Below are 56,189 nucleotides of genomic sequence, written 5' to 3'. Positions count from 1 at the left end.
TCACCCAATTGCAGGCCCTCCGCGACAACCTCACCGACTGCATCGGCTGCGGCTGCCTGTCGCTGAGCACCTGCCACCTCGCCAACCCGCTCGACGTCCTCGCGAGCGAGGGCCCCGGCGCCCGCCGCCTCATGCCCGCGACGCCCAACCCGTGAACGCCGCCCGTCCCGCGACGCTGAACCCGTGAACGCCGGCCGTCCGGCTACGCCCAACCTGTGGACGCCGGCCGTCTGGCGCGCCGAACCCGTGAACGCGCCCGGTGCCGTCCGGCGCGGGTCAGCGGACGAGATCGCGCAGCCAGCGCCGGACCACCGCCCAGGCGAGCGGGAGCGGCACCGTGCCCGCGCCGAGGCCGACGTCGACGAGCAGGTCGAACACCTCCTGCCGTCCCGCGGCGGTGCCGATCGCCGCGTCGATGAAGCGGGGGGACTGGGCGGCGCGGGCGAGCACGTCGGTGGTGCGCAGGTGCCGTCCGAGCGCCTTCCTCATGTCGCGCCGGTAGGCGGCGAGCGGGTCGGCGGCGGCCCGCACGGCGGCCTCCCCGGCCAGCCGCCCGGACAGCAGGGCGTAGTAGATGCCCTCGCCGGTGAGCGGGTTGATCAGGCTGGCCGCGTCGCCGGCCAGCATCACCCGGCCCACGCCGAACCTCGGCCGTCCGGGGGACAGCGGCAGGTGGTGGGCGCGCAGGTCGCGGGCGGGCAGGTGGGGCAGCAGTTCGGCGAGCCGCCCGTGCAGCACCTGGCGCCCGGGCAGCCCGGTGGCGTGCAGCCGGGGCAGCAGCATCCCGTAGCCGACGTTGGCGGTGCCGTCGCCGATCGGGAACGACCACGCGTACGCGGGCCATCCCTCCTTCTGCATGGCGATGAGCTGGACGTCGTCGCCGGCGGGCACGTCGGCGTACCCCCGGACGGCGATGGCGGTGTGCTTCTCGGCCGTGGCCGGGACGCCCGCCAGGCGCCGCACGGTGGAGCTCGCGCCGTCGGCGGCGACGACGGCGCGGGCGGTGAACGTGCCGTCGACGACGACGTGCCCGTCCCGCGCCTCGACGGCCCGGACGCGGTGCCGGCGGACCTCGACGCCACGGTCACGGGCCGCGTCGACCAGGCGGGCGTCGAAGACCTTGCGGGGGACGACGTGGTTGGGCCTGGCCACCGTGGCGGACACCTCTGCCCCGCCGGGGGAGAGCACCGAGAGGCGCCGGATGGGCAGGTAGTCGGCGACCAGGCCCGGCAGGCCGAGGAGGTCGAGCTCGTCGATGCCATGGGCGGCGATGCCGTCGCCGCAGGCCTTGTCCCGGGGGAAGTCGGCCTTGTCGAGCAGGAGCACGCGCGCGTCCGGCCGTAGCTGCCTCGCGCGCAGGGCCGCCGCCGATCCCGCCGGGCCCGCTCCGACCACCACCAGATCCCACATGTCGTTCACGCTGGTGAGCCTGCCACGCCACACCCCTGCGAAACCATCGGCGGCACCGATCCGCCGCGCGCCGCGTGCCCGGCCGGCCCGGACGGGTCAGGCAGAGGTCACCAGGCAGCCGGGTCAGCGGAAGTCGGCGGCATGGTCGCGGGCCCAGGACTCGAAGGGGGTCGCCGGAGCCCCGGTGAGCTTCTCGACCGTGGACGTGGTGGTCTCCGGCACCGCCACCATCCCCGCGTGCGCGCTGAGCACCCCCTCCGCGACGGCGGCCGGCCACCCCTGGCCGAGCAGTTCCCGCACCACCGTCGCGTGCGGCAGCTCCTCCCACCGCACCGGACGGCCGATGGCCTGGCCGATCGCGGTGACCTGCTCGATCTGCGTCAGCGTCCGTGGCCCGGTCAGCTCGTACGCCGCGCCGTCATGCCCGGCGCCGGTGAGGGCGATCACCCCCGAGGCGGCGATGTCCCGCTCGTGGATCAGCGCCCTGGACGCGCCGCCGTGCGCCCAGCGCACCACACCGGTGTCCCTGATCTGCGCGGCCCACATCAGCGTGTTGGCCGCGAACCCGCCGGGACGCAGGAACGTCCATTCCCCCGCGAACCGCCTGATCAGGCGCTCGACGGCAACGTGGGACCCGAGGATGGACCCCGGCTCGGGCGCCAGGTCGTCGTCCCGCACGCCGCGCCCGGACAGGTAGACGACGCGGCGGGCCCGCCCGGCCAGGGCCTCGATGGTCGCGGGGGCGGCGTGGTCGGCCGACAGGGTGGGCCAGACCAGGAACACCGACTCGGCCCCGTCCAGCGCGGCGCCGAGGGTCGAGGGGTCGGCCAGGTCGCCGCGCACGACCTCGGCGCCCTTCGGCAGGCGGGCCGACCCGGGGTCGCGGGTCAGCGCCCGCACCTCACGCCCCGCGTCCAGCAGCAGGGAGACGACGTGCCGGCCCACATTGCCCGTTGCCCCGGTGACCAGAATCATGAGTACGCCCCTTTTGCCGTCAGCGGATCACTGTCCCGGCGGACAGCCTGCTACGTCAACCTTTGTTGAGGTCAACCCGCGGTCACCGGGCGGAGGAGGACGGCCACCGTGGCTCGTGGACGGCTCCCGCGACGAGTCCGGCCTGGCGCCGGTCGAGGCCGTACATCGCCACTCATGGCGCGGATCGGGGATGGGCGCTGGGCGAGCACGACCACGACCGTGGCCGGTCTCCTGGGCCGCGAACCGCGTTCGCTGGCGGAGTTCCTGCGCGGGCCGTCGGTGCGAGCCACCTGATCGCGCTGCGCGAACACCGCGTCGCGGCGCCGGATCGCCGGGCAGAGTGAGGGGATGCGCATAGCCGTGCTTTCCGACATCCACGGGGTGCTACCGGCCCTGGAGGCCGTGCTGGCCGAACCCGACGTGGCCGCGGCCGACCAGATCGTCCTCACCGGTGACATCGCCGCGGGTCCGCTGCCCGTCGAGACGCTCGACCTGCTGGTCTCCCTGGGGGAGCGGGCGCTGTGGGTCAACGGCAACGCCGACCGGGAGCTCGTAGAGGTGGCGGCGGGCAAGCGGTGCGAGCACGCCGTGTCCCAGTGGGCGGGCGAGCGGATCCGCGAGGACCAGGTCGAGCTGCTCGCCGGCCTGCCCGCCCGGCAGGTGCTCGACCTCGGCAGGCTCGGCACCACCCTGTTCGTGCACGCCACGCCGCGCAGGGACGACGAGATGATCCTCGTCGACAGCACCCTCGCCCGATGGGCCGAGGTGCTCGACGGCGTCACCGCCGACACCGTGGTGCTGGGCAACACCCACATGCCGTTCGTCCGGCTCGTGGACCGCAGGCTCGTGGTCAACCCCGGGGCGGTCGGCATGCCCTACGGCACCACGGGCGCCCACTGGGCGCTGCTGGACTCCGCCGACGGTGCGGTGACCCTGAGACGCACGCCGTACGACGCCGAGGCCGCGGCCGCCCGGCTGGTCGCCGAGAGCGGGTTCGAGGAGATCGAGGAGTGGGTGGCCGAGTTCGTGACCGGCACCTACTCCGACACCGAGGCGCTCACGGTGTTCGCCGAGGCCGAGGGTCGCTGACGGGCCGTGGTCACCCTGAGGCCCGGCGGTCAGCCGCGCCGTGGGGTGACGAGGCCCGATTCGTAGGCGAACACCACGAGCTGGGCGCGGTCCCTGGCACGCAGCTTGGTCATGGCCCTGCTGACGTGCGTCTTCGCGGTGGTCGGGCTGATCACCATGTGGGCGGCGATCTCGTCGTTGGACAGGCCGCGTGCCACCAGCGCGGTGACCTCGCGTTCGCGGTTGGTCAGCACGCCGAGCCCCTGGGGCGCGGGCTCGGGGCGGCGGGCGACGTACTCGCCGATCAGGCGGCGGGTGATCGCGGGGGACAGCAGTGCGTCGCCTCGGGCCGCGACCCTGACGCCCTGCAGCAGGTCGGCGGGCTCGGTGTCCTTGACCATGAAACCGCAGGCGCCGGCGCGGAGCGCGTTGAAGACGTACTCGTCGAGGCCGTAGTTGGTGAGGATCACCACATGGACGCCGCTCAGCCGCTCGTCGGCGGCGATCAGCCGGGTCGCCTCGATGCCGTCCATCACCGGCATCTGGATGTCGACGAGCGCGACGTCGGGCCGGTGCTCCAGGGCGAGCGCGACCGCCCGCTCGCCGTTCGCGGCCTCGGCCACCACCTCGATGTCGTCCTCGATCTCCAGCAGCGCCCGGAAGCCGCCGCGAATGAGCGCCTGGTCGTCCACGAGCAGCACGCGGATCACGAAGCTTCCCCAAGAGGAAGCCCGGCGCGCGCGGTGACGCCGCTCTCGAGGGAAGGCTCGGGGGGCGTGGCGGCGCCGTCCGCACGGCGAGGTCCGGGGGGCGTGGCGGCGCCGTCCGCACGGCGAGGTCCGGGGGGCGTGGCGGCGCCGTCCGCACGGCGGGGCCCGGCCCGTTCGGGAGAAGGCTCGGCGCTGCCGAGAGGGAGTTCGGCGCGTACGGTGAAGCCGCCCCCGGGGCGGGGCTCGGCCCGCAGCCGGCCGCCGAGTGCCGCGACGCGCTCGCGCATGCCGAGCAGTCCCGTGCCGGGCACGGGCGGCGCGTCCGGGTCGGCCGTGCCGTCGTCGTCGACCTGCACGATGAGCTCGTCCGCGTAGTCGATGCGCACCGCCGCGGCCGCCCCGCCGGAGTGCCTTGCGACGTTGGTGAGCGCCTCCTGGACGATCCGGTACGCGGCCCGGTCCACCTCGGCCGGCAGCTCCCGCCGCGTGCCGGAGATCGTCACCGTGGCGGGCAGCCCGGTCGAGCGGGCCCGTTCCACCAGGTCGCCGAGCCGGTCCAGGCCGCTGGCAGTGGCCTCGCCGCCGGAGCCGCCGGAGCCGCCGGAGCCGCCGGAGCCGTCGGGGCCGACTGGGCCGTCGGGGTCGCGCAGCACCTCCAGGGTGGCGCGCAGTTCGCGCATGGCGTCACCGCTGGCCTCCTGGATGGCCAGCAGCGCGGGCGGCACGTCCTCGCCACGCTTGCGTGCCAGGTGGACGGCCACCCCGGCCTGGACCTTGATGATCGAGATGCTGTGCGTGAGCGAGTCGTGCAGCTCCCTGGCGATGCGCAGCCGCTCCTCGCCCGCGCGGCGCATGGCCGCCTCCTCGCGGGTGCGCTCGGCCTCGGCGGCCCGCTGCTCGGCCTCCTCCAGGTACGCCTGCCGGTGCCGGGTCACCGTCGCGGTCACGCCGGCCGCCACGAACCAGCCGACCAGCAGCGCGCTGCTCTGGAGGTTCCGCACGGGCCCGTCGGCGCCGGGCAGCTTCGCCGCCAGGTCGGTGCCCAGGAAGGCGACGCCCGCCAGCGCCGCGGGCACCGGATGACCGGCCCTGACCGCGGCGAACACCGAGATCATCACGGGGAAGGCGGCCGCCAGGCCCGGCTGGACGTGCGCCGTGACCACGAGCATGCCGGCCGTGCTGACGATCAGCGACACCAGGGGCGCCCGCCGCCAGGCGACGAGCCCGAGCGAGCCGGCGAGGACGGCCGCGAGGTCCAAGGCGCCCGTGCCCGGTGTCTCGACCACGACGATCGTCAGCAGGAGGGCCATCATCGCGGCGAGCAGGCCGTCCTGGGCGAGCGGTCGCCACCGGTCCATGAACCTCATTTGTGTAGATTAGGGTTTTTTCCGCCGAGGGTCGTCCGCCGCATGTCGTAATAAATCTGTACTCCCCGCGATGTATGCGGGCCGACGCTACCTCCCAAGTGCCGGACGAATGAGTCTCCCTGAGCAGGACGACCGCTGACCAGCCCGGACACCACTATTTCCGGCATGCGGATGATTCGAGGCAAGGGCGGGTTCCCGCCCCACGAGCCGGGAGGCCGCCGGCCGGCACCTCTCGCACCCGGACCCGGCACGAGCGGGACACCGGCGACGGGCACGGCACAAAGGACTGAGTCGCGGTGACGCGCACGGAACCGGCAAACGTGGAACCGGCAAACGCGGAACCGGCAAACGTGGAATCGGCGAGCACGGAACCGGCGAGCAGGGGATCGGCCGCCGACCCGGGTGCCCGGCCGGGGCTGACGCTGGCCGCGGTCGCGGTGGTGCAGTTCATGGTGTCGCTGGACCTGTCGGTCGTGAACGTCGGGCTCCCGCGCATCGCCGCCGGCCTCGGTTTCAGCGCGGTGGGCCTGACCTGGGTGATCCACGCCTACGCGCTCACCTTCGGCGGGTTGCTGCTGCTGGGCGGCAAGGCCGCCGACCGGTACGGGCGCAAACGGGTCCTGCTGCTCGGGCTGGCGGTGTTCGGCCTGGCCTCCCTGCTGGGCGGCTTCGCGCAGAACCCCGGCCAGCTCGTGGCCGCCCGCCTGGCCCAGGGCGTCGGGGCCGCCGCGCTGGCTCCGGCCGCGCTGGCGTCGCTGACCTCGGCGTTCCCCACCGGCAGGGCGCGGGTGCGGGCCTTCGGGGTGTGGGCGGCGATGAACGCCGCCGGCGGCGCCATCGGCGTCCTGATCGGCGGCCTGCTCACCCAGTACGCCGGCTGGCGGTGGGTGATGTTCGTCAGCGTGCCGATGGCCGCGGTCGCGCTGGCCCTGGCCTGGCGGGGCGTCGGCGCCGGTCCGCCCCCGGTCCGCGCGGGCCGCCCCGACGTCCTCGGCGCCGTCCTGGTCACCGCGGGCATGACCCTGCTGGTGTTCGGCGTCGTCCGCACCGACCAGTACCCCTGGACCTCACCGGTCACCCTCACCACCCTGGCCGTCGCCGCCGCACTGCTGGCCGCCTTCGTCCAGCTCGAACGGACCACCACCCGCGAGCCGCTGCTGCGGCTGGGCCTGTTCGCCAACCGCGCGGTCGCCGGCGCCAACGCCTACAACCTGGTGGTCGGCGCCGCCATGGCCTCCGCCTTCTACTTCATGTCGCTGTACCTGCAACGCGTCCTGGCGACCGGCCCGGCCCTGACCGGCCTTGAGTTCCTGCCCTTCGCCCTCGGCGTGATCATCGGCGCCGCCCTGGCGGTCAAGCTGGGCTACCGCCTCCCGCCACGGACCCTGCTGATCATCGGCGGCACCCTGAGCGCCGCCGCGTTCGCCCTGTTCGGCCTGATCAGCCCGGACGGCACCTACCTCAGCGGCGTCCTCGCCCCCTCGCTCATCGCCAGCGTCGGCTTCGGCCTCTGCCTCGGACCGATCGTCTCCATCGCCACCAGCGGCGTCCCGTCCCACGAGACCGGCACCGCCTCGGCCCTGCTCAACAGCTCACGCCAGATCGGCGCCTCGCTCGGGCTCGCCGCCCTCGGCACCGCCGCCCACACCCGCACCGGTCCCATCACCACCCCGGCGACCCTCACCGACGGCTACGCCCTGGGCCTCACCCTCTGCGCCGTCCTGCTGGCCGCCGCCGTCCTCATCGCCCTCACCGTCCTGCCCCGCGCCACCCCGTCTTCCCGGGAAGGCCGGCGGTGAGGGCCGCCGGCCTTCGGGGTCGAGAAGGGTCAGGCGCGCGTCCACTTCTGGTTGGACGCGCCGTTGCAGTCCCACAGGTGGAGAACGGCGCCGTTCGCGGGGTTGACGTTGGCGATGTCCACACATCGGTTGGCGGCCACGTTGACCAGGTCGCCGGCCGAGGACAGCGTGAAGCGCTGGGCGGCGGTGCCGTTGCACGTGTAGAGCTGGATCGCCGTGCCGTTGGCGGTGCCGGCCGCCGCGGCGTCCATGCACTTGCCCATCGCGCGGACCGTGCCGTCACTGTTGACCGACCACTGCTGGGCGGCGCTGCCGTTGCAGTCCCACATCTGCAGCCGGGCGCCGTCGGCGGGGTTGGCGCTGGGGATGTCGATGCAGCGTCCGTTCAGGCTGGACCGGAGCGCGTTCCCGGTCCCGGGCCCGTCGCTGGTCCATCCGGACACCCGGACGTAGTCGACCAGCATCGTCTGCGGGAAGACGGTGCCGGCGTCCGGGTTGCCCGGCCAGTAGCCGCCGACCGCCACGTTGAGGATCATGAAGAACGGGTGGTCGAAGACCCACTGGTTGCCGCGGATGCCGGCCGGCGTGACGCGGAAGTACTCCGAGCCGTCCAGATACCAGATGATGAGGTTGGGCGACCAGTCGATCCGGTAGTTGTGGAAGCCGTCGCCGAGCGGCGCGCCGATCGTGCGGTTGCCGCCGACGCCGCTGCCGCCGGAGTAGCCGGGGCCGTGCACGGTGCCGTAGACGGTGTTCGGCGTGCTGCCGACGTTCTCCATGATGTCGATCTCGCCGGTGGTGGGCCAGTTCCCGCCGCCGAGCGTCCAGAACGCCGGCCAGATGCCCTGGCCCTTGGGGATCTTGATGCTGGCCTCGAAGCGGCCGTAGGTCTGGCTGAACTTGTCCGCGGTCAGGATGCGGCCGGAGGTGTACTGACAGGTGCCGTAGTGGCACTGGAGGTTGGACGGGTTCTCCCTGCGGGCGGTGATGGCCAGGTGGCCCTGCCCGTCCTGGTACACGTTGCGGGTCGAGTTGGTGTAGTACTCCAGTTCGTTGTTGCCCCAGCCGCTGCCCCCGGTGTCGAATTTCCACTTGGAACCGTCGATGGACGTTCCCGCGGCACCGTTGAACTCGTCCGACCAGGTGACCGGGCCGATGGCGGCCTCGGCGCGGTCGTTGCCGGTGACGGAGACCAGGCTGGTGGCCAGGGTGACGAGCACGGCCGCGGCCATGAGAAGGAGCCGGGGTTTGCGCATGGAGACCTCCGGTCTGCGGTCCTTACCGGGCACGGGCCACGGCCGGCCCCGTCACGCTGTGCGGAGGCGCGCGCGAACGTCTCCCATGCTGCGGGAAGTACCTTCACTGCTTAAATTAAGAGGATGTAACACCCGGGTGAGATTCCTTGTCAATAGGAAGGTTTCCTTTTTATTAAGGAGATTCGCCGTCGTCCGCCTGGATCACCGCCCCCGGGTGCCCGATCCCAGCGGCACGGGGATCGGGCCGGGGCAGGGGCTCCGCGAGCCTGACGGGGTCAGGCTCGCGGAGCCGGCGCGGATCAGCCGGTGTAGACGTCGATCCGGTCCACGAGCATGTAGGTGCCGGAGCGCTTGACGGCCCGCAGGGTGTGCGAGCCGGACGAGAGCCCGCGCCGGGAGTAGACGACCTGCTGGGTCTGCCGGGTCGAGTTGGAGGTGTTCACGGAGGACTGCAGGACCCCGTCGATGTAGAAGTCGACGACGCCCTGGTCGCTGTTCCGCTCGGTGAGGAAGTCGACGCCGGTGCCGGTGAAGGTGTGGGAGACCGCGTCGCCGTTGGTGGTCGTGTAGTGGACGTCGTCGTTGTGGTCGCCGAAGCCGCGCCCGGTGCTGGTGCTCCAGGCGCCGGTGTAGGTGATCCCGGCGGCGTTGTCGTTGAGGATGGTGGCGGCCGGCGTGCTCGACGGGTAGAGCTGGGTGGCGGGGACGATCTGCTGGGGTGTGTCGGGGCTCGACCAGAACAGCTTCGCGTTCGACGCCCCGCCGCTCTGGGTGTGCTCCATGGTGATCGAGTACCGCTGCCCGGCGGTCAGCGTGATCGTGCCCTTGTCGATCTTCGCGCCGTGCGGGGAGGTGTCGTTGATCAGGAGCTGGCCGTTGACCCACAGCCGCACGGTGTCGTCGCTCAGCGTGGCGAAGGTGTAGGTCTGGCTGTAGCGGGGCTCGACCTGCCCGGTCCAGCGGGCGGAGAAGTTGGTGGAGGGGATGCTGGAGGCGGGGGAGCCCTCGTACTGCCAGTTGGCGTTGACGGTGGGGTCGACGCGGGTGACCGCGGGAGAGCCGCTGAAGGTGGTGTTGGCCCAGAACTGCGCGGTCAGCCCGGAACCCGTGCCGACCGACCGGGCGGTCGTCGGCGTGATGTCCAGCGCGATCACCGAGGCGGTCGAGTCGGGGGCCGAGCCGGAGGGCCGCAGGTCGTAGCCGTCCCCGGACGCGGTCACCGACACGGCGGCACCGTTGGCCAGCACGCGGGCGCCGGTGATGGTGAACGGGGCCCTCGCCGTCAGGTGCAGCGGCGTGCCTGAGGACGGCCAGTTGTAGACGGAGGCGTAGAGGCGGTTGCCGTTACGGCTGACCACGCCCCAGGAGGGTTTGCTGACCAGGCCGGTGTAGCCGGCGCCGTAGACGGCCGCTCCGTTGGTGTTCAGCCAGGTCCCGACTCCGGCCAGCCGGCTGACCGCGGTCGAGGGGATGACGCCGCGCTCGTCGGGGCCGACGTTGAGCAGGTAGTTCCCGCTGCTCGCGGCGATGCCGACCAGGTTACGGGTGAGGGTGGCGCTGGACTTGTAGTTCGTGTCGTAGGCGGCGAAGCCCCAGTGGTCGTTGACCGTCATGCACGACTCCCACAGCTGGCCGTCGGCCGGCGTCGCGGGGATCTCCTGTTCGGGGGTGCCGAAGTCGCCGTCGGCGATGCCGCGGGTGCCGACCCGGTTGTTGACGATGGTGCCGGGCGACAGGGTCCGGACGTAGTCCTCCAGTTGCGCGCCCTGCTGCGCGGTCCACGGCGCCTCCCACTCGCCGTCGAACCACATCACGGCGATGTCGCCGTAATTGGTCAGCAGCTCTCTCACCTGGGCCTTCATCCGGGTCACGTAGGCGGCGTAGTTGGAGCCGCCGGGCTGGGCGTCGGGGTCGTGCCAGTCCCAGATGGAGTAGTAGAAGCCGAGCTTGACGCCCTGGGCCCGGGCGGCGACGGCGAGTTCGGCGAGGATGTCCCGCTTGAACGGGGTCCGGTCGCGGATGTTCCAGTTGTTCACGGCCGTCGGCCACATCGCGAAGCCGTCGTGGTGCTTGGCGGTGATGACGAGGTACTTCTGCCCCGCCGCCTTAGCCGCGCCGATCACGGCACTGGCGTCGAAGGAGGACGGATTGAACGACGCGGCCTTGGCCTCGTACGTCGCCGCCGGGATCGCGCACTGGCGCTCGATCCATTCGGCGTCCCGGCAGACCGTCCCGTCGGGACGGGTGTACTCGCCGCGGTAGGCGCTGTAGAGGCCGAAGTGCATGAACATCCCGAAGTGCGCGTCCCGCCACCACTGGGTGCGTGAGGAGGTGAACGCGTCGTCGGGGACGTAGTTGCGCCCGGGTGCCGCCTGGGCGGATCCACCTGCCAGGGCGAGGGTGAACAGGAGCGTGAGCGCGCCCACTGTCGCCAGGACTGATCTGAGTCGCATGGAAGAACTCCCATGAAAGGTCCAATGACTCCGCCATCGTCATCCGGGCCCTTGCCGCTGTCAACGGGCATAAATCTAGATATTGGCTCAAAGCGGCAAGCGGTTTCTTCATATTCGTCGGATGACATGGGCAAGTGTGTGCGTTCGGGCCGCATGGCCTGCCGCTCCGCCCCCTGGCCGGGGAGCGCCCCCGAAAGCCGGAACGCCCCCGCCGGAGAATCTCTGGCGGGGGCGCGTGCCGTCGACGCGGGGGTCGTGTGCCCGACGTGGTGCTCACCCGGCCGTGCGGGCCGCTCGCCCGCCGGATCGCCCGGGTCCTGGCAGGGTCAGACCGTGACGCTCCAGGTGTCGAGGAAACCGGTGTCGAGCCGGAACTCGTCGGTCACCTGCAGGGTCCAGGTTCCGGCGGCCTGCTGGCTGACCGGTACCGAGTAGGTGCGGGTGCCGTAGGAGGTGCAGGACGAGCCGCCGCTGCTGTCGATGGTGTAGTACGTCCCGTTCGGGCCGCGCAGGCGGATCCGCAGGTCCTCGGCGCAGGTGTGCGAGATCGTCACGCTCACCTGGACCGGCGAGACGGCGCTGCCGGTGGCGGTCGAGGTGACCGGGCTGTTGATCGTCGACAGGTCGTTGATCGTGAAGTTGGTGCCGTTGGTGAACGTCCGGCCCCCGCCGGTGCCGCCGACCGTCACCGTGTAGGTCGTGGTGTGGGTCGCGGTCTGACCGGTGCCGGTGACGGTGACGGCGTACGTGCCGGCCGGCGTGGACGCCGAGGTGGCGAGGGAGAGCGTCGAGGAGCCGCCCGAGGTCACCGACGCCGGGCTGAAGCTCGCGGTGGCGCCACTGGGCAGCCCGGACGCCGTGAGGCTCACCGTCTGCGCGGTGCCCGAGGTCGTCGTGGTGCCGATCGTGGTCGTGGCCGTCTGGCCCGCCTGCACCGAGCCCGTCGCGGGGCTGGCGCCGATCGAGAAGTCCCTGCCGGTGGAGGTGCCCACGGCCTGGGTCCAGATCGCGTACGCCAGCGCGTCGCCCGCCCGGTCGAGGACGGTGTCGTTGATGTTGGCCGTCGTGTCGCACGACTGGTGATAGCAGGAGTCGTACGCCCGTCCCGCCGTGCCGCCCCACTTGGCGGCCTGCGCCGAGGTCTTGGTGGCGCTGGCGCCGGCCGCGACACCGGAGGTGGGGATGCCCGCGTTGCGGAAGGAGGCGTCGTCGGAGCGGTTGGCGCCCTCGGTGTTCTCCTCCGGCTGCAGGCCGAGGTTGGTGTAGAACGCGCGCAGGTCGACGGCGGCCGCGGTGGTGATGTTGTTGACGAAGTAGCCGCCGTTGGTGGAGCCGATCATGTCGAAGTTGAGGTACTGCTTGATCCTGGAGCGGTCGGTCGAGCTGAGCGAGCTGACGTAGGCGCGCGAGCCGAGGAGGCCCTGCTCCTCGTCGCTCCACCAGCCGAACCGCACGTGCTTGCTCATCGCCGGGTTCTGCGCGGCCAGGGTCAGCGCGACCTCCAGCGTCATCGAGGAGCCCGAGCCGTTGTCGTTGATGCCCGGGCCCGCCGACACGCTGTCCAGGTGGGCGCCGGCCATGATGACCTGGCTCTCGTCCCCGCCCGGCCAGTCGGCGATCAGGTCAGGACCGGCGCCGCTGGTGCAGCCCGGCGAGCAGGTCACGCGCCGGGTGGTGTAGCCGGCGGCCTGCAGTCTCTGCTCGACGTAGGAGACCGACGCGGTGTACCCGGACGTGGTCGACCTGCGGGTGCCGCCGTTGGAGCTGGCGATGCTCTGCAGCTGGCTCAGGTGGGCCTTGACGTTCGTCAGGCTGATGTCGGGGGGCGCCAGGGCGGCGAGGGGGACCTCGTTCCGGGTGCTTCCCGGTGGCGCCTGCGCGGTGGCGGGCATCGCGGACCCGACCAGGCCCATCAGGGCCATGGCCACGGTCGCTGTGAGGACGGCTGTGCGCCTCATGCGCGTTTCCTTTCTCGGCATCCCACTACCGCGCCCTCGCCTTGTAGGCGGGCAGCGCTCATCGCGCCGTCACCGGTCGCCGGACGGCGCGATGTGTGGGACTCGGGGGGCGGGGAGAAATGGATGCTCACACACGGGGGTGTGCTTGTGCGTGACGGTAGGGCCACGGGACGGCGCCGTACATACGTAGCTGCATCCGTACATGTACCGAAAAATCACAAGGAAGGGCCACTACCCGCGGCGAGGGCGTCCGGGAGGGCATCCAGGGTGTTCACGCGGTGAACACTCAGGGTGGTCGGGCGGGAGAACACTCAGGGTGGTCGGGGGGAGAGCACCCGATGTTAGCGGGGGCCCGGCGGCGGATGATGCGTGCAGCGATGCCCCCCGTTTCGCCCCCTCCGAACAGGAAGGCATTCCCATGCCCCCACCGCGACGATTACGGCGGAAATTCGTGGCACTGCGGCTGGGCCTGATCGGGCTCGTGCTCGCACTCGCCGCGACCGTCTTCAGCGGCCTCCCCGCCAGCGCGGGCCCGCCGCCCATCCGGCCGACCACGCCGCCGACCATCCCGACGTTCAAACCGGGCTGGCCGCCCACCGGGCCGACCCTGCCGCCCACCAACGGGCCGACCGTGCCGTCCACGCCGGTGCCGCTCATCTGGGCCGGGTTCGGCGACAGCTACACCGTCGGTGAGGGCGCGAGCCGGAACCACGTCTACAAGGCCAAGCCGGGCGGCGAGGAGGACTACCGGCATCAGTCCGGGCTCGCGCCGTTCCTGCTGGCGTTCGACTACCTGGAGGTGAACCGCTACCAGCTCGGCGAGTACACGGCCTTCCCCACCGAGATCCCCAGCACCTGGGGCGCCGACCGTATGATCTTCAACGCGTCGTCGGGAGCCGAGACCAAGCACCTCACCAAGGCGCAGACCGAGTGCAAGAAGTGCACCGAGATCAGGAACCCGCCCCAGCTCCAAGGCGTCCCCTCCGACACCAACCTCGTCTACTTCGGCCTCGGCGGCAACGACGCCGGCTTCGGGTCGCTGATGTCCACCGCGTTCGACGTGTACTTCTGGCGGTGGACCCGGGCGAACTGGGTGTCGCGGCAGATCCGCGCCGTCCAGATGGAGGTGCAGCGGCTGTTCAAGCGGATGCCGCAGGTCTCGGCGAACGTCGAGCAGGGACTGGTCGACGTGAACACCGCCGCGAACCAGGCGGAGATCATCGTCGCGCTCTACCCGCTGGCCATCAAACCGTCGGGGAACTCCGACACCACGCAGATCTCCGGCGCGGCCCTGGACATGATGTATCCGTTCGCCGTCGCGGTGAACCAGGCGATCAAGGACGCGGTCGACCGGTTCCGCGCCAGGTTCCCCAACGTCAAGGTGCACGTGTTCGACCCCAACACCGCCGGGCCGAACGGCACCAGCGTGGTGGCCGGCCACGAGCTCGGCCAGCCGGACTCCTACTTCAACGGCGTGGTGTACCGGGGCAGGGTCTTCGGGCAGTTCAAGTTCTTCAAGGCCTACCAGGAGAGCTTCCACCCCAACGAGCCGGGCGCCGTGGTGCTCGGCCAGGCGCTGGCGAACTGGATGACCGTCGTGTTCCCCGCCTGGTTCCCGAAGGGCCCCGACTTCAACCGCGTGCACGTGGACGCGCAGGTCTCCGCCGGGGGACCGGACACCGACGACGAGTTCGAGGAATGGGCGAGAAACAACCCTGAGGAGGTGTGCGAAGAGGCCGACATCGACAGCATCTGCCACTTCATCAACACCGACGGCGAGATAACGATCCCGATCGAGGTGGTCAACAACCCGGTCCCGCTCCCGCCGATCTTCGGAGCGCCCACGGTCGGCGGCCCGGGGGGCGGTTCACCCGGTGGCGGCCCGGCACCGTCGACCTGGATCCCGGCCACCTACAGCAGCGCGCCGACCGGGGTACCGGCGGAGGGGATGCCCACCAACGGCTCCACGGGGGATCCCTGCGATCTCGTGGCCGTGAATCCGGGGTACCAGGTGAACGTGACGGTCTCGACGTCCACGCTGAGCGGCGGTGGCCTGAGCGCTCCCATGGACCTCACCTGGGTCCAGTTCAGCCGGACCGTGAAGTCCGACCCCTGTGAGAAGAAGGAGAAGGTCGACCCGACCGAGATCCAGCAGATGATCGACGACTGGCTGGGCACGGGCGACGGCGGCTGACCCTCACCCACCGGCACCGCCGGGGCGTCACCCGTCGATCGGGATGTCGCCCCGGCTCGCCAGCCGCCGGGCGAGCGCCACCCGGGAGCGCACGTCGAGCTTGCTGAAGATGCTCGCGACGTGGGTCTCCACCGTCTTCTGGCTGACCTGGAGCCGCTCGGCCACCTCACGGTTGGTCAGCCCCTGGCCGACGAGCTCCGCCACCTGGCGCTCCCGCGCGGTCAGCACCCCCGGCCCGGCGCGCGCCGCGTGCCGGGGGGCCCGCGCGGCGAGCCGCCGTTCCACCCGGGTCAGCTGACCGGCGAGCCAGTCCGCGCCCGACTCCCGGTAGGCGCTCTTGGCCAGGCCGATGACGGCGCGGCACGACGCCACGTCCCCCATGCGGCCGTGGATGTCGGCGAGGAGCTGGTGCGCCAGCCCCCGTTCGACGACGGCGCCGCTCTCGCCGAACCGCTCGGCGGCGGTCCTGGCCGCCACCGCGGCCCCGGCCAGGTCGTCGCGGCGGCACAGCGCGCGGGCACGGGCGTCGTAGGCGACGCCGAGCTGGTACGCCGGGCCGCCGGTCGCGGCGGCCACCGCGGTCGCCGACCAGGCGAGCGCGGTGCCGGCGTCGCCGTCGGACCCGGCGCGGATCGACCGCACCGCCAGCCGTTCCACCTCGGTGTCCCGGGAGAGCATGGGCGGCAGCGGCGGCAGGTGATCCGCGTCGGGGCGCCCGTCCGCCGCCAGCCGGACCCGGGCCACCGACACGTGCACCACCGCCTGCCACCAGGCCGAACCGGGACCGGCCGCGGCGAGCCGGTCGGCGAGCGCCACGGCGGGCCGGACGCCGTGCCGCCACAGCACCGGCAGCAGCATGACGCACCGGGCCATCGCCAGCGTCTCGCTGCTGCCGATGTAGTCGGAGGCGACGGCGGCGTGCTCGGCGACGTCGATGGCCTCCGCCAGGCGGCCGGCCCTGGCCAGGTGGCGGGCCCGCGCGATCAGCAGGTACGGCATCGCGTAGCTGCGGCCGGACATCGTCGCCAGGTCGATGCCCCTGGCCAGGTGGCGCTCGGCGTCCGCAGGCCGCTGGAGGCAGGTCTCGCTCCACGACAGCGGCGCGACGAGCTCCATGTGCCGGGCCAGGGCGGCGTCCGGGGCGCCGTCCATCAGCCAGCCGGCCCGCCTGCTGTGCGACCGCGCGGCGGCGATGTCGCCGTCCTGCAGGCAGGCCAGGGCCAGGATGGCGTGCGCCGCCGAGCCGAGCGCGGGGTCGTTCTCGCCGGACAGGTGCCCGATGGCCTCGAGCGCGTGCCGGCGGGCGTCGGCCGGGTCCGACCGCAGCACCGCCACGGCGGCCAGCTCCACCAGGAGCTGCGTCCGCACCCGCCCCACCTGCCCGGTCCGCCGGATCTGGGCGCTCAGCAGGGCCCGCGCCTCGTCCAGCCGGCCGAGCAGGCGCGACACCACCGAGGAGAAGGCCACCGCCGCCGCGGCCACCTCGGGCGGCAAGTCGATGACCTCGTGCAGAATGCGCCGGCTCTCCGTCAGCGAGCCCATCACGCCGGTGCCGCGCGCCAGGCCGGTGAGCAGGTGGGCGCGGTACGGCACCAGGTCGTCACGTCCGGGCAGCACGCGCAGGGCCTCGCCGAGCAGCCGGACGGCGGTCGCCGGGGCCGACTCCAGGTACGCGATGCCCGCGTCGCCCAGTGTCCTGGCCGCCCGCTCGTCGCCGGGCTCGGCGCACCGCTCGGTGTGGTGGGCCAGCAGCGCAGGCGGCCCGCCGGTACGGCGCAGGTGGTCGGCGATCCGGGCGTGGGCGGCGAGGCGCCAGCCCGGTCCGCACTCGTCGTAGGCGGTGGCGCGCACCAGCGGGTGGCGGAAGGCGAACCGGGTGCCCGCCAGGGTGCCCAGTCCCTGCGCGCACAGCTCGTCCACGGCGGCGGCGGCGACGGCGGGGTCGAGTTCGGCGACGTGGGCGATGACGACGATCGAGGCCAGCTCGCCGGCGACCGCCGCCGCCTTCGCCGCCAGGCGGCCGGTCGGGGTGAGCCGGTCCAGTTCCCTGCGCAGCACCGCCGGCAGCGGCTGCTCCAGGGCGAGCGACGCGCCGGGCCGGCCCTCGGCCAGCTCCTCCAGGGGGTCGTCGCCGGCGGCCAGCAGCGCCCGGACGAACAGTGGATTGCCCCCGCTGACCTGGTACACCAGCCGCCGCCTGCGCGGGTCCACGTCGGAGGGCATGAGCAGGGCCGCGGCGTCCTCGTCCAGCGGGCCCAGGCTCAGCCGCATGACCGGCGGATCCTGCCCGGCCACGGCGTCGCCGAGCACCGGCGGGATCATGCTCGACCGGCAGGCGACCGCCAGCAGGAACCCGCCGGGCGGCGGCCGCCGCAGGAGGAACTCGGTCAGTTCGAGTGACGCCGCGTCCGCCCAGTGCAGGTCGTCCAGCACCAGCACGGCCCCGCGCCCGGCGGACGAATGGGCCAGGAGAGATCGGATGCCGCGATAGGTGTGGTAGCGATCCAGCCGTCCGCGATCGGTCTGACCCGCCGACAGCAGGGTCCGAAGGGCCGCCTCGGCGAGCTCGCCCGGGCGGTCACGGCCGGCGTCGTCATCGGAGAGGCGGGTGAAGACCTCCACGTACATACCGAACGGGACGAGACTCTCGAATTCGGTGGCACCGCCGTTGAGCACGGTCCGCCCGGCCGCGCGCGCCCGCTCGACCAGGTGCTCGAGCAGCCGGGTCTTGCCGACGCCGGGCTCGCCGTCGATGAGGATCATGCGGCACCCGCCGGCGAGGGCCGCCTCGACCATGCCCAGCTCGCGGGCCCGCCCGACCAGCTCAGGGCGGACGGATCTCCAGCCCGACGCGTCCTCGGTCATGACGTCCTCCGGCCCAGAAACCGGTGATCAACGATGCGAGGAGATCACACATTCGTCCCCGTGTCCATGCCGCGGGGGAGCGGCCCGCCACCGGGGTACCGGTTCCGGTAGTCGCGCGGGCTGGTCCCGTACGCGGCACGGAAGGCGCGGGTGAAGACGGCCGGGTCGGAGAATCCCCAGCGGGCCCCCGTGACGTGGATGGGCTCACGCTCGCCGCCGGGCCGCACGAGGTCACGGCGGCAGCTTTCGAGTCGCCGCGCGCGGATCCAGGCGGCGACGGTCGTGTTCTGCGACGCGAACAGCCGTTGCAGGGTGCGCAGGGAGACGCTGTGCGCGTCGGCGATCGTCGCCGGGGACAGCCGGTGGTCCCCGAGGTTCCGCTGGATGTGCGCGTGGACGCGCAGCAGCAAGGCGCGCTGCTCGGTCTCCGGGGGCACGGCGGCGTCCAGGTGGTGGCCGAGCAGCATGGTGACCAGGTCGGTCAGCGAGATGCCCAGCCGTACCAGGTCGGCGGGCGAGGCGGAGCCGGTGACGGTGGCCAGGCCACCGAGGAAACGTGAGACCAGCGCGCCGAAACCGTGAGCCCCAGGAAGCACCTTGGCGACGCTCTGCTCCAGCGCGCCGGCGGCGAAGGGCAGCAGGCCGCCGGGGATCGCGATCAGGAGCGCCCGGTTGACATGCTTCCCGTGCGTGCGGACGTGGTACGGGCGCGAGGTGTGGAAGAGCGCCATGTCAAGATGGCCCAGCGTGACGCGCTTGCGATCCTGCGTGAGGGCGATCGGCCCGCTCTGGGCGACGAGGAGGTAGAGGATCTCCGGATCGGACCGGCGGATCAGCCGTGAGGTCCGGTACGCGTCGGTCTCGGGCAGGACATGGGAGGAGATCTGGACGGCCCCCAGGTCGGCGGCCTCGATCCTGCCGCGGAAATCGGCCCGGTTGCCCGAGGTGAACCGCACCGGCACCACGAGCTGGGACATCTGGTCCAGCCAGCCGTCGAACCGCTCCTCGGGGGGCAGTGTGTCCGTGGACATGATCAGTTGCACTGGCATCTCCTCTCACCGTCTCCGGGCCGGTCCCGTCCGGAGCGGATCCGCCACGCCCCAGGTCCTGGCGGCATGGCGCCGAGCACCCCGTGACGGCCTTCAGGGCCGTTCCCCTCCACTCTGCATCGCCGCGACGCCCCGGGCACCAGGTGCCGATTCAATGATCTACATTGTAAAGGGCGTCGCTTGATTTCGGACATCCGCCGCCTTCGCCTCCGCTCCGCCCTAACACCATGACCTCGCTCATCTAATGGAATAAACGCCTATTTAGGTACATCGGCCGTTCTATTTCGTAAATCCTCGGATCCGTACATATTGCTTGCGGTCATTCGGCGGAGTAGACGAGACTCGGCGGCGATCGCGAGGAAGACGGAGAAGACGATGAGCGCCGCCGGCAAAGGCAGCAACACCTACCTGGATCAGGTCGTCGCGCAACAGGCGGTGCTGGAGGACGACCTCAAGGCGCGCCGTAACGCCGCCGCGTCCGCCGCGGCGGCGCCCGCCGCGAGCCCGATGACCAGGCGGCAGAGCCCGATGGCCAAGCGCGAGAGGGTCATGGGCGGCGCCGAGCCCGACAGGACGGCTCCCGGGCCGGTGGACGTGCGGATCACCGGCTTCTGGCGCTGGAAGAACGTGCTCGTACCGCCCAACGCGTTCGTGGTGCACACCCGGCGCGGCCGGGAGAAACCGCTGCACATCGGGCTCGGCGTGTCGTTCCGCTTCACCCCCGCCACCGACTCGTTCCTGGTGGTGCCCGGGGCCACCCAGACCATCCTGATCAATGCGTACTGCATCTGCCAGGAACTCCAGGGCGTACTGGTGCAGGGCTACGTCCAGTGGATCATCCAGGACTTCGCCATCGCCTACCGCAAGCTGGACTTCGGCGACGCCGAGGACCCGATGCGGCTGGTGAACCTGCAACTGCGGGAGCAGGCCGAGGCGGCGATCAAGGACAAGGTCGCGACCATGGGCGTGCGCGACGTGCTCAGCGACAAGCAACCCATCATCGAGGAGCTGACCGGCCGGCTGCGCGCGGTGGCCGAGGGCGAGGGCGACAGCGACCAGGGGCTCGGCCTGCGCATCGTCACCGTCCAGATCAAGGAGGCCGTCGTCACCTCGTCGCGGCTGTGGGAGAACCTGCAGAAGCCCTACCGGGCCGAACAGGGTCAGATCGCCCGGCTGGCCGAGCTGCGGGCCGAGGAGGCCATCGCCCAGCGGGAGATGGCGACCGAGCGGCTCAGGGAGACCAAGCGCCTGGAGGACGAGCGGGAGCTCGCCGAACTGCGGGCGCGCAACGAGGCGTCGCAGTTCGACACCGAGGTCGCCGAGCGGCTGCGGCGCACGCAGCGGGAGCACGACGACGCCAGGGCGGTGGCGGAGCTGGAGACCGAGACGACCCGGCACGCGCTGCGGATGGAGCGCGAGCGGCACGCCGAGGAGGCCGAGACCGGCACGCTCAGGATCGAGCGGGAGCAACGGCTCAAGCGCATGGAGCTCGACGGCGAGCTGGAGCTGGTCCGCTCCAGGGCGCGGTCCGACCACGAGCGGGCGCTTCTCGACCTGGAACGCGTGGGGGTGCGGGCGGAGATCGACAACCAGGAGACGGCGGCCAGCCTGCAGTCCAAGCTGATCGGCTCGCTGCCCGAGATCATGGAGAGGCTGCCCAAGCCGGCGGAGCTGCGCGCCGTCTCGATCAACGGCGGCGACCGGACCACGGTGTCCGGGCTGCTGGCCGAGCTCGCCGTCGTGATCGGGACGCTGCGGTCGGCGGTCGCCGCCGACCGTACGGACTCCTGATCACCGCGGCGGGCGTCGCCGACCGTCCGGACCCCTGATCCGACAGCGGGCGTCGCCGACCGTCCGGGCACCTGTGACGCCGTCGAGGTCTCAGTCGTGTGCCGTCGCCTCGATCGCCTGCTTCATCTCCAGCGCGCCGCGTTCGACGCGGATGCGGACCACGCCGGCGAGGGTGTGCGGCAGGATGTCGGTGGTCCAGATCAGGCGGCCCGTCCCGTCCCCGTCGGGCTGGACCTCGAACGAGGCGTGGTGGTGCTCGGCCGGTGGCCGAGCGCCCTCGATGACGGAGTAGGCCAGGCGGCGGGCGTCGTCGTCGATCGCGACGATCAGTTCACGGACCACGTGCCCGTCGGGAAAGGTCAGGAACCGCTCGTCGCCCTGCAGCCGGGTGCCGGTGACGCGGCCGGGCAGCAGACGCTCGTGTACGGCGCCGACGTCGCGCAGGACGTCCCAGATGTGCTCGGGGGACGCGTCGATGGCGATCTCGTGGCGGATGGAGGCCATGGCGCCGGAGGGCTCCTCTCAAAGCGGGACAGATTTGATCAAATCTACTCCGGAGCACGTCGGTCCCACGTCCTGGCGCCCGGCAGGCTCGTGACCCCGACGGGCGGCCATTCCCCCCTGGTCCCCTCGCGTCCTTCGCCACCTTGGTCGTGATCTTTCTGACTGTTCGCCTGGTGGGGGGATTAGCCCGGGACAGAGGAGGGCATCAGAGGCGCAGGGGACGAATGTTCGATATGTCCATATATATGCCCCCGAGAACACCGCTCCCGCGGCTCTTCACCGGCCCGTTCGCCCGAGTTCCGCCGCGATGGGAGATCGTGATGCAGCTTCCGACGCCGCGAGGCCCGCTCACCGCCCTGCTCTCCGAACGGCTCAGGCGCCCGCCCCACACCGTTGGCCCGCCCCACGCCGTCGGCCCGCCACCGCCGGCGACCGGGACGTCGGCCCTCGCGGACGAGGATCTCCAGCTCGCCCTCTTCACCTGCTACGAGCTGCACTACGAGGGCTTCGACGGGGTGGACGAGGGGTGGGAGTGGGAGCCGTCGTTGCTGGCGGTCAGGCAGGTGCTGGAGCGGCGGTTCGAGGACGCCCTGTCGCGGGCCGTGCCGCGCCCGTCCTTCCGGCCGCACGTGCCCATGCGCCAGGCCCTGGCGGAGCTGGTGGCCGCCGCCGACGGGCCGTGCCTGGCGGCCTACCTGGCCAGGCGGGCCGACCTGGACCAGTTCCGTGAGTTCGTCGCGCACCGGTCGATCTACCACCTCAAGGAGGCCGACCCGCACACCTGGGCGATCCCGCGGCTGCGCGGCGGCCCCAAGGCGGCCCTGGTCGAGATCCAGGCCGACGAGTACGGCGGCGGGCACCTCGCCCGGATGCATTCCGAGTTGTTCCGCACCACCATGCGCCACCTGCGCCTGGACGACTCCTACGGCGCCTACCTCGACCGGGTCCCGGCGGTCACCCTGGCCGTGTCCAACGTCATGTCGCTGTTCGGGCTCCACCGGCGTCACCTCGGAGCCCTGCTGGGTCACCTGGCCGCGTTCGAGATGACCTCCTCCTTCCCCAACGAGCAGTACGGGCGCGGTCTGCGGCGGCTGGGCGGCGACGACATGGCGCGGCGTTTCTACGACGAGCACGTGCAGGCCGACGCCGTCCACGAGCAGATCGCCGCGCACGACATGTGCGGCGGGTTCGCGAGCCGGTTCCCCTCGCGCGCCGGTGAGGTGCTGTACGGCGCGGCCTGCGCCCTGACTTTGGACCGGCTCTTCGCCGAGCACGTCATGGGCCGCTGGCGGCGCGGCGCCTCCTCGCTGCTGGAGGTGGACGTGATGGCGGGGACGCGATGACGGCCCCTGGCGCCGGGGTGGACTATGTGCTGCCGCTGCGCTGGAGCGACGACTCCGGCTTGGACGAGCTGACCGCCTACCTGCGCCGGCTGTGGCGCGTCGTCCGCACCGTCATCGTGGTCGACGGCTCCCCGGCCCCGCTGTTCGCCCGGCACGCGCGCCTGTGGGACGGCATGGTGCTGCACGTGCGTCCCGACCCTGATCTCGGCTTCGCCAACGGCAAGGTCGACGGGGTGGTCACCGGGTTGCGGCTGGCCCGCGCCGAGCACGTCGTCATCGCCGACGACGACGTCCGCTATGGCGCGGAGGAGCTGGCCCGCGTCGATGCCCTGCTGGAGCGGGCCGACCTGGTCCGGCCGCAGAACCACTTCGACCCGATGCCCTGGCACGCCCGCTGGGACAGTGCCCGCAGCCTGCTCAACCGCGGTTTCGGGGCGGACTATCCAGGGACGTTTGGTGTGCGCCGTTCCATGTTCTTGAGAATGGGCGGTTATGACGGGGACGTGTTGTTCGAGAATCTCGAACTCATTCGCACGGTCCGCGCCCACGGTGGTCGTGAGGTGTGTCCGCTGGATCTCTATGTGCGCCGCCTGCCGCCCGACCCGCGCCGCTTCTGGTCCCAGCGCGTGCGCCAGGCCTACGACGACCTCGCGCAACCACTCCGGATGGCCTTCTTCCTCGCCCTGGGGCCCGCTGTGGCCGCCGGGTTGCTACGGCGGCGCGTCGGGATGGTGCTGGCTGGTGCCGGCGTGACGGCGGGGCTGGCGGTCGGGCTGGCCGAGATCGGCCGCCGCAGGGCCGGCGGGCGGCGGGTGTTCCCCGTGACGGCCGCGTTGTTCGCCCCGGTGTGGCTGGCGGAGCGGGCCGTCTGCGGCTGGCTGGCGCTGGCGGACCGGTTGCTGCGCGGAGGCGCCTGGTACGCCGGGCGCCGGATCCCCACCGCCGCGCACTCGGTCCGGCACCTGAGGGCGTCTTCTCAGGCGGCCACGTCGGGCTTGCTGGAGGCCCGGAAACCGGCCCGCTTGTGGGAGCCGTCGCAGAACGGCTTGGACGAGGACCTGCCGCAGCGGCACAGTGCCACCGTGGCCCGGCCGGGGTCGATGACGGCACCGTCCTGAGTCAGCAGCGTGAACAGACCTCTGACCAGCAGCGGCCCGTCCTCGCAGGGAGTCACGGTGACCGAAATATCCGGTTTTGGTCGCATATTAGGTTTGTTCCCGGCGCGCACCTGGGAAAACACCTGGGCCGCCCGGGTTCGGCACCCCTTCCGCCGGCCGCGTTGAGGCCCTCGGACGGCACTCGCAGGTACGTGGCCTGTGGAAAACCCCGGGCGGCGCGTTGCCTTGTCCACAGGTTCGCCTCTACGGTCAACTGTTCGAGGCCCAGCGATGAGAGACTCACCTCACGTCTCGTCCCCCCGTTCGAAAGGCGTTCTCGTGACGCAGCTTGTTGTCGAAGGCCATGGCGCATCTGTGACCCTCGATCCGGGCCGTTCCTATCGGCTGGGCCGCGATCCGAACGCGGATCTCGTCGTCAACGCCGACCGCGTCTCGCGTACGCACGCCACGCTCCGGTTCGACGGCGGCCAGTGGGTCCTCACGGACGCGGGCAGCCGGAACGGCACCTACGAGCGGGGCCGCCGCGTCCAGGTCGTCGTCGTCGGCCCCGGCACCGAGATCGGCCTCGGCCACGCGACCGAGGGCGGAGTCATCACCTTCCGCACGGTTTCCCACCAGGCCCCGGCGCCCCCGCCGGTCACGACTCCAGTGCAGGGCCGGCCGGGCACGATCCCGCCCGGACACGCCTGGCCGGGTCAGGCCCCGCCACGCCAGGGCCCCCCTGCACAAGGACCGCCTGGACCCGTGCCGCCGGGCCAGGGTCCGCTGGGTCAAGGTCCGCTGGGTCAAGGTCCGCCCGTGCAGGGTCTACCGGGCCAGGGCCTGCCACCTCAAGTACGGCCGGGTCAGGGCCCGCCTGGGCAGGGGTTGCCGACCCAGGGACCGCCGGGCCAGGGGCCGGGGCCCGGGTACGGGGGTGCGTACCAGCCGGTCCCGGCGCGGGTGGCGGCGCCTCCCGCGCACGGAGGCGCCCCGCCCGAGATGCACTCGACGCCCACGGTCCGCATCCGCCGCAGGGGGCAGTGGACCAAACCCGCCGCCGTCAGGAACCTCACCGGCGCGCAGGTCGTGCGCATCGGCCGGGCGCCCGAGAACGACATGGTCGTCACCGACCTGCGGGTGTCCCGGCGGCACGCCGAGCTCCGCATCGCCGACGGCGTCCACGAAATCGTCGACGTGGGCAGCCGCATCGGCACCTACGTCAACGGCGTGCGCGTCGAGCGTGCCCGCATCACCCCCGACGACCTCGTCGGCATCGGGCCGTCGACGTTCCGCCTCGTGGGCGACACGCTCACGGAGTACGCCGACACCGGCGAGGTGTGCCTCCAGGCGCACGACCTCACGGTCACGGTGGGCCGGGGCAAGGTGCTGCTGGACCACGTGACGTTCCCGGTCGGCGAGAAGTGCCTGCTGGCGATCATCGGCCCCAGCGGGTCGGGCAAGTCCACCCTGCTGCGCGCGCTCACCGGGCTGCGTCCCGCCGACCAGGGTGTGGTCACCTACGACGGGCGGAACCTGTACCGCGACTACGCCGAGCTGCGCTCGCGCATCGGGCTCGTGCCGCAGGACGACATCCTGCACACCCAGCTCACCGTGCGCCGCGCCCTCGTCTACGCCGCCGAGCTGCGCTTCCCCGACGACACCCGGCAGCACGAGCGCAAGGAACGCGTCGACGAGGTCCTGCGGCAGCTCGGCCTCGAGAACCGCAAGGACAACCGCATCTCCTCGCTGTCGGGTGGCCAGCGAAAGCGGGTCAGCGTCGCGCTGGAGCTGCTGACCAAACCGTCGCTGCTGTTCCTCGACGAGCCGACGTCCGGCCTCGACCCGGGGCTGGACAAGTCGGTGATGCAGATGCTGCGGGGCCTGTCCGACGACGGCCGCACGGTCGCCGTCGTCACCCACAGCGTCGCCAACCTGGACATCTGTGACCGGCTGCTGGTGATGGCGCCTGGCGGCAAGATCGCCTACTTCGGCCCGCCCGATGAGGCGTTGCCGTTCCTCGGCTTCACCGACTGGGCGGACGTGTTCCTGGCGTTCGACGACCAGTCCAGGGACTGGGCCGGCGAGTACGCGCGGTCCGCGCCGTACCAGAAGTACATCGCGGCCGACATGATCGAACCGGTCTCGGTCGGGCGCCCCGTCCAGCGGGAGGCGCCGCAGAAACAGCAGAGCTGGCCGGAGCAGCTCAGTACGCTGGTGCGCCGCTACTGCCGTGGCATCGTCGCCGACCGGCTGTTCCTCGGGCTCACCATCGCCCTGCCGATCATCATGGGCCTGCTGGCCCGCGTCGTCCCGACCGGTGACCTGAAGGGGCCACCGAACAGCAACGGCAACGCGGCGAACCTGCTGCTGATCCTGTGCATCGGCGGCTGTCTCACCGGCTCGGCCAACGCCGTGCGCGAACTGGTGAAGGAACGCGCCATCTACCAGCGAGAACGGGCGGTGGGGCTGTCCAGATCGGCCTACCTCTGTTCGAAGCTGCTCGTGCTCGGTGTGATCACCGTCGCCCAGGGCGTCGTGCTGACCTACGTGGCCATGCTGAACGTCGAGACCTACGACAAGGGGGTGTTCACGGCGCCGATCACCGAGCTCTCGCTCGCCGTGGCGCTGTTGTCGTTCACCGCGATGACCGTCGGCCTGCTCATCTCCGCGCTGGTCAAGACCAGCGAGATGACCATGCCGCTGCTGGTGCTGGTGACGCTGATCCAGCTCGTCTTCTGCGGGGCGCTCGTCCACCTGGACGGCAAGCCGGTGATGGAGCAGATCTCCTGGCTCGTCCCGGCCCGCTGGGCGCTGGCCGCGCTGGCCGGCACGCTCGACGTGGGGCAGCTCATCCCGCACGTCCAGGACCCGCCGGACCCCCTGTGGAGCCAGGACTTCGGCACCTGGTTCCTGGACATGAGCGCCCTGGCCGTCCTGTCGGTCGTCAGCGCCTTCCTGGTGGCCCGCATGCTCCGCCGCCACGAGCCGGCGGTGATGCGCGGCAAGTGACCGAACAACGTCCCCCGCCCCCGCGGGCTCGGGCACGGGGTGACGGCGGCCGTTCGGAGGATGCCGGGGGGCCGCGGGCTCTGGGCGACCTAGATCGTCTGGCTACGTCGGTCGTCCCGGTGGACCACGTTGAGTGCTGAGTGCCGGAGTGTCGCGGGGGCGGGGTGGCGCCGGAGTGCTCTGGCGCGTCCGCCGCCCCCGCTTTGCCGGTGGGGTGGTCGGCTCAGCTTTGGCCGGCCAGTCCCAGCTTTGGCCGGCCAGTCCCAGCTTTGGCCGGCCAGTCCCAGCTTTGGCCGGTCAGCCTCAGCTTTGGCCGGCCAGTCTCAGCTCGGGCGGTCAAGCTTGGCCTTGGGCGGTCAGGCTCGGCTTCGGACTGTCAGGGTCAGCTTTGGGCGGTCAGGCGGTAGGACTGGGCCGCCGTGCCGTTGCACGCGTACTGGACGAGTTGCACCCCGTCGGCGGTCGACGCGGCGGGGACGTCGAGGCACTTGCCGCTGTTGCGGTTGACGAAGTGGTAGTAGCCGCCGCCCTCGGACACCGGCTGCCACTGCTGGTTGTTGCCGCCGCCGTAGGTCCAGGTCTGGATCGGGGCGTTGTCGGCGGTCGACACGTTGGTCACGTCGAGCGCCTGGGCGCTGTTGCCGCGGTTGTTGACGCGGACGAAGCCCCCGCTGGTCGGCGCGAACTGGTACTGCTGGGCGTTGGTCGCGTTACAGGCGTACTGCTGGATCGCGGTCCCGTTGGTCGTGCCGGCGGCGCGGGCGTCGATGCACTTGCCGCTGGTCTTGTTGATGACCGAGTACCAGGTCGTCGAGGAGATCGGGTCGGTCGGGGGAGGCGTGGTGCCGCCTCCGCCGCCCAGCCACAGCAGGCCGTTGATCAGCCACTGGTTCTGCTGGGCGCTCGCGAACGTCGACGACGTGCGCGTGTTGGTGGAGTAGTTCATGTCGTTGTGACCGAAGTTGGCGTACAGCATCTTGTACTTGGTGTTGGTCCACATCAGCGGGTAGTAGCCGCTGCGCCACTGCTGGTTCGGGTCGGTGCCGACCGGGAAGCTGGATTGGTCGATCGAGGCCAGGATGTCGATGTCGGGGTTCTGCCGCAGGTCGCGGCTCCAGGAGTACCACTCGCTGACCGAGGACTGGATGGTGGCCGGCAGTCCCGCCGTGGACGGGTGGCCGCGATCCTCGATCTTCAGGGTTTCGGCGGTCGGCCCCCAGGTGTTGGTCTGGAACGCGCCCGAGCCCAGGAAGGTGTTGTGGTACCAGCTCCAGGAGTTCGGGTCGGTGGTGAACGCGCTGACGTGGAAGCCCATCCACGCCCCGCCGTTCTGCATGTAGGTCTGGAACGCGGCGCGCGCGCTCGCGGGCGGGAGGTCGTCCAGGAACATGATGACCTTGTACTGCGACAGGCCCGAGGCGCTGAGGCGGCTCCAGTCGGTCGTCGCCTCCCAGGTGAAGCCGTTCTGGGCGGCGGCGGCGGGGAACCAGTCTTTGGCTTCCTTGTCGAAGTCGATGTGCGCGGCGTCCCAGGTGCCGTTGTAGAAGGCGAGCACCTTGAACGGGGCGGCGGCGGCCTGCTTGGTGGCGGCGTTGCCGGCGGGACCGGTGGCCAGGCCGACGGAGGCCGCGACGGTGATGCCGAAGAGCGCGGCGAGGAAGCGTTTCACGAGTTTTCTGGGCACAGGGGATCCTTCAGCGGTGGGGGGTGACTGATGCCGAAAGTGGTGATGGCCGCCGCTGCGGTGGCCTGCCATCGTGTACGCGCCGATGGGCGGCCGTTCCTCTGCGCTGTTGTGGGACGGCGGGAGCCCTCGGGCCACCGAAGAGCCTTTCCTTAAGAAAGTTTACTAACAGTGGCTTGAGGCTACGATCAGCCGGGTCACCTGTCAATGGAACGGTCAGAAGGGGTAGGACAAGAACGTCAGACCCCCCACCCACCAAGATCGCCCCGCCCGGGACCGCGCCAGTGCGAGGTGACCTGAGACCCGATGTGATGCGCGCTGACCCGAGACCAGGCATGCTGTGCGGCGGCCTGAGACCGCGCGTGGTGCGGCAGCGCCGTGGTGTGCGGTGGGTGCTCCTAAGTCAGGGTGTGTGGTGGGTCCGGGGAAGCGATGTGGTGGTCGTGGGAGCGTGTCCAGTCAGCGGGCTGGGCTTGATCCGATTTGACGGACATCTGAGGTCAGGGGTTCGTCCGGCCTACGCCGGGCGCCCCGTCTACCCGGGGTCGTATCCATCTGGCTCCGCGTCGACCTGGGTCCGCGTCGACCTGGGGTCGTGTCCGCCTGGGTTCGCGTCGACCGGGTCATGTCCATCTGGGTCCGGGTCCATCCGGGGTCTGTCCACCCGGGTTCGTGTTTCCCCGAGGGCCGGTTCCTGGGGTGGGTGGGTCCTTGGATGCGGCATCCTAGAGGGAGTGCGACTGGCGGCAAGGGGATGGAATCGACCATCGGGGAGCTCGTCGTGGAAGCCGACCGCCTGGGCGACCACTCCGCGAGGAGACGTATGTCCAGCGCACGCATGCTGCCCGGCGGCCCGGTCGCCGAGAGCGTACTCAACGACGTGGCCGCCCGCGCCGCCGTACTCACCAAGAAGGGCGTCACCCCGTCCCTGGCCACCATCCTCGTCGGTGACGACGACGCCAGCGCCGGATACATCCGTATCAAGCAGCGCCAGGCCGCCGAACTCGGCTTCGACTCGCCGCACACCCACCTGCCCGCCGACGCCACCCAGGCCGACCTGCACGCCGCCATCACCGCGTGCAACGACGACCCGGCGGTGCACGGGGTGCTGGTGCAGTACCCGGTGCCGCGCCATCTCGACTACGACGCCGCACTGCAGGCCATGGACCCGGACAAGGACGTGGACGGCATGCACCCGCTCAACATGGGCCGCCTGGCCCTCGGCATGCCCGGCCCCCTGCCGTGTACGCCGGCGGGCATCGAGGCCCTGCTCGCGTACTACGACATCCCGGTGTCCGGGCGTGAGGTCGTCATCCTGGGCCGGGGCGCCACCCTGGGAAGGCCCCTCGCCATGCTGCTCAGCCAGAAGCGCCCGACCGCGAACGCCGCCGTCACGGTGGTCCACACCGGTGTGCCCGACTGGGCGCGTTACACCCAGCGAGCCGACATCCTCATAGCCGCGGCGGGCGTGCCCGGCATCATCCAGCCCGAGCACGTCAAGCCCGGCGCGGTCGTCGTCGGCGGCGGGGTCCGCTACGAGGGCCGCCGCCTGCTACCGGACGTGGACGAGTCGGTCGAGAGCGTCGCGGGCGCGATCACGCCCCGCGTCGGCGGCGTGGGCCCGACCACTGTCGCCATGCTGTTCCGCAACGCGATCACCGCCGCAGAACGCGCGGCAACGACCGCCTGACCCCGACCCCACCGCCCTATCGGCGAGCGCCTGACCCCGGCCCGGACACCCCGTCGGCGGGCGGCCGAATTCAGTCCGGGCCCTGGCTGCGGGCGGTTGTCCATGATCCCGGCGCCCTGAATCCAGTTCCGGCATCCTGGCGGTGGGCGGCTGTCCGCGGGTCCGGTGCTCTCGCGGCTGTCCCGAGGTTGGCGGGCATTCTGGCGGTGGGTGGTCAGTCGGTGGGGAGGGCCGGGGGGCGGGATTGGGCGTGTACGAGCCTGGTGGCCAGGTGGGTGAGCTGGGTTACCTGGGTGTCGGTGAGGCTCCCGGCGAGTTCGGTGACGCGGCGGCCGATCTCGGCGCCGCACTGTTCGGTGAGCCGCCTGCCGAATGGGGTGAGGGAGACCAGGACGGCGCGGCCGTCGTGAGGGGACGGCGATCGTTGTACCAGGCCGCGCTTCTCGGCTCGGCCGACCAGGCCGGTCATGGAGGACTTGTCCAGGCCGAGGTAGCCGCCGAGTTCGAGCATGCCGGGCCGCCGGTCGCGCAGGATGCCCAGCAGCCTGATCTGGATGATCGACAGGTCGTGCTCGGCACCGATGGCGGCCAGGATGCCCTGGACCAGGAAGGACAGCTGTACCAGGGCGTCCACCGTGTTCAGGGGGGCGTCGCGGGCTGGACCGGTCGGCGGGGAAGCGGTGGTCATGAGGCCAGCCTACTTGACCTAGTACGCGGCACAAACTACATTGAAGAGTAGTACGCGCCACAAACCAGATGCTCCTCGCGCCACCCCCACGCCCCCACCCTGAACCAAACGGCGAGGGCATCCGACCTACCATCCGCTTTCGCTACAAACCAGCTGGCGAGGTACCCGCTCTCGCGCCACCGCGCATACCGCGTGTCTTCGTCGTGGACGGATGGCGGGGGCAGTCATTTTCGCGCCGCCGGTGCAGGCGGATGGGGGCGGTTTCGCCTTCGGGACTGTCTGTGGATCAGGTGGCGGCGGTACCCGATCCTCGTGGCTGTCGCCGTCGGCGGCGCGGGGAAGAGACAGGAGATTCCTCATGCATGCCGCAGTTGTACGTTCTTTCGATGAACCGCCCCGCTTCGACGCCTTCCCGACGCCCGTCGCCTCGGGGGAGTACGAGGTGCTGGTCGATGTTCTGGCGGCCGGGTTGCATCCGAGGGTGCGCTCGGGCGCGGACGGCGGTCACTACACCTCCGACGGCACCCTGCCCCTGATCCCCGGCATCGACGGGGTCGGCCGCACCCCCGACGGCGAACTGCTCTACTTCGTCGCCCAGGACACCGCGCTGGGCACCATGGCCGAGAAGGCCGTCGTCGACCGCCGCCGGGCGCTCGCCCTGCCGGACGGCACCGACCCGGTCGCCGTCGCCGCGGCCATGAACCCCGGCATGTCCTCCTGGGTGGCGCTGCGCCGCCGGGTCAGCCTCCGGCCCGGTGGCTCCGTGCTGGTCATGGGCGCCACCGGCAACGCGGGGCGGCTCGCCGTCCAGATCGCCGGGCACCTCGGCGCCGCCCGCGTGATCGGCGCCGGCCGCGACGCCGGGCGTCTCGCCGCGCTGAAGGACCTCGGGGCCGACGAGGTGGTCAGCCTGGACGGGGACGACGAGGACGTCGCCCGCCGGCTCGGGCAGGCCGCCGGGGACGTCGACGTCGTCATCGACTACCTGTGGGGCAGGCCCGCCCAACAGGCCATGCCCGCGCTGCTGACCGCCCGCACCGACCGTTCCGCGGCCCTGTTCTGGGTGCAGATCGGCTCCATGGCCGGCCAGGACATCACCCTGCCGTCGTTCCTGCTGCGCGCGGGGAACCTGAACATCCTGGGCAGCGGCCAGGGCTCGGTGACCACCGCCGGCATCGTCGCCGAACTGCCCTCCCTCGTTGAGAAGATCGCCTCCGGCACCCTGGCGGTTGATCCCGTGACCATCCCGCTGCGCCAGGTGGAACAGGCCTGGGTCACTCGGCCCACCTCCGACCGGCGCATCGTCCTCGTCCCCTGACCCTCGGCCCACCTCCGACCGGCGTATCGTCCTCGTCCACCTGACACTGCCGCGGGCCTCGACACGGAGATCTCGTGCACGCCTGGCGTAGTGGAGTGATCACAGACAGTAATGTTCGTTGTGAATTGATCTACAAGGACGTCCCCTTACGACGGAATTGGGAGTTCAGGTTGATGTCACAACGATCCAGATCCGCGCGCGTCGCGCTGGCCTGCGCCCTGCTGGTGCTGCCGGCCGCGTCGGTGGCGCAGGTGGCGGCCGGTACGGGCGCGGCCGCCGCCGCGCGGCAGGCCGTCACGCGGGCCGCCGCTCCACCTTGCGTCCGGCAAGGGCAGGCGGCCTACCCCGTCGCCTACTACTGGAAGAACGCCTTCGGCATGAAGCTGGGCAGCGGGGCGGTGTCGGTGGACACCTCGCCGGCCCTGTGGGGCGGGCAGGTCACGCCGGGCACCACCTTCACCGTCACGCTGACGCACCGCACGGCCCAGTGGCCGCTGCTGGTCACCCGCTACACCACCACGTGGGACCTGTCGTCGCTGCTGGCCAGCGCCGACGTCGTCGGCCAGTCGGGGACCGGCACCATCAGCGGCACCAGCCTGTCGATCACCTCCCAGGGCGTCAAGACCGACCCGTCCCCGAAGGTGATCACCTTCCAGGTCAGGCAGGGCACCACCGGCGGGAGCATGACCATCCGGCCGAGCGCGATCAGCAGCGTCGTCGCCGCGCCGGGCCTGCTCGAAGGGAACGCGCCCGCCGCACCGATCCAGATCGTCAGCGGGCAGTCCATCTCACCCACCAGGGCCGTCGACGACACCGCCATCACCAAGCAGGGCAAGGCGATCAACATATCCGTCCTGGCCAACGACATCGCGACCGCGCCGACGATCAGTGGCGTCACCCGGCCAGGCAAGGGCACCGCGACGATCTCCGGCGGCGACGTGATCTACACCCCCGCCCCGGGGGCGGCCGGCGCCGACGCCTTCACCTACACCGTGACCACCGCCTGCGGTACCAGCACCGCCACGGTCTCCGTCGCCATCGCCTGTGACCCCGCACCGGTCAACCTGATCAACGGCAGTTTCGAGACGCCGCCCGTGACCGCGATCGACAGCGCCATCCCCGACGCCTCCACCAACCCGGCCGTCGGCTGGCTCACCACCGCCACCGACCACAAGCTGGAGTTCTGGCACAGCGGCCAGACCGGCGGCGGGCGCGTCGCCGTCCCGGCGTCCGACGGTCAGCAGTTCGCCGAGCTGAACGCCAACCAGGCCTCCACGCTCTACCAGGACCTGCCCACCGTCCCGGGGACGACGATGACCTGGTCGCTGAACCACCGCGGCCGCCTGGGGATCGACGTGATGCGGGTGCTCATCGGCGCGCCCGGCGCGACCGTGGCCCAGATCCCGACCGGGGCCGCCTCGCCCGACATCTCCGACGGCGACATCGCCTGGGGCCGCTACACCGGCCTGTACATCGTCCCGCCGGGACAGACCACCACACGCTTCGCCTTCGAGTCGGTGTCGGCCGCGGGCGGGAACCAGGGGGTGGGCAACTTCCTGGACGGCGTGGTGTTCTCGACACCGCCGTGCCCGTACGCGGCCAGGATGAGCCCGCGACCGCCGCGCTAGGGCACCCGCCGGAACGCGGCCCCGGGCGGGGGCGCCTTCCACGCGCCGATCGTGAGGGGCGGGCCGGACGGCGTCGTCCGGCCCGCCGTAAGAGCCGTGAGAGCCGTCCGGGCCATGAGAGTCGTCCGGGCCGCCCGTCAGGTCGATGGCGCGCGCTCGCCGGTCAGGGCAGTGAGGCGGGCAGCCCGAAGGGCGGGAAGTGGCCGGTTCCGATGAACGAGGTGATCTCGGAGATGTGCTCGCCGCGCAGGGTCAGCACGTTGACGCCCCACGCGACGTGCGGGCTTGAGGCGTCTTCCCCCACGTAGAACCCCACGGCCGGTTGCCCGTTCGCGCTGGTCGGGATGTACCGCCAGCTCGGGCACCGCGTTATCGGGACCTGCACGGCGAAGTCGGTGACGGCTTCGAGGCCGCGGTACCAGTGCGCCAGCGGCGGCATCGACCAGGTGACGTCCTCGGTCAGCAGCGCGACCAGGGCGTCGGCGTCGCCGCGTTCCAGCGCGGAGGAGAACCCGATGACGATCTCCCGCAGGCGCGCGTCGCCCAGCTTCCGCAGCGTCCGCTGCTGGGTCACGGCGGGGACCCGGTCCGCCACGATCTTGCGGGCGCGCGCCAGGGCACTGTTCACCGACGTGGTGGAGGTGTTCATGGTGGTGGCGATTTCGGCGGCGGAGAAGCCGAGGACCTCGAACAGCAGGAGCGCCGCCCGCTGGTTGCCCGGCAGGTGCTGCAGGGCGGCCACGAAGGCGAGCTCGACGGCCTCCCGCTGCTCGTAGCGCGCGTCCGGGCCGGCCGGGCCGTCGGGGAGGCCCGCGTCGGGGTAGGGGCCGAGCCAGGCGATGTCGTTCAGCGGGGCGTTGTCGTCGAGCACGGCGCGGTCGCTGGACGGGCCGAGGTCGACGGGCAGCGCCCGCCTGCCGTGCGTCTTGACCAGGTCCAGGCAGGTGCGGGTGGCCACGGTGTAGAGCCACGAACGTAGCGAGCCGCGCCCCTCGAAGCGCGCGAGCCCCCGCCATGCCCGCAGCAGGGCGTCCTGCAGGGCGTCGTCGGCGTCGTGGGTCGAACCGAGCATGCGGTAACAATGGGCGTGCAGCTCACGGCGCAGCGGTTCCACCAGCCGGGTGAACGCGGCACCGTCCCCGCCGCGCGCCCGGACGAGATCGTCCGCCTCGGCGGGCGCCTGGGACAGGTCACGGGTGCGGGCGAGGTCCTCGTCCCCGGTGAGGTCGCCGTCCCTGTCGCCGTTCCTGTCGCGTTCCCGGGCCGGGCCGGTGTCCTCGGCGAATGCCTGGGTGAGGTCGTCCTCGGTGGGCTCCGCCACCGCGTCCGAGTTCACCAAGGGAATTTCGCTCACAAGCGACGATTCTGCCCCATGGCATCAGTCCCACCTTTGACCGCCCCACTATCGGCCCTGCCAGGAGGACGCACCATGACGTCGAACGAACACCCTCACACGCCCGCGTGGTTCGACATCTCCACCCCCGACGCCCCGCGAGCGCGGCGCTTCTACCAGGAGATGTTCGGCTGGCCGGTGAACGTCATCGACGAGACCTACGCGCTGGTCGGCGACGATCACGGCCGGCCGGCGGGCGGCATCGGCCACGCCGGCCCCGGCAGCCCATACACCGGGTTCGTCGCCTACTTCCGGGTCGACGACGTCGACGCCGCACTGGCGTCGGCGGAGAAGCTCGGCGGCACCCGCGTCATGGAGCCCACCGACACGCCCACCGGCCGGATCGCCGCCTTCGCCGACCCCGACGGCAACCCCGTCGGCCTGCTGAGCTCCTGACGGCCCCAACGACCCTGACGACCCCGACGACCCCGACGACCGCGATGACCGCGATGACCGCGATGACCCGACGACCCCAAACGCCCCACCACGACCCGTGTCAGGAGATCGTCAGATATGACCGAGACCGCACCGAAGGCCGGCCCGCACCGCGCGGCCGGCGTCTGGCCGCTGGTGCACGCCGAGCGTGCGGCCCTGGCGGCCGACCTCGCGCCCCTGACCGGTGAGCGGTGGGAGACGCCGTCCCTGTGCGCGGGGCTGACGGTGCGCGAGGTGCTCGCGCACCTCACCGCGGGCGCGAGCCTCACCGCCGTGCGGTGGCTGGCCGGCGTGATCCGCTGCCGGTTCGACTTCGACAGGCAGGTGGCCATGCGGCTGGCCGAGCACCTCGGCGCGACCGGGGCCGAGACGATGGAGGGGTTCCGCCGCGTCATCACGAGCACCACCAAACCCCCCATCCCGGTCGTGGCCATGCTCGGCGAGACGATCGTGCACGGGGAGGACATCCGGCGCCCGCTGGGCATCCGCCACGCCCGCCCGGTCGACGCGGTCACCCGCGTGGCCGAGTACTACCAGGGCTCCGACCTCATGCTCCCCGCGAAGGGCCGGATCGCCGGCCTGCGGCTCGTCGCGACCGACGGGCCCTTCACCACCGGCTCCGGGCCGCTGGTGTCCGGCACCACGCTGGCCCTGACGATGGCGATGGCCGGGCGCACGGCGTACTGCGACGACCTGGAAGGAGACGGTGCCACCACCCTGCGCACCCGCTGCGGGACACCATGACCCCCGAGCCCGTACGGACGCGAACACCCTCGGCGCGCCCCGAGTCATGCCGCCGGATATCCCACCCGTACGGGACAACGCGCCCTGTCATTTCCGTGCGGATGCCGCCTAGACTTGGGGTGGGAGGGCTTCGGGCCAATGCCGCCTGTGGTGGATCGGGTCGCGGGTCCTCTGGCAAGCCCAGGGATAAGTCCTTTCCAGGCCCTCTGGCCTGATCGGTGTCGCGGCGCGTCCCGATCCCTAACCGCCGAGGGCGGCCCGCAGTGCCTCGATGGCCCCGGCCACGGCGGTGCCGGCCGCTCCGGCGGTCGACGCGAGGGACAGCAGGCGGGAGAACCGCGTCGTGAGGCGTTCCTTGTCCCGCTTCTCCTCCGGGAGGTCCAGTTCGCGCTTGACGCCGTCGACGGTGTCCTCCGCCAGGGAGGCGTCCTCGCCGGGCAGGTGCGGGCGGAGCCTGGCCACTTCCGCGGTGAGCGCCTCCAGCAGGGGGCCGATGTCGGGTCCGGCGCCGCCGACGTGGCCCTGAGCGCTGCCCGATCCGGTGCTGACGGCGCCGTGGGCGTCTCCGGCTCCGGTGCTGACGGCGCCGACCGTTCCGCCGGAGATGTTGGTCTCGTTCACGTTGATCACCAGGTCCTTGAGGATGAAGGTGCCCTCGGCCGATCCCAGCGAGGCCTGGAGGTCGGTGAGCCGCTTGCGGAGCACGGGGTTTCCGGTCGACTCGCGCAGGTAGGCGAGCGACTCCAGGACGCCGGCGTAGACGTCCTGCATGGGCGCCAGGGCCACGGCCAGCAGTCCCGCCTGGTGGAAGCCGTGCCTGGCCGGGCGGTTCAGCAGGCCGGCCGTCCGGATGAGGTACCGCTCGAGCGGGGGATGGAAGGGGTCCAGGGAGCCGGCCTGGCACAGGGCGAGGATCGCGCCGAACGCGGCGAAGTCGGAGTGCAGCCGCGAGAGGTGGATCCGCAGGCGGCGGATGTCGCCGGAGGAGGTGCCGCCGTGGTCGATGTGCCAGTCGAGCAGGCGCACGCCTTTGTGCCTGCGCCACCGGTAGGTCAGTTGTTCGGGGACCGTGCCCGGGTAGCGCGGGTGCGCGACGTCGGCGGGTGTGAACTCGGTGATGATGGCCGGCGGCCCGGCCTGGACCCACCAGCTCTTCGGGTCGCCACGCGTGGTCGAGGCGAGCAGGTGGCCGGCGAAGAGCGGCCCCAGCTCCATGAGCGGGACCTCCCGCGTGCCGCCTCGCAAGTGGCTGGGCGCGTCCAGCACCGCCGTCTCCTCGACGGCCAGGGCGTGGTGGCCCCTGGTGCGGTACTGCTGGTATCCGAACCCGATCTCCAGGCGGCCGACGACGCCGTCGGTGTGGAAGTTGCGGTAGACCGGCCGTGGTGATCGGCCGGGCGGGTGCCGCGAGGTTTTCGCGCCGGGGGGAACGGTCCGGATACGGATCAGGGAATTGACGTCGACGTAGTAGCCCTCGCTGGCCCAGGGACCCGTGCCGCCCTTGAGCCTCGGCCGCACCGGGCCCACCCCGGCGACGAAGCTGGAGCGGTGGTGCTGCGCGGAGGTCCGCGAGAAGACCCGTTCGGGATGGGGGAACATCGGCAGCTCGTCCCGGCCGGTGTCCGCGTGGAGGAGCGGGCGGACGTCCACGATGGGGATCTGCAGGGAGAGCAGCACCACAGCATGCTAGGCGCGCGAGCCCCGCCCCGCGAGGAAGTGCTGACACCCGGGGGCGGCGTGGGCCCGGGGGAGAATTGTCGGCGGCAGGCCGTAGCCTGCTCCACCATGAGCGAGAACAACGAGCCGGCCCTGCTGGAGCCGCCGGTCGCGGGGGACGAGATCGACACGCTGGTGGGTTCCCTGGAACGCCAGCGCAGGACGTTCGCGTGGAAGTGCGGGGGACTGGACGCGGACGGCCTGCGGGCGACGGTCGGCGCCTCGTCGATCACCCTTGGCGGGCTGCTGAAACACCTGGCCCTGGTCGAGGTCGAGTACTTCTCCGTGCGGCTGCTCGGGCTCGACCCCGGGCCGCCGTGGAACACCGTCGACTGGGACGCCGAACCCGGCTGGGAGTGGCGCTCGGCCGCCGAGGACACCCCCGAGCGGCTGACGGGACTCTGGCGGGACGCCGTGGCGCGCTCCCGCGCCAACGTGCGGCAGGCGGTGGCCGAGGGCGACATGGGACGGCTCGCGGCGTTCACCACCTCCCGCGGCGAGTCACCCAGCCTCCGGCGCCTGATGATCGACGTCATCGAGGAGTACGCGCGCCACGTCGGGCACGCCGACCTCATCCGCGAGTCCGTCGACGGCCTCGTCGGCGAGGACCCTCCCGGTTGATCAGCGCCTGACCGGCCCTTCCTCGTCGGACGCGCCGAGGGGGGCGCACACCGGGCGGCTCCGGAGCTGGTACGACACCGCGGCGACGGCGAGGGCGCAGCCGTACCCGCCGAACGCTTCGCGGCGTAACCCGCCCACGACGGCCACCGCCCGCCCGGCGGCGGCATCGTCGTACGGCCGGCGGGCAGGCTTCTCATCTGTACTCCTCGGCACGATGGGACGGCGTCTCCCGGGGAGCATGAGCCCCCGCGCCTGTGATCATGCTGAGAATTGCTGAGAACCCGCAGGGATCTTCGGCCGGTCTGCAAGGATGCGGAAAACGGGTGGCAACGATCTCGGAGGGCGTCAGTGGACGGATTCTTCGTCGACTACAGCGGGCTGAAGGATCTACATCAGGACTATTCCGCACGGCAACCTGACGTGAACGGATTCTTCCGCACCTTCGAGGAGCTGCATCCTCGGCCGGAGGACTTCCCCGAGGCGGCCGGCGACTCCCGGTTGCGGATCGACGAGCAGTCGGCGCAGGCCGTGACGGCGGCCGGCCTGCTGAGCGCCGGTCACCCCGGCACGACCCTGAAGGTCCAGACCATGGCCTACCGCTACGGCCAGGCCGAGGACGCGACCACCGGCGCGACGACGACCCTGGCCGAAGGGCCCGGCGCGGTGCCGGCGGTTCTGGCCGAAGGCCCCGGCGAGGACGAGCAGAGGCCGCTGGCCCCCCGCCTGGGGGCCGACATGGTGCAGATCTCCGCGCTCATCGGGTCGGTGGCGGGGTACTACAGGGGCGCGAGGCTCGGAGGATCCGCGCTGATGTCGGTCGGCGGCCTCGTCGGAAGCGGCCTCGTCACGTTGGCCGCGACGATCATCGTGCAGGACAACGTCCGCGACCCGGACGTGTGGGCGCAGCGCGGCAGGGCCGCCGCCCAGCTCAGGGACGGCCTGACCGAGCACGCGGACGGCGTCCACCACGCGGCCGGCGTCTCGGGCGAGAACCTGAAGGGCGAGGCCGGTGACACCTTCCGCGGTTTCGTGGCCACCGACGTCGTCGCCCCGAACAGGACCCTCGCCGACGCCGCCGGCGAGATCAGCCTGTACTCCCTGGCGGCCGGGGACGCGCAGAAGACGTTCAACGACCGGATCACCGTCGGCTCGGGGCTGGCCACGCTGGCCAGCGCTCCGGCCGCGTACCTGTACCCGCCGCTCCAGGTCTCGGTGGCGATCCTCTGGCTGATGTACGTCATGCACTGCCGCGACGACCTCCGGAGCGGCTACGCCGCGGCCGCGGGGCATCTCAGCCGGACCGGAGAGCTGTCGACCGTCAACGCGAAACTCCGAGGCGGCACCGGGACGGGGGGAGCCCCGGCGACCGTGACGATCTGACGAGTTTCAGACCGTCCACGCCGATCCCTCCTGCGCGCCCCGTGGCCGCCCCACAATGGCTAGATGAAGGGTCGCCGGATCGCGCTCGGCGCGCTGGCATGCGTCCTGGCCGTGTCGGCCACCTCCTCCGGTGGCCTCGGCGCCGCGCCCGGCTCACGCGGGCCAGTCCCGCGTGAGCCCGTTCGGGCCGGGCCCGTTCAGCGGGGCCCTGTGCCGGGCCGGCTGGTCGAGGTCTGGCACGGGCGGTGGGGCGGATTCGCGTTCGCCTACGATCCCGGCACCTCGCTCGTCCTGACGGCGGAGAGCTCCGGCACCGTCGTGGCGCGGGACGCCGGAACAGGGCAGGTCCGCTGGCGGCGGCGGACGGGGGCCGACCCGTCGATCCTGCTCACGCCCGGGGTGGCGGTGACCGAGTACGCGCTCGGCTCGCCCGAGGCCGTCGCCAGGCACGGTCTCGCGGCGCTGGACCTGGTCACGGGACGGCCGCTGTGGCGGATGTCCTACACCCGTCCCTTCGACCTCGCCACCCACGCCGTGGCGGCCGGCGGGCTGGTCCTGGTGGGCACCACGGCGGCCGAGCTCACCGCGGTCGACGCCCGCACGGGACGTACGGCGTGGCGCCGCCCGCTGCCGCCGGGGTGCGCCTACTGGGGTTACGGGATCGCGGCCGACCGGACCACCGCCGCGGCGTTGCTGCTGTGCGACCGCTTCCGCTTCCGGCTGGTCGTCATGGATCCGGCCACGGGACGGCCGCTGTGGCAGCGCAATCTGGAGTCCCTGCTCCGGAGCGGCCCGGATCTGAGGTCCGACCTGTCCATCGAGAAGAGCTATGAGCCGGCCGTGCTGGTGGAGTCGGGGGTGATCGCGGCGCACGGCGTCTCCGCCCTCGGGGTCTTCGAACGCGGCGGCGAGCGCCTTCTCGACCAGGACGCGGCAGGGCTGGTCTGCTACTCGCGATGCCGGTTCGCGGTGAACGAGGACAGCGTGGTCATCGGCTACGACGACCTGCGCCACATGCCCGTCATGCGGGCCGTGTCCCGGCACGGCGGCGCCGGCTGGTACGACGGCCGGCCGGAGGAGCAGCCCGGCGCGCTCGTCGCATACGGCGGCACTGTCTACACCCTCACCAGCTTCACCGCCTTCCCCTCGCCTGTGCGGCTGTGGGGGTTCGACCCGTCGACCGGCCGCCCGCTCGGGTTTTTCGCGACCTCGATGCCCTCCGCCGAGCTTCTCGCGGTCACGCGCGACCGCGTGATCATCGGAACTTTCACGCGGGTCACGGCTTACCGGACGGTGCCGGTGAGCGGGCCGCCGACGCGGCGGACACGTCCCACGGCCCGCAACCTCGCGCCACGCTCCACGGCCCGCAACCTCGCGCCACGCTCCGTGGTCCGGAACCTCAGGGCGCGTCCATGAACGCCCGCACCCCGCGCCCCGCCCGGCGGGTCCACGCACCCGCGCCGCCCTCGTCGCGGTGGGACCGCCTGAAGCGGCAGGCGCGCCGCCCCCTGGTCTGGCTGGTCGCGACGCTCGGCACCGCGCTCGCCGGGGTCGTGGCGGCGCTGGTGTCGCAGGCGGGCGCCCCGCTGGTCGAGGCCGTCGGCGGCGACCCGGTCAGCGCGGTCGTGGCGAGCTCCGAGAGCCTGGGCGGGTACGCGCTGCCCGGGGCGTTCTTCGTCTCGCCCGATCGGACGGTCCCCGGCGACAGCGTTCCCGGATATCTCACCGCCCAGGGAGCGGTGCCGGTGGGCGTGCTCCGCATGGTCGTGGTCCTCGAAGGACGCGGGAGGGGCGGCGTCCGGATCACCGGCATCCGGCCCGTCGTGGTGGAGCGGGGCGAAGCCCTGTCAGGGACCTATCTCCAGTGCTGCGTGTACGGGGCCGGGCCGGTCGACCCGCTGCTCATGGAGGTGGAGCTGGGAGCCGGGCCGCCGGTCCTGCTGCTGGGCGGCCGGCCGTACTTCCCGGGGAAGAACATCGACCTGGACCTCAACGAGAGGATCACCCTGAACGTGGAATTCTCCGCCGCCCGGCACAGGTACGCCTGGTACCTGGAGGTCGCCTTCACCGCCGCAGGTCGCGCCGGGACGATGCGGATCACCGACGCGGGCGGGCGGCCGTTCGCCCTGACGGACCGGGCCGCGCGGTACGGCGCCCGGTTCGCCGAGGACCCCGCTCAGCCGGGCCTGTTCACGGCCGTCACCGGCCACAGGTGAGGCACATTGTTCTCACCGGATTCTTGGCGGGGTGCGGTGTCGATGTCGTGTCCGGAGCAGGACGATCCAAGGCTCCGCTCGGGTGCCGCGGGTCAGGGCTGGTCGTCCACGAGAGCGATTGCGCGCGTCTCGGGAACTCCCAGCATCAGCAGGCTCGTGATCGTCGCTGCTCGGGCGCCGAGGGCCCCGTTCGACAGGTCGCTGTCCGCGATGGCGAACACGACGCCGTAGGCGACCTGGCTCAGAACGCCCGCCGGTAGGTGCCGCGCGAACACGTCGCTGTCCTGGCCCCGTTTCACGAGGTCGGCGAGGAGCTCGTCGACCGGCCCGAGCAGGCCGTGGATCGCCTCCCCGTACTCGCCGCGGCGCAGCGCCAGCAGCACCCGGTACCGGTGCGCCACCGGCCAGAGGCGGGCGACGAACTCGACCCACGTCGCGTCCGCTTCCGCGTCGGAGGCGTTGACCTCGGTGAGCACGGCTGTCATCTCGGTGACGGCCCGTTCCGTGAGCGTCCGGACCAGGTCGAGGCGCGAGGGGAAATGGCCGTAGACCGTGCGACGGACGACGCCGACGGCGGAGGCAATGTCGCCCATTCCGGCGTCGGGGTTCTCTCCCAGCACAGCGAGGGCGACGTCGAGGATGCGATCGCGTGTCTCGTTCATCGAGCGCACACGGGAGGACTCGGTGGGCACGGCACCATTGTTGCACACTGGTGTGCAATGAAGTAGATTGCACACCAGTGTGCAACGAAGAGTTGTGCTTCGAAGCTCAGGAGAAAAGGCAATGACCGCACCGGCGCAGCCGACCTCGACCCTCGTCCGCCCGTTCACCGTCTCGATCTCGGATTCGGAGATCGACGACCTGAAGCGGCGACTCGCCGGAACCCGATGGCCGGATCAGGAGACGGTGGGCGACTGGTCGCAAGGGGTTCGCTTAGAGAACGCCAGATCTCTGGTCGACCACTGGCAGCGCGGCTACGACTGGCGGCGCTTCGAGTCCGCGCTCAATCGCTTCCCCCAATTCCTGACCGAGATCGACGGGCTGGACATCCACTTCATCCACGTCAGGTCCAAGACTCCCCACGCGATGCCGCTGATACTCACGCACGGATGGCCGGGCTCGATCGTCGAGTTCCTGAAGCTGATCGGCCCGCTGACCGATCCGGTCTCGTTCGGAGGAGACGCCGCCGATTCATTCGACGTCGTCGTCCCGTCGCTCCCCGGGTTCGGGTTCTCCCAGAAGCCCACGGAGACCGGGTGGACCGTACCGCGCATCGCGAGCGCGTGGGTGGAGCTGATGAAGCGTCTCGGCTACACGAGATGGGCCGCGCAGGGCGGCGATTGGGGTGCCGTCGTCACCACCGCCCTCGGGGCCATGCGACCTGAGGGCCTTCTCGGAATTCATCTGAACACCCAGTACGCCTTTCCCGCGCAGATCCCCGACACCCTGTCGCCCGAACAGCGCCACGCCGTGGAGACCCTCGCCCTCTACACCGGCGAGCTCGGTGGGTCGAACCACCTTCAGGGCACCAAGCCGGAGACCGTCGGGTTCGCCCTGGCGGACTCTCCCGCCGGTCAGGCGGCCTGGATCTACGAGAAGTTCCAGTCCAAGACCGACAACGACGGGCTCGCCGAGGACGTCCTCAGCATGGACGACATGCTCGACGCGATATCCCTGTACTGGTTCACCAACAGCGCGGCGTCGTCCGGCCGCATCTACTGGGAGAACAGGTCGGGCACTCTCGCCGGCCCGAAGCTGACGCTTCCGGTCGCGGTGACCGTCTTCCCGAAGGACATCCCACGCCTGCCGCGAATCTGGATCGAGGACACCTACAGCAATCTGATCCACTACGGCGAGGCCGACAAGGGCGGGCACTTCGCGGCCTTGGAACAGCCCGAGATCCTGGTCAGCGAAATCCGCACCGGCCTGCGCACCCTTCGTTCCTGACGTGGAATCTCGCGACGAGGGGCTCTGCCCTCTTCGGGCCAACCCGCAGACTCCGGCCCGCCGCGCCCGGCGCCGGCGTTCCGACTCGTCACGGACGCGCCGCGACGAGGGGTTCGGCGGAGGGCTCGGGCGCGGCCGGGCGGCCGGGTGAGCGTCCCGGCAGGGCCAGGGTGATGGCCGCGGCCACCAGCGCCGCCCCGCAGCCGACCAGCATGCCGGTGCGGAAGCCGTTCTCTGACGGCAGCGTGAAGCCGCCCACCCGGATGGTCATCTGGGACAGGACGACCCCGACCACCGCGGCCGACACCGTCGTGCCGATGGAACGCATCAGGGTGTTGAAGCCGTTGGCGGCGGCGGTCTCCGACCGGGGCACCGCGCCCATGATCAGGGCGGGCATCGCCCCGTAGGCGAGCCCGACGCCGGCGCTGCACACGCAGGTGACGACCAGCAGCCCCCACGTCGAGTCCTGAACGACCGCCCCGGTTCCTGAGAAACCGGGACGGCCAGGGCGCCGGGGCCGGACGCGGAGTCCGGCCCCGGCCCGGTCCTCACTCCTCGACGCGGGGGAGGGTCACCACGTCACGGGCAGTTCGTAGGCCCCGTACACCGCGCCGTCGTGCTTGAACGGGATCCGGTCCAGGCCGACCGCCAGCCGCAGCGTCGGGACGCGCCGGTACAGCGTGCTGTACACGACCTGGAGCTCCATCCGGGCCAGCGGCTGGCCCAGGCACTGGTGCACCCCGAACCCGAAGGCCACGTGGCGGCGGGCGTCGCGGTGGAGGTCCAGCCGGTCGGGGTCGGGGAAGACCGAGGGGTCCCGGTTGCCGATGTCGTTGGCCATGATCAGCCCGTCGCCGGCGCGGATGACCTCGCCCGCGATCTCGATGTCCTCCAGCGCGACCCGGCGGCGGCCGTTGTGGGTGATGTTCAGGTAGCGCAGCAGCTCCTCCACCGCCCCGGCGACCACCTTCGGGTCGTCGGTCCCCCTGAGCAGCGCGAGCTGGCCGGGGTGTTCCAGCAGGGCGAGCGTGCCGAGCGCGATCATGTTCGCGGTGGTCTCGTGCCCGGCGATCAGCAGCAGCACGCCCATCCGCGCGGCTTCCTGCCGCGACAGCTCCCCGGCGTTGACCCGCACCGCCAGCCCGGACAGCAGGTCGGTCCCCGGGTCGGCGAGCTTGGCGCCCATCAGTTCGTCCAGGTAGGCGGCCAGCCGGCCGAAGGCGGCCTGCCGCTGCTCGGGCGCCGCGTCCCGTTTGATGATGGTCTTGCTGTTGTCCTGGAACATGTCGTGGTCGTCGTACGGCACCCCGAGCAGCTCGCAGATGACCAGGGAGGGCACCGGCAGGGCGAACACCTCGACCAGGTCCACCGGCCTGGGGCCGGCCAGCATGTCGTCGATCAGACCGTCCACGATCTTCTGCACCGCCGGGCGCATCGCCTCCACCCGCCTGATGGTGAACGGCGCCGTGACCATCCGCCGCAGCCGGTGGTGCTCGGGGTCGTCCATCAGGATGAAGCTGACGGGCGAGCCGTCGGCCGGGAGCGGCACCGGGCTCGGGTACCCGGGGCGGGTGATGTCGGAGCTGACCCTCGGGTCGGACAGCAGGGCCCGCTGCTCGGCGTACCGGGTGACCAGCCACGGCGTGCTGCCGTCCGCCAGGCCGACCTTCGCGAGCGGGGCCTCCTCCTGCCGGGCGCGCAGGGCGGGCGGCGGGTCGAACGGGCAGCCGTCCGCCCTGGCCATCGGGAACCGTGCCATTCCTGCCGGGTTCTCGCCGGCCGGTTTCGAGGTGACCGTCATCGTCTCCCTTTCGTGACGGGTGCCAGCCACAGCCCGACGAGGGCGTCGATCAGCCCGGTCGCGGCGCCGTGCCAGCTCCTACGGGGGGTGGGGATGCCTTCGGCGAGCGCGCGCTCGCGCTCGGCGCACATGTGGGCCATCAACTGCCCGGCCATGTCATTGCGTTCGGCGCGCACCTCGACCGGAAGTTCGGGAAGGCACCGATTCAGCCCGTCGAGGGTCTGCCGCAGCGAGGGCGAGCAGAGCGACTCCTCCACCATGATCTCGCGGAGCACGGGGTCGGTCATCACCTGGGCGCCGAACCGGGCGAACCACGTGGGTGTGCCCAGGGCGTCCAGGTGGTCGGTGACCGGGCGTACCAGGCAGGCCACCCAGTCCCGTACGTCGGTGGGGTCGGCGATCTCGGCGGCCATCCGCAGGCGGCCCCGCTCGATCTGCTCGGCGTGCCTGCGCGCGATGGCCCGGACCAGGTCCGTTTTCGTGCCGAAGTGGTACCCGACCGCGGCGTTGTTCCCCTGCCCCGCGGCCTCGCTGACCTGGCGGTTGGACACGGCGAACACCCCGTGCTCGGCGAACAGCCGCTCCGCCGCCGTCAGGATCTGCTCCCGTGTCGCGCTGACCCGCCCGGCCCGGACGGTCCCGCCGGTCCTCATCCCGACCTCCTCCGCGCGCCGGCCTTCGGCTTTACCCAGGCAGTCAACCTGGTCGCAGAGTTTAAGTCAAGCGACTGATTTAATGCACGCTCATCAAATGAGGTGGACGGTCAGGGGGTGGGGGCCGGGGGGAGTTTCAGGACGAAGCGGGCGCCGGTCGGGGTGTCCTCGATGGTGAGCGTGCCGCCGCTCATCTCGGCGATCTGGCGGGCGATCGGCAGCCCGAGGCCGGTGCCGCCGGGGTCCCTCTGGCGGCTCTCGCTGAGGCGGACGAATCGCTGGAAGACGATGTCGCGTTCGCCGGGCGCGATGCCCGCGCCGTCGTCCAGTACCTCGAGGACGGCGCGGGCCTCCGGGGCGGGGCCGTCGCGGTACACCGTGACGACGACGACGCCGCGGGCGTGCCGTTCGGCGTTGGCCAGCAGGTTGCCGAGCAACCGGCACAGGCGCAGCCGGTCGCCCAGCACCACCACCCCCTGCTGGAGCCGCCGCTCGATCCGCAGGGCGGTACGGCGGCCGGCCACCTCGGCGGTGACCAGTTCGGCGAGGTCCACCGGCTCGCGGGCGGGGGGCGGCTCCGCGTCGAGGCGGGCCAGGGCCAGCAGGTCGGCGATGATCGCCTGCAGCCGGTCCAGGTTCCCCAGCAGGCACGCGCACACGTGCGGGGCCAGCGCCACATCGGGCGCCGCCATGGCGTCCTCCACCTCGACACGCATGGCGGTGACCGGGTTGCGCAGGTCGTGGCAGACGTCGGAGGCGAACCGGCGCTGCTTCTCGACCGCCTGCTGCAGCCGGCCCAGCGTGAGGTTGAGGCTGTCGGCCAGCGCGCGGAGCTCGTCGTCGTAGCGGGGGACCGGCACCCTGGCGGTGAGGCTGGTGGCGTTGATCTCGTCAAGCTGGGAATGGATCAGCCCGACCGGGTGCAGGCAGGCGCCGACCACCCGGAAGCAGCTGAAGGTGACCGCCGCGATGATGCCCGCCACCCCCGCGACCAGCAGCACCGCCACGCTCGGGTCGACCAGGGCCGGGATGGGCGGGGCCGAGCTGTAGACGCTCCAGGTCGCCCCGTCGAGGTACACCTGCCGTTCCACGATGAGGTCGCACGGGCTGCCGCCGGGGATGGCGTTGCCGCAGTCGGTGATCACGGCGCCGGGGACGGTGGGGGAGTGGATCAGCTGGGGCAGCGCCGCCTTCCCCTGCAGGGCGGCGCTGGCGGCCATGACGCGGCCCTGCGCGTCCACCACCTGCAGCACCTTGACGTACCCGCTCGACAGCAGCGGGCCTCGGATGTTCCCTCGTTCCAGGTCCAGGGCGATGCGCCCCGCCGCCCCGTCCAGCAGGTCGACCAGGCGGGCGGTGGCCAGGCTGTGCAACAGCACCAGCAGCAGCACGCTGAGCAGGACGCCGGCCACCGCCGCCGCCAACCCCGACCACAAGGCGCAACGCGTCCGGATCGAGCGCCGCCAGACCCTCACCATGGCCCCCGGTCACCAGTCCAGCACACCCCGTACATGCCCTGACCAGCCGGAGCCCCCGAAGATCTAAAACTGCCGGTCGCCGCGGCGGGTGTCCTTTCCGATAGTCCGCCAGATGACCGCCATGCCCAGCGCGAGGACGAGCAGGGCGACGACCACGATGGCCCCCTTGACCAGGAAGTCGGAAAAAGGGACCCGTGCCCAAGCAGGTGGATCCCGTGGCCCGTCGCGGCGAGGTGGTCGACGCGCTGTTCAGGGTCGTCTTCCGGGACGGCCTGCAGCGGGCGTCGCTGCGCGCCGTCGCCGACGAGGCCGGCCTCAACATCGGCTCGCTGCGGCACTACTTCGCCGACCAGCAGGAACTCATGCGGTTCGCGATGCGGGCCATGCTGGACCGGGTCGGCGATCGGCTGCTCCACCGCATCGACGAACTGGGGGACCTGAGCGCCCTCACCGAGGAGCAGCGGCTGCGCCTGCCGATGGACCTGCTCTCCGAGCTGCTCCCGCTCGACGAGACCCGCCGCGCCGAGGCCGCGGTCTTCATCGACTTCGTCACGGCGGCCAGGACCCATCCCGCGATCGACGACGAGCTCGCGCGCAGGTCCGCCGCGGGAACCAGGTCCCTGATCAGGCGGATCCTCACCCGCATGAGGGAGATGGGAACGCTACGGCCCGGCCTGGACGTCGACGTCGAGACCGAGCGCCTGAACTCCCTGGTGGACGGGCTCGGCCTCAACACGGTGTTGTACCCGGACCTGCTCAGCCCGCAGGGCTGCGTCGAGGTCCTCCAGACCCACCTCGACGAGCTGACCGGCTAGCCGCCCTCCCGACCCACGGGTCCAGGACCGTGCCGCGTCCGGACGGGCCGGAGTCGGCTACCTGCTCAAGGACCGCATCGGCGAGGTCGCCGACTTCTCCGACGCGGTGTCGCGGGTCGCGGCCGGCGAGACCGTCATCGACCCTGACGTGGTACGGCAGTTGCTGAACCGCCCACGCACGACCAACCCACTCGACCGGTTGACCACACGGGAACGGGAGGTGCTCGGGCAGATGGCCGAAGGACACACGTTCTCGATCCGGCCTGCGGTGCCGGTGTACTGGCGCCGCACTCCGACGCTGCGTTCACGCCGCAAGATCACGACGTCCGCCCGGAGCACTAGCCAAATTTGACTAGTGCGGAGATCCGCAGTACGTTCCGAGAAAGCCGGCTGACCGCGGCCGGCGACATCGAAGGGAATTCGTTGAAGCCTGTACGGCTGCTCGTGCTCGGCGCATTGCGCCGCCGAGGACGCGCACACGGCTACCAGGTTCGCGCGGACCTGGAGGCGTGGGGTGCGCACGAGTGGTCCACCGCCACCTCGGGCTCGGTCTACCACGCACTCAAGAGCATGGCCGGCCAGGGATTGCTGGTGGCGCACGAGACGGGTCCTTCGGAGGCCGGAGGCCCGCCGCGAACCGAATACGAGCTGACCGGGAAGGGCGACGAGGAGTACTTCGCCCTGCTGCGCCAGGCGCTGTCCGACCGCCAGCCGAGCCTGGACGTGCTGGCTGGCGCCGTCGGCCTGATCGAGGATCTGCCCCGCGATCAGGCTCTGCAGATGTTGCGCGAGCGTGCGCGAGCGATGGACGCGTGGCGCGAGAGCGTCACCGCGCACTTGCCCGCGGGCACCGACCTGGACACCTGGGGTCCGGTCGGTGAGGTACTGACGCTGTGGTTGACCACCGCCGACTACGGCGCCACTTGGACCCATCGGCTGATCCGCCGCCTCGAAGAAGGCGCGTTCACCATGGCCGGCGAGGTCCCCGCACCGATCGAATAGGGACCCGCCGCACGACTCAACCCGCCCTGTCGAAACGGAGAATGATGGCCAACGAGATCACTGTGCCGCTGCTCCCTTGCCGGTCGATCGACGAGATCGTCGAGTTCTACACCATGCTGGGCTTCGACCGGACCTACTACCAGCTCCGCCCGTATCCGTGCGTGGGCCTGAAGCGAGAAGACCTCCAGCTGCAGTTCTTCGGCATTCCGGACTTCAGACCCGAGGACTCCTACGGCAGTTGCGTGGTCCTCGTGTCCGACACCGGGGCGCTGTTCGAGGCGTTCGCGGCCGGCATGCGCAAGGTCCACGGCAAGCTCCTGGTCTCCGGCATCCCGCGGATGACCAGGCCACGCAAGCGGAAGAACGTCGGTGGCGTCGCCGGCTTCTCGGTCGTCGACCCCGGCGGCAACTGGATCCGGATCTTCCACAACACCGCCGCGGCGGACGACGACACCGACGAACCGGCCAGCCAACTCGCGAAGGCCATGCGGAACGCGGTCGTGCTGGGCGACTCCAAGGGCGACACCCGGCAGGCCGCCCGGATCCTGGACAGCGCGCTGACCAGGCACCGCGGGTCGGCGCCGGTCACCGACCTGGTGGAAGCCCTGGCCTATCGCACCGAGCTCGCACTCCGTGCCGAAGACACCACCGCCGCCCGCGACGCCCTCGCCCGGGCACGCGCGCTCACCCTCTCCGAAGCCGAGCGCGAGAAACTCGGCGAGACCCTGGCCGGCCTCGACGACCTGGAGGCCGTCCTCCTCGACCCGACCTCAAGGTCATCGACCCCCTGACCCTGCCTCAAGGTCATCTCGTGTTCGGGGGCCCTTCGAGTAGCGTCGTGGACTGTCATGGATTGCGCACCTCGGTGGTGTCCCCCGCGCCGCCGCTCGTTCGTCGTAGAGGTGAGAGCCCAACGTCCCGGGAGGCCGCGATGCAGTACGCCCTGATGATCTATATCGAGCCCGGCTACGGCGAGGCGCTGCCCGGCGAGGACCAGGAAGCGGCCTACGCCGATTACGCGGCGCTGGCCGATGACCCCCGGTGCCTCGTGGCCGCGCAGCTGCGGTCCGCCGAGACGGCGACCAGCGTGCGGGTGGCCGGTGGCCGGACGCTGATGACCGACGGACCGTTCGCCGACACCAAGGAGGTGCTCGGCGGCATCTACCTGGTCGAGGCGGCCGACCTGGACGAGGCCATCGAGCTGGCGGCCCGCATCCCGGCCGCCCGGCTCGGCGGCGCGGTCGAGGTCAGGCCGGTGGTGCCACGCTGACCGCGCTGGAGGAGGTCTTCCGTGACCAGTGGGGCCGGGTGCTGGCCTCCCTGGTCGGGTGCTTCGGCGACTTCGACAGGGCCGAGGAGGCGGCGCAGGAGGCGTTCGCCATCGCGGCGGAACGCTGGCCCGCCTCGGGCCCGCCCGCCAACCCGGGCGCGTGGCTGGTGACGACGGCCCGTAACCGGGCGATCGACCGGATCCGCCGGGAACGCACCCTGGCCGAGAAGATCCACCTGCTGCCGGTGCCGGAGGCGGTCATGGACGAATCGGACGACACCGTGATCAAGGACGAACGGCTCGAACTGATCTTCACGTGCTGCCACCCGGCGCTGCCGCTGGAGGGGCAGGTGGCGCTCACGCTGCGGGCCCTCGGCGGCCTCGCGACCGCCGACATCGCCCGGGCGTTCCTGGTCCCGGAGGAGACCATGAAACGCCGCCTGTCCCGCGCCAAGGCCAAGATCAAGGCGACCGGGATCCCGTTCTCGGTCCCCGGTGCGCCCCTGCTCGCCGACCGCCTCGACGCGGTGCTCGCCGTCGTCTACCTGATCTACAACGAGGGCTACAGCGGCCGGGTCGACCTCGGCGCCGAGGCCATCCGCCTCGGCCGGGTGCTCGCCGGGCTCATGCCGGACGAGCCGGAGGCGCACGGGCTGCTCGCGCTGATGATGATCCACCACGCCCGGCGGCGCGCCCGGTTCGCCGGCGAGGACCTCGTCCTGCTCGACGACCAGGACCGGTCGCTGTGGGACACCGGCCAGATCGCCGAAGGACGGGCGATGCTCGACCGGGCGATCGCGCTGGGCGGTCGCGGCGCCTACGTCGTCCAGGCCGCGATCGCCTCACTGCAGGCGCGGGAGCGGATCGACTGGGGGCAGGTCGCCGGGTTGTACCGGCGGCTGGCCGCCCTCACCGGCTCGCCGGTGGTCGAGCTCAACCGCGCCGTGGCGCTCGCCCAGGCCGGCGACCCCGCCGCGGCGCTGGACGCCGTCGAGGTGCTCGACCTGGGCGGATACCTCTATTTCCACTCGACCCGGGGGGAGTTGCTGCGGCGGCTCGGCCGCGACGACGAGGCCCGCGCGGCCTACCGGCGCGCGCTCGACCTGGCCACCTCCACTCCCGAGCGGCGGTTCCTGACCCGGCGCCTCGAAGGGTTCTGACCCAGCGCCTCGCGTCCCAGCGCCTCGCGTCCCAGCGCCTCGCGTCCCAGCGTCTCGCGACCCAGGGCCTCGCGACCCAGAGCCTCGAAGACGTGCGACCCGGGGTGTCCCCTGGGCGGGTGCCCGTTCGTCGCCTGGACATGAGCGAACACCTTCCCGCGACCATCGCGGTCCCCGGCTACACGGCCGGCACCTGGAAGGCCGACCCGGTGCACTCCGAGATCGCCTTCTCCGTCCGGCACCTCATGGTCGGCAAGGCGCGCGGCCGGTTCACCGGTTACGACGTCACGATCGTCACCGGCGCGGACCCGCTGTCCTCGTCGGTCACCGCGACGATCGACCTGGCGTCCGTCGACACCGGCTACGGACCCCGTGACCGCCACCTCCGCTCCGCCGACTTCCTGGAGGTCGAGACGTACCCGGCGATGACCTACCGCTCCACCGGCGTCGGGCGCGCCGGCGACGGCTGGGTCGTCGACGGTGAGCTGACGTTGCACGGCGTCACCCGGCGGGTGCCGCTGGCCGCCGAGGTGAACGGGTTCGGGCCCGATCCGTTCGGCGGGCAGCGGGCCGGCTTCTCGGTGACCGCGCTGATCAACCGGCGCGACTTCGGCATCGGGACCGCCGTCCCGATGGGCGGCGGTGAGGTCGTGGTCGGCGACCAGGTGTCGATCAGCCTCGAGATCGAGGCCGTCCTCCAGAAGTGACCCAGGACGGGCCGCCGCACCTCGGCGGCCGGTCCACCGAACGTTCCCATCGAACCAGGAGAAAGCACATGTCAGCAGCACAGCCGGCCGGCGGCACCGCGTCGTTCAGCCGCCTCCACGAGGCCGTCAACACCGGCGATATGGAACTCATCTCCAAGACGATCGACGAGCTCGCCGAGCCGGACGTGCTGGTCCGCACGCCGGTGCCGATCGGGGCGACGGGGGCGGCGGCACTGAAGGAGGTGTTCACCAGGCTCCTGCGGGCCTTCCCCGACCTGCACATCGCGGTCGAGGACATGATCGTCCAGGGGGACAAGGTGGTCTACCGGAACACGGTCACCGGGACCCACCAGGGCGAGTACATGGGCGTGCCACCGACCGGCAGATCGATCACCTACCAGGAGATCTTCATCTTCCGCTTCGCGGACGGCCGGATCGCCGAGACCTGGGGGGTCGTCGACCTGCTGTCACAGATGCGGCAGCTCGGCGTGATCGAGATGTGAGGCGGGCGCGCCGCCTCACATTCCCGGTGGCCGTGTCGTCGGACTACCGACCCACCATCCAGCACGCGGATCGCCGCCGTCCGCCGTCCAGGAGGCACTCATGTTCCTGCGTGTCGCGATCACCCTGCAGACCCTGGCCCTCTTCGTCCAGGCGATCACCGCCGGGCTGCTGCTGTCGCTGCCCGGCGGGCACACCTTCCACAGTGCCGGCGCGTACACGGTGTTCTTCGTCACGATGGCGCACCTGGCCGTCGCGCTCCTGGCGTGGCGGCCGGGCGGCGGCCCGCCCGGGCCCATCCTGTACGCGGCCGGGTTCTTCGGGATCACGCTGGCGCAGATCGCGCTGGGCATCGCGCACGCGCGGACCCTGCACGTCCCCCTGGGCGTGCTGATGTTCGGCATGAGCGTCCTCCAGCTCAGCCGGGTCCTGGCCTCCCGCCGCACCCGGGCGCACGTCCCGGCATGACGGCGCACGTCCCGGCATGACGTGTACGAGCCGCCGCGTCAGTCCAGGCAGAACTCGTTGCCCTCGGGGTCGGCCATCATGATGTGCCCGGCCTCCAAGGGGGGAGCGGGCTCGTGGCGGCGCTCCCGCGTCGCGCCCAGGGCGACGAGCCGGGCGCACTCGGCCTCCAGCGCCGCCATCCGCTCCTCCCCCTGCAGCCCGGGAGCCGCACGGACGTCGAGGTGGACGCGGTTCTTCACGACCTTGTCCTCCGGCACCCGCTGGAAGAACACCCGGGGGCCGTGCCCGGCGGGGTCCTCGATGGCCGACCTGCTGTCGCGCTGGTCCTCCGGTACGCCGATCCGCGCGAGGAACTCGTCCCACGCGGCCAGCGCGTCGGCGCCCTCGGGCAGGTCGGCCCCGGGCGGGCCGGGGATGACGTAGCCCAGCACGTCCCGCCAGAAGGAGGACAGCGCACGCGGGTCGTGGGCGTCGAAGGTGACCTGGATCTCGCGGCTCATCGGATCGCCTCTTTCGTGGCAGTGGTGGTGGTCGTCGTGTGCAGGTAGAGGTCGCGCAGCAGGCAGACCTCGGACAGGTGGTGGATCAGCTCGCGGTGGATGTGCAGCACCAGGTCGGCCATCGGCGCCTCGGGGTAGGGCTCCTTGGCGCCGACCGGGACCCGCAGCCCGGCTTCGCCGATGCCGCGCACCCCGGCCAGCCAGACGTCGAGCTGGGTGTCGAGCTGGCCGAGCGCGGTGGCCGCGTCGCCGGCGTACTCCCAGGTGTCGTGCGACGCCGCCGGCGCGCCGAAGTGCGCCGCGTTGCGCGCGGCGAGCACCCCGGCGATGACGTGGCCGAGCCGCCAGGCGATCGTGGTGAACACCGCGGGGACCGGCGGGGGGAAGGCGTAGTCGATCGTGAAGTCCCCGGCACCGAGCCGCAGGGGAGCCGTCGAGGTGCCGCGCGGCCGCACGCTCCAGGCGTCCGGCACCGGCGACCAGAAGTACTCCTCGTCGGTGAGGCCGCCGAGCCGGTCCCGGAGCTGATGGTTCCAATGGAACTCCCACTGCTCACGCAGTGCGCGGTTCCAGTCGAGTTGGTCTGCGTCCATGGGGCCACTCTGGCACCCCAGGCGGACAGGATCGGTCCGCTATCTCTGGCAAGGTGGCGGTATGAACGGGGCGAGTGGCGACGAACGGGGTACGACCGAGCGGGTCCTCACCTTGCTCGGGCTGCTGCAGCAGCGCCAGGTCTGGACCGGCCCCGAACTCGCCGACCGGCTCGGGGTCACACCGCGCACGGTCCGGCGCGACGTCGGGCGGCTGCGCGCGCTCGGCTACCCGGTTCACGCCGGCCAGGGCGTCGGCGGCGGCTACCGGCTCGGGGCGGGGCAGGACCTGCCGCCGCTGCTCCTGGACGACGAGGAGGCGATCGCCACCGTCGTCTCGCTCCTCGCCGGCGCGAGCGGCGCGGTCGCCGGCGACGCCGCGCTCCGTGCGCTGACCAAGCTCGACCGGATGCTGCCCACGCGGTTGCGGCACGAGGTGCGCACGCTGTCCGGCTCGGTGGAGTCCTTCGGCGGGGGCCGCGCGCCGGTCGACCCCGAGGTGCTCATGACGCTGGCCAGAGCCTGCCGCGACGAGGTCGAGACCGGCTTCGGCTACCCGTCCGGCGGCGAGGTGGGCCGGCGGCGGGCCGAGCCCTACCGCCTGGTCGTCTCCGACCGGCGCTGGTACCTCCTCGCCTACGACCTCGACCGCGACGGCTGGCGCAGCTTCCGCCTCGACCGCATGACCGGCGTGACCGCACGGACCTGGCGCTTCCGCCCGCGCCCGGCGCCCGACGCGGCGGCGTACGTGCAGGAGGGCGTGGCGAGCCGCGTCTACCGGCACCAGGCGCGCTTCCTCGTGCACGCGCCGGCCGGCACGGTTCGCGCGCAGATCCCGGCGTCGGCGGCCGTCGTCCACCCGCGAGGGACCGAGCGCTGTGAAGTGCTCAGCGGCGCCGCCGGCCTCGACTTCGTGCTCATGCACATGCTCCT

Annotated in this window: 49 protein-coding genes, 2 pseudogenes and 1 riboswitch (2 of these 52 cut by a window edge); of the genes and pseudogenes, 28 read left to right on the top strand and 23 right to left on the bottom strand. The window is 71.8% G+C overall.

From position 1 onward, the window contains the following. A protein-coding gene (soxR, locus tag NYZ98_RS16145) for a redox-sensitive transcriptional activator SoxR (RefSeq protein ID WP_262843599.1) crosses the window boundary here: on the top strand, positions 1-155 show its 3' end. 313 nt of this gene lie to the left of the window's left edge; the window shows 155 of its 468 coding nt (coding positions 314-468); its start codon lies beyond the left edge, outside the window; the stop codon is at positions 153-155. A gap of 121 nt (positions 156-276) precedes the next feature. On the opposite strand, the gene NYZ98_RS16140 is transcribed toward soxR, so the two are convergent. Further along, on the bottom strand, positions 277-1,410 hold the full coding sequence (locus NYZ98_RS16140; RefSeq protein WP_262843606.1) for an NAD(P)/FAD-dependent oxidoreductase: 1,134 nt from the start codon (positions 1,408-1,410) through the stop codon (positions 277-279). A 123-nt stretch (positions 1,411-1,533) separates the two neighbouring features. Beyond that, positions 1,534-2,385 (bottom strand): NAD(P)H-binding protein, encoded by an 852-nt coding sequence (locus NYZ98_RS16135; protein ID WP_262843598.1) that lies wholly within the window; start codon positions 2,383-2,385, stop codon positions 1,534-1,536. A 348-nt stretch (positions 2,386-2,733) separates the two neighbouring features. Between NYZ98_RS16135 and NYZ98_RS16130 the strand changes: the two genes are divergently transcribed. Beyond that, a complete protein-coding gene (locus NYZ98_RS16130; RefSeq protein ID WP_262843597.1) occupies positions 2,734-3,474 on the top strand; it encodes a metallophosphoesterase family protein in 741 nt (246 codons plus the stop codon). Positions 3,475-3,503: 29 nt separating this feature from the next. On the opposite strand, the gene NYZ98_RS16125 is transcribed toward NYZ98_RS16130, so the two are convergent. Together NYZ98_RS16125 and NYZ98_RS16120 are read right to left on the bottom strand one after the other, a co-directional pair. Beyond that, a complete protein-coding gene (locus tag NYZ98_RS16125; RefSeq protein ID WP_262843596.1) occupies positions 3,504-4,163 on the bottom strand; it encodes a response regulator in 660 nt (219 codons plus the stop codon). Beyond that, positions 4,160-5,530: a sensor histidine kinase gene (locus tag NYZ98_RS16120; protein ID WP_262843595.1), complete on the bottom strand. Its 1,371-nt coding sequence runs from the start codon at positions 5,528-5,530 to the stop codon at positions 4,160-4,162. The genes NYZ98_RS16125 and NYZ98_RS16120 overlap by 4 nt, the downstream gene beginning before the upstream one ends. Before the next feature lie 350 nt (positions 5,531-5,880). Between NYZ98_RS16120 and NYZ98_RS16115 the strand changes: the two genes are divergently transcribed. Continuing rightward, positions 5,881-7,329: an MFS transporter gene (locus tag NYZ98_RS16115; protein WP_262843594.1), complete on the top strand. Its 1,449-nt coding sequence runs from the start codon at positions 5,881-5,883 to the stop codon at positions 7,327-7,329. Between the two features lie 29 nt (positions 7,330-7,358). On the opposite strand, the gene NYZ98_RS16110 is transcribed toward NYZ98_RS16115, so the two are convergent. The 3 genes from NYZ98_RS16110 to NYZ98_RS16100 form a co-directional block, all read right to left on the bottom strand. Then, the gene (locus NYZ98_RS16110; protein WP_262843593.1) at positions 7,359-8,585 is read right to left on the bottom strand and encodes a family 16 glycosylhydrolase; all 1,227 of its coding nucleotides are present in this window, start codon (positions 8,583-8,585) and stop codon (positions 7,359-7,361) included. A 299-nt stretch (positions 8,586-8,884) separates the two neighbouring features. Continuing rightward, positions 8,885-11,038 (bottom strand): alpha-L-fucosidase, encoded by a 2,154-nt coding sequence (locus tag NYZ98_RS16105; protein ID WP_262843592.1) that lies wholly within the window; start codon positions 11,036-11,038, stop codon positions 8,885-8,887. A 326-nt stretch (positions 11,039-11,364) separates the two neighbouring features. Further along, positions 11,365-12,996 (bottom strand): M28 family metallopeptidase, encoded by a 1,632-nt coding sequence (locus NYZ98_RS16100; protein ID WP_262843591.1) that lies wholly within the window; start codon positions 12,994-12,996, stop codon positions 11,365-11,367. A 451-nt stretch (positions 12,997-13,447) separates the two neighbouring features. Here NYZ98_RS16100 and NYZ98_RS16095 point away from each other — a divergent pair, with 451 nt between their 5' ends. Then, entirely contained in the window at positions 13,448-15,190 is a 1,743-nt protein-coding gene (locus tag NYZ98_RS16095) for an SGNH/GDSL hydrolase family protein (protein WP_262843590.1), read from the top strand. 27 nt (positions 15,191-15,217) lie between these two features. Here the strand turns inward: NYZ98_RS16095 and NYZ98_RS16090 are convergent, their stop codons facing one another. Together NYZ98_RS16090 and NYZ98_RS16085 are read right to left on the bottom strand one after the other, a co-directional pair. Continuing rightward, the gene (locus tag NYZ98_RS16090; protein WP_262843589.1) at positions 15,218-18,055 is read right to left on the bottom strand and encodes an ATP-binding protein; all 2,838 of its coding nucleotides are present in this window, start codon (positions 18,053-18,055) and stop codon (positions 15,218-15,220) included. Positions 18,056-18,099: 44 nt separating this feature from the next. Next, positions 18,100-19,098, bottom strand: a complete 999-nt coding sequence (locus NYZ98_RS16085) for a helix-turn-helix domain-containing protein (RefSeq protein WP_262843588.1) — start codon at positions 19,096-19,098, stop codon at positions 18,100-18,102. Positions 19,099-19,479: 381 nt separating this feature from the next. Between NYZ98_RS16085 and NYZ98_RS16080 the strand changes: the two genes are divergently transcribed. Continuing rightward, positions 19,480-20,895: an SPFH domain-containing protein gene (locus NYZ98_RS16080; protein WP_262843587.1), complete on the top strand. Its 1,416-nt coding sequence runs from the start codon at positions 19,480-19,482 to the stop codon at positions 20,893-20,895. 90 nt (positions 20,896-20,985) lie between these two features. On the opposite strand, the gene NYZ98_RS16075 is transcribed toward NYZ98_RS16080, so the two are convergent. Beyond that, positions 20,986-21,399, bottom strand: a complete 414-nt coding sequence (locus NYZ98_RS16075; protein WP_262843586.1) for an SRPBCC family protein — start codon at positions 21,397-21,399, stop codon at positions 20,986-20,988. Between the two features lie 320 nt (positions 21,400-21,719). Between NYZ98_RS16075 and NYZ98_RS16070 the strand changes: the two genes are divergently transcribed. Then, entirely contained in the window at positions 21,720-22,742 is a 1,023-nt protein-coding gene (locus tag NYZ98_RS16070; protein WP_262843585.1) for an iron-containing redox enzyme family protein, read from the top strand. Continuing rightward, positions 22,739-23,860: a glycosyltransferase gene (locus NYZ98_RS16065; protein WP_262843584.1), complete on the top strand. Its 1,122-nt coding sequence runs from the start codon at positions 22,739-22,741 to the stop codon at positions 23,858-23,860. The genes NYZ98_RS16070 and NYZ98_RS16065 overlap by 4 nt, the downstream gene beginning before the upstream one ends. Here NYZ98_RS16065 and NYZ98_RS16060 read toward each other — a convergent pair. Next, positions 23,824-23,946: pseudogene (locus NYZ98_RS16060) on the bottom strand (hypothetical protein); the annotation flags it as partial. The gene NYZ98_RS16065 and the pseudogene NYZ98_RS16060 sit on opposite strands and share 37 nt — an antisense overlap. A gap of 268 nt (positions 23,947-24,214) precedes the next feature. Here NYZ98_RS16060 and NYZ98_RS16055 point away from each other — a divergent pair. Beyond that, on the top strand, positions 24,215-26,851 hold the full coding sequence (locus NYZ98_RS16055; RefSeq protein WP_262843583.1) for an FHA domain-containing protein: 2,637 nt from the start codon (positions 24,215-24,217) through the stop codon (positions 26,849-26,851). 382 nt (positions 26,852-27,233) lie between these two features. Here NYZ98_RS16055 and NYZ98_RS16050 read toward each other — a convergent pair whose 3' ends face one another. Next, positions 27,234-28,535, bottom strand: a complete 1,302-nt coding sequence (locus tag NYZ98_RS16050) for an RICIN domain-containing protein (protein ID WP_262843582.1) — start codon at positions 28,533-28,535, stop codon at positions 27,234-27,236. 726 nt (positions 28,536-29,261) lie between these two features. Next, positions 29,262-29,344: riboswitch (ZMP/ZTP riboswitch) on the top strand. 14 nt (positions 29,345-29,358) lie between these two features. Between NYZ98_RS16050 and NYZ98_RS16045 the strand changes: the two genes are divergently transcribed. Further along, positions 29,359-30,225, top strand: a complete 867-nt coding sequence (locus NYZ98_RS16045; protein WP_262843581.1) for a bifunctional 5,10-methylenetetrahydrofolate dehydrogenase/5,10-methenyltetrahydrofolate cyclohydrolase — start codon at positions 29,359-29,361, stop codon at positions 30,223-30,225. A 214-nt stretch (positions 30,226-30,439) separates the two neighbouring features. Here the strand turns inward: NYZ98_RS16045 and NYZ98_RS16040 are convergent, their stop codons facing one another. Next, entirely contained in the window at positions 30,440-30,913 is a 474-nt protein-coding gene (locus NYZ98_RS16040; protein ID WP_262843580.1) for a MarR family winged helix-turn-helix transcriptional regulator, read from the bottom strand. Positions 30,914-31,271: 358 nt separating this feature from the next. Here NYZ98_RS16040 and NYZ98_RS16035 point away from each other — a divergent pair, with 358 nt between their 5' ends. Further along, positions 31,272-32,231 carry a quinone oxidoreductase family protein gene (locus tag NYZ98_RS16035; RefSeq protein WP_262843579.1) on the top strand — a complete coding sequence of 320 codons (960 nt, stop codon included), beginning with the start codon at positions 31,272-31,274 and terminating at the stop codon, positions 32,229-32,231. A 173-nt stretch (positions 32,232-32,404) separates the two neighbouring features. Continuing rightward, complete coding sequence (locus tag NYZ98_RS16030) at positions 32,405-33,859, top strand: Ig-like domain-containing protein (protein WP_262843578.1); 1,455 nt, start codon at positions 32,405-32,407, stop codon at positions 33,857-33,859. A 163-nt stretch (positions 33,860-34,022) separates the two neighbouring features. Here the strand turns inward: NYZ98_RS16030 and NYZ98_RS16025 are convergent, their stop codons facing one another. After that, positions 34,023-35,195 (bottom strand): sigma-70 family RNA polymerase sigma factor, encoded by a 1,173-nt coding sequence (locus NYZ98_RS16025; protein ID WP_262843577.1) that lies wholly within the window; start codon positions 35,193-35,195, stop codon positions 34,023-34,025. Between the two features lie 93 nt (positions 35,196-35,288). On the opposite strand from NYZ98_RS16025, the gene NYZ98_RS16020 reads away from it, so the two are divergent. Beyond that, complete coding sequence (locus tag NYZ98_RS16020; protein WP_262843576.1) at positions 35,289-35,648, top strand: VOC family protein; 360 nt, start codon at positions 35,289-35,291, stop codon at positions 35,646-35,648. A gap of 117 nt (positions 35,649-35,765) precedes the next feature. Then, positions 35,766-36,431 carry a maleylpyruvate isomerase family mycothiol-dependent enzyme gene (locus NYZ98_RS16015; protein ID WP_262843575.1) on the top strand — a complete coding sequence of 222 codons (666 nt, stop codon included), beginning with the start codon at positions 35,766-35,768 and terminating at the stop codon, positions 36,429-36,431. Between the two features lie 240 nt (positions 36,432-36,671). Here the strand turns inward: NYZ98_RS16015 and NYZ98_RS16010 are convergent, their stop codons facing one another. Beyond that, a complete protein-coding gene (locus tag NYZ98_RS16010) occupies positions 36,672-38,108 on the bottom strand; it encodes a hypothetical protein (protein WP_262843574.1) in 1,437 nt (478 codons plus the stop codon). Positions 38,109-38,216: 108 nt separating this feature from the next. On the opposite strand from NYZ98_RS16010, the gene NYZ98_RS16005 reads away from it, so the two are divergent. Continuing rightward, a complete protein-coding gene (locus NYZ98_RS16005; protein ID WP_262843573.1) occupies positions 38,217-38,768 on the top strand; it encodes a DinB family protein in 552 nt (183 codons plus the stop codon). Here the strand turns inward: NYZ98_RS16005 and NYZ98_RS16000 are convergent, their stop codons facing one another. Continuing rightward, a complete protein-coding gene (locus NYZ98_RS16000) occupies positions 38,769-38,981 on the bottom strand; it encodes a hypothetical protein (RefSeq protein WP_262843572.1) in 213 nt (70 codons plus the stop codon). Positions 38,982-39,116: 135 nt separating this feature from the next. Between NYZ98_RS16000 and NYZ98_RS15995 the strand changes: the two genes are divergently transcribed. From NYZ98_RS15995 to NYZ98_RS15985, 3 genes are all read left to right on the top strand, one after another. Further along, on the top strand, positions 39,117-40,148 hold the full coding sequence (locus NYZ98_RS15995; protein WP_262843571.1) for a hypothetical protein: 1,032 nt from the start codon (positions 39,117-39,119) through the stop codon (positions 40,146-40,148). Between the two features lie 63 nt (positions 40,149-40,211). Then, positions 40,212-41,564, top strand: a complete 1,353-nt coding sequence (locus tag NYZ98_RS15990; protein ID WP_262843570.1) for a PQQ-like beta-propeller repeat protein — start codon at positions 40,212-40,214, stop codon at positions 41,562-41,564. Next, complete coding sequence (locus NYZ98_RS15985; protein WP_262843569.1) at positions 41,561-42,364, top strand: hypothetical protein; 804 nt, start codon at positions 41,561-41,563, stop codon at positions 42,362-42,364. The genes NYZ98_RS15990 and NYZ98_RS15985 overlap by 4 nt, the downstream gene beginning before the upstream one ends. Positions 42,365-42,456: 92 nt before the next feature. Here NYZ98_RS15985 and NYZ98_RS15980 read toward each other — a convergent pair whose 3' ends face one another. Next, a complete protein-coding gene (locus NYZ98_RS15980; protein ID WP_262843568.1) occupies positions 42,457-43,026 on the bottom strand; it encodes a TetR/AcrR family transcriptional regulator in 570 nt (189 codons plus the stop codon). Between the two features lie 121 nt (positions 43,027-43,147). On the opposite strand from NYZ98_RS15980, the gene NYZ98_RS15975 reads away from it, so the two are divergent. After that, positions 43,148-44,311, top strand: a complete 1,164-nt coding sequence (locus tag NYZ98_RS15975; protein ID WP_262843567.1) for an epoxide hydrolase family protein — start codon at positions 43,148-43,150, stop codon at positions 44,309-44,311. An 88-nt stretch (positions 44,312-44,399) separates the two neighbouring features. Here NYZ98_RS15975 and NYZ98_RS15970 read toward each other — a convergent pair whose 3' ends face one another. From NYZ98_RS15970 to NYZ98_RS15955, 4 genes are all read right to left on the bottom strand, one after another. Then, positions 44,400-44,744, bottom strand: a complete 345-nt coding sequence (locus tag NYZ98_RS15970; protein ID WP_262843566.1) for an MFS transporter — start codon at positions 44,742-44,744, stop codon at positions 44,400-44,402. A 138-nt stretch (positions 44,745-44,882) separates the two neighbouring features. Next, positions 44,883-46,112 (bottom strand): cytochrome P450, encoded by a 1,230-nt coding sequence (locus NYZ98_RS15965; RefSeq protein ID WP_262843565.1) that lies wholly within the window; start codon positions 46,110-46,112, stop codon positions 44,883-44,885. Continuing rightward, positions 46,109-46,765: a TetR/AcrR family transcriptional regulator gene (locus NYZ98_RS15960; protein ID WP_262843564.1), complete on the bottom strand. Its 657-nt coding sequence runs from the start codon at positions 46,763-46,765 to the stop codon at positions 46,109-46,111. Before NYZ98_RS15960 ends, NYZ98_RS15965 begins: the two co-directional genes overlap by 4 nt. A gap of 110 nt (positions 46,766-46,875) precedes the next feature. Then, complete coding sequence (locus NYZ98_RS15955; protein WP_262843563.1) at positions 46,876-48,201, bottom strand: sensor histidine kinase; 1,326 nt, start codon at positions 48,199-48,201, stop codon at positions 46,876-46,878. A gap of 236 nt (positions 48,202-48,437) precedes the next feature. Between NYZ98_RS15955 and NYZ98_RS15950 the strand changes: the two genes are divergently transcribed. From NYZ98_RS15950 to NYZ98_RS15910, 9 genes and pseudogenes are all read left to right on the top strand, one after another. Beyond that, positions 48,438-49,058: a TetR/AcrR family transcriptional regulator gene (locus NYZ98_RS15950; protein WP_262843562.1), complete on the top strand. Its 621-nt coding sequence runs from the start codon at positions 48,438-48,440 to the stop codon at positions 49,056-49,058. A 34-nt stretch (positions 49,059-49,092) separates the two neighbouring features. Next, positions 49,093-49,302, top strand: a pseudogene (locus NYZ98_RS15945) (DNA-binding response regulator); the annotation flags it as partial. A 104-nt stretch (positions 49,303-49,406) separates the two neighbouring features. Then, a complete protein-coding gene (locus NYZ98_RS15940; RefSeq protein ID WP_262843561.1) occupies positions 49,407-50,060 on the top strand; it encodes a PadR family transcriptional regulator in 654 nt (217 codons plus the stop codon). A gap of 44 nt (positions 50,061-50,104) precedes the next feature. Continuing rightward, a complete protein-coding gene (locus tag NYZ98_RS15935) occupies positions 50,105-50,851 on the top strand; it encodes a VOC family protein (protein WP_262843560.1) in 747 nt (248 codons plus the stop codon). A 140-nt stretch (positions 50,852-50,991) separates the two neighbouring features. Then, positions 50,992-51,330: a YciI family protein gene (locus NYZ98_RS15930; protein WP_262843559.1), complete on the top strand. Its 339-nt coding sequence runs from the start codon at positions 50,992-50,994 to the stop codon at positions 51,328-51,330. 38 nt (positions 51,331-51,368) lie between these two features. After that, positions 51,369-52,490, top strand: coding sequence for an RNA polymerase sigma factor (locus NYZ98_RS15925; RefSeq protein ID WP_262843558.1), 1,122 nt, complete (start codon positions 51,369-51,371; stop codon positions 52,488-52,490). A 119-nt stretch (positions 52,491-52,609) separates the two neighbouring features. Further along, a complete protein-coding gene (locus tag NYZ98_RS15920; RefSeq protein ID WP_262843557.1) occupies positions 52,610-53,197 on the top strand; it encodes a YceI family protein in 588 nt (195 codons plus the stop codon). Between the two features lie 68 nt (positions 53,198-53,265). Continuing rightward, positions 53,266-53,700 carry an ester cyclase gene (locus NYZ98_RS15915; RefSeq protein WP_262843556.1) on the top strand — a complete coding sequence of 145 codons (435 nt, stop codon included), beginning with the start codon at positions 53,266-53,268 and terminating at the stop codon, positions 53,698-53,700. 100 nt (positions 53,701-53,800) lie between these two features. Next, a complete protein-coding gene (locus NYZ98_RS15910; protein WP_262843555.1) occupies positions 53,801-54,166 on the top strand; it encodes a hypothetical protein in 366 nt (121 codons plus the stop codon). Between the two features lie 38 nt (positions 54,167-54,204). Here the strand turns inward: NYZ98_RS15910 and NYZ98_RS15905 are convergent, their stop codons facing one another. After that, positions 54,205-54,666, bottom strand: a complete 462-nt coding sequence (locus NYZ98_RS15905; protein WP_262843554.1) for a VOC family protein — start codon at positions 54,664-54,666, stop codon at positions 54,205-54,207. Next, a complete protein-coding gene (locus NYZ98_RS15900) occupies positions 54,663-55,259 on the bottom strand; it encodes a DinB family protein (RefSeq protein WP_262843553.1) in 597 nt (198 codons plus the stop codon). Before NYZ98_RS15900 ends, NYZ98_RS15905 begins: the two co-directional genes overlap by 4 nt. Before the next feature lie 61 nt (positions 55,260-55,320). Here NYZ98_RS15900 and NYZ98_RS15895 point away from each other — a divergent pair, with 61 nt between their 5' ends. Then, positions 55,321-56,189 carry the 5' portion of a helix-turn-helix transcriptional regulator gene (locus NYZ98_RS15895; RefSeq protein WP_262843552.1) on the top strand. Its footprint extends 100 nt past the window's final position, so 869 of the gene's 969 nt are visible here — the first part of the coding sequence; the start codon lies at positions 55,321-55,323; the stop codon falls past the right edge of the window.

Source organism: Sphaerisporangium corydalis, assembly GCF_025506355.1.
Lineage (GTDB): Bacteria > Actinomycetota > Actinomycetes > Streptosporangiales > Streptosporangiaceae > Sphaerisporangium > Sphaerisporangium corydalis.
Note: the sequence above shows the minus strand (reverse complement) of the source record. Positions and strands in the feature narration are given on the sequence as shown.

Bases quoted from the DNA above. Each gene is read 5' to 3' on its own strand.
- NYZ98_RS16130 (WP_262843597.1), top strand. From the start codon at position 2,734: ATGCGCATAGCCGTGCTTTCCGACATCCACGGGGTGCTACCGGCCCTG.
- NYZ98_RS16065 (WP_262843584.1), top strand. From the start codon at position 22,739: ATGACGGCCCCTGGCGCCGGGGTGGACTATGTGCTGCCGCTGCGCTGG.
- NYZ98_RS16105 (WP_262843592.1), bottom strand. From the start codon at position 11,038: ATGCGACTCAGATCAGTCCTGGCGACAGTGGGCGCGCTCACGCTCCTG.
- NYZ98_RS15915 (WP_262843556.1), top strand. From the start codon at position 53,266: ATGTCAGCAGCACAGCCGGCCGGCGGCACCGCGTCGTTCAGCCGCCTC.
- NYZ98_RS15975 (WP_262843567.1), top strand. From the start codon at position 43,148: ATGACCGCACCGGCGCAGCCGACCTCGACCCTCGTCCGCCCGTTCACC.
- NYZ98_RS16120 (WP_262843595.1), bottom strand. From the start codon at position 5,530: ATGAGGTTCATGGACCGGTGGCGACCGCTCGCCCAGGACGGCCTGCTC.
- NYZ98_RS15960 (WP_262843564.1), bottom strand. From the start codon at position 46,765: ATGAGGACCGGCGGGACCGTCCGGGCCGGGCGGGTCAGCGCGACACGG.
- NYZ98_RS16135 (WP_262843598.1), bottom strand. From the start codon at position 2,385: ATGATTCTGGTCACCGGGGCAACGGGCAATGTGGGCCGGCACGTCGTC.
- NYZ98_RS15985 (WP_262843569.1), top strand. From the start codon at position 41,561: ATGAACGCCCGCACCCCGCGCCCCGCCCGGCGGGTCCACGCACCCGCG.
- NYZ98_RS16110 (WP_262843593.1), bottom strand. From the start codon at position 8,585: ATGCGCAAACCCCGGCTCCTTCTCATGGCCGCGGCCGTGCTCGTCACC.
- NYZ98_RS16140 (WP_262843606.1), bottom strand. From the start codon at position 1,410: ATGTGGGATCTGGTGGTGGTCGGAGCGGGCCCGGCGGGATCGGCGGCG.
- NYZ98_RS15935 (WP_262843560.1), top strand. From the start codon at position 50,105: ATGGCCAACGAGATCACTGTGCCGCTGCTCCCTTGCCGGTCGATCGAC.
- NYZ98_RS16075 (WP_262843586.1), bottom strand. From the start codon at position 21,399: ATGGCCTCCATCCGCCACGAGATCGCCATCGACGCGTCCCCCGAGCAC.
- NYZ98_RS16100 (WP_262843591.1), bottom strand. From the start codon at position 12,996: ATGAGGCGCACAGCCGTCCTCACAGCGACCGTGGCCATGGCCCTGATG.
- NYZ98_RS16040 (WP_262843580.1), bottom strand. From the start codon at position 30,913: ATGACCACCGCTTCCCCGCCGACCGGTCCAGCCCGCGACGCCCCCCTG.
- NYZ98_RS15905 (WP_262843554.1), bottom strand. From the start codon at position 54,666: ATGAGCCGCGAGATCCAGGTCACCTTCGACGCCCACGACCCGCGTGCG.
- NYZ98_RS15980 (WP_262843568.1), bottom strand. From the start codon at position 43,026: ATGAACGAGACACGCGATCGCATCCTCGACGTCGCCCTCGCTGTGCTG.
- NYZ98_RS15965 (WP_262843565.1), bottom strand. From the start codon at position 46,112: ATGACGGTCACCTCGAAACCGGCCGGCGAGAACCCGGCAGGAATGGCA.
- NYZ98_RS15930 (WP_262843559.1), top strand. From the start codon at position 50,992: ATGCAGTACGCCCTGATGATCTATATCGAGCCCGGCTACGGCGAGGCG.
- NYZ98_RS16080 (WP_262843587.1), top strand. From the start codon at position 19,480: ATGAGCGCCGCCGGCAAAGGCAGCAACACCTACCTGGATCAGGTCGTC.
- NYZ98_RS15900 (WP_262843553.1), bottom strand. From the start codon at position 55,259: ATGGACGCAGACCAACTCGACTGGAACCGCGCACTGCGTGAGCAGTGG.
- NYZ98_RS16015 (WP_262843575.1), top strand. From the start codon at position 35,766: ATGACCGAGACCGCACCGAAGGCCGGCCCGCACCGCGCGGCCGGCGTC.
- NYZ98_RS16070 (WP_262843585.1), top strand. From the start codon at position 21,720: ATGCAGCTTCCGACGCCGCGAGGCCCGCTCACCGCCCTGCTCTCCGAA.
- NYZ98_RS16030 (WP_262843578.1), top strand. From the start codon at position 32,405: ATGTCACAACGATCCAGATCCGCGCGCGTCGCGCTGGCCTGCGCCCTG.
- NYZ98_RS15910 (WP_262843555.1), top strand. From the start codon at position 53,801: ATGTTCCTGCGTGTCGCGATCACCCTGCAGACCCTGGCCCTCTTCGTC.
- NYZ98_RS16045 (WP_262843581.1), top strand. From the start codon at position 29,359: ATGTCCAGCGCACGCATGCTGCCCGGCGGCCCGGTCGCCGAGAGCGTA.
- NYZ98_RS16005 (WP_262843573.1), top strand. From the start codon at position 38,217: ATGAGCGAGAACAACGAGCCGGCCCTGCTGGAGCCGCCGGTCGCGGGG.
- NYZ98_RS16035 (WP_262843579.1), top strand. From the start codon at position 31,272: ATGCATGCCGCAGTTGTACGTTCTTTCGATGAACCGCCCCGCTTCGAC.
- NYZ98_RS15990 (WP_262843570.1), top strand. From the start codon at position 40,212: ATGAAGGGTCGCCGGATCGCGCTCGGCGCGCTGGCATGCGTCCTGGCC.
- NYZ98_RS16090 (WP_262843589.1), bottom strand. From the start codon at position 18,055: ATGACCGAGGACGCGTCGGGCTGGAGATCCGTCCGCCCTGAGCTGGTC.
- NYZ98_RS16020 (WP_262843576.1), top strand. From the start codon at position 35,289: ATGACGTCGAACGAACACCCTCACACGCCCGCGTGGTTCGACATCTCC.